General features: G+C 56.8%; 57 protein-coding genes (1 of these 57 running past the window's edge). 31 read left to right on the top strand and 26 right to left on the bottom strand.

Annotated elements, in window-relative coordinates:
- Window positions 1-82: 82 nt before the first annotated feature.
- From ACR2TX_RS12425 to ACR2TX_RS12330, 20 genes are all read left to right on the top strand, one after another.
- Complete coding sequence (locus tag ACR2TX_RS12425) at window positions 83-1,093, top strand: KpsF/GutQ family sugar-phosphate isomerase (RefSeq protein WP_434132291.1); 1,011 nt, start codon at window positions 83-85, stop codon at window positions 1,091-1,093.
- Window positions 1,093-1,629, top strand: coding sequence for a 3-deoxy-manno-octulosonate-8-phosphatase KdsC (gene kdsC, locus ACR2TX_RS12420; protein WP_077728083.1), 537 nt, complete (start codon window positions 1,093-1,095; stop codon window positions 1,627-1,629). The genes ACR2TX_RS12425 and kdsC overlap by 1 nt, the downstream gene beginning before the upstream one ends.
- Entirely contained in the window at window positions 1,629-2,204 is a 576-nt protein-coding gene (gene lptC, locus ACR2TX_RS12415) for an LPS export ABC transporter periplasmic protein LptC (protein ID WP_077728082.1), read from the top strand. The genes kdsC and lptC overlap by 1 nt, the downstream gene beginning before the upstream one ends.
- Window positions 2,191-2,892, top strand: a complete 702-nt coding sequence (lptA, locus tag ACR2TX_RS12410; RefSeq protein ID WP_240502362.1) for a lipopolysaccharide transport periplasmic protein LptA — start codon at window positions 2,191-2,193, stop codon at window positions 2,890-2,892. Before lptC ends, lptA begins: the two co-directional genes overlap by 14 nt.
- A gap of 3 nt (window positions 2,893-2,895) precedes the next feature.
- Window positions 2,896-3,621 (top strand): LPS export ABC transporter ATP-binding protein, encoded by a 726-nt coding sequence (lptB, locus tag ACR2TX_RS12405; protein ID WP_077728081.1) that lies wholly within the window; start codon window positions 2,896-2,898, stop codon window positions 3,619-3,621.
- A 92-nt stretch (window positions 3,622-3,713) separates the two neighbouring features.
- A complete protein-coding gene (locus ACR2TX_RS12400) occupies window positions 3,714-5,177 on the top strand; it encodes an RNA polymerase factor sigma-54 (protein ID WP_077728080.1) in 1,464 nt (487 codons plus the stop codon).
- 30 nt (window positions 5,178-5,207) lie between these two features.
- Window positions 5,208-5,495, top strand: a complete 288-nt coding sequence (gene hpf, locus ACR2TX_RS12395; protein WP_077728079.1) for a ribosome hibernation-promoting factor, HPF/YfiA family — start codon at window positions 5,208-5,210, stop codon at window positions 5,493-5,495.
- 60 nt (window positions 5,496-5,555) lie between these two features.
- Window positions 5,556-6,413: an RNase adapter RapZ gene (gene rapZ, locus ACR2TX_RS12390; protein ID WP_077728078.1), complete on the top strand. Its 858-nt coding sequence runs from the start codon at window positions 5,556-5,558 to the stop codon at window positions 6,411-6,413.
- A 93-nt stretch (window positions 6,414-6,506) separates the two neighbouring features.
- Window positions 6,507-7,736, top strand: coding sequence for an ABC transporter substrate-binding protein (locus ACR2TX_RS12385; protein WP_077728077.1), 1,230 nt, complete (start codon window positions 6,507-6,509; stop codon window positions 7,734-7,736).
- Between the two features lie 40 nt (window positions 7,737-7,776).
- Window positions 7,777-8,742, top strand: a complete 966-nt coding sequence (locus ACR2TX_RS12380) for a PQQ-dependent catabolism-associated beta-propeller protein (protein ID WP_077728076.1) — start codon at window positions 7,777-7,779, stop codon at window positions 8,740-8,742.
- Between the two features lie 3 nt (window positions 8,743-8,745).
- On the top strand, window positions 8,746-9,489 hold the full coding sequence (locus ACR2TX_RS12375) for an ABC transporter ATP-binding protein (RefSeq protein WP_077728075.1): 744 nt from the start codon (window positions 8,746-8,748) through the stop codon (window positions 9,487-9,489).
- Window positions 9,486-10,295: an ABC transporter permease gene (locus ACR2TX_RS12370; RefSeq protein WP_077728074.1), complete on the top strand. Its 810-nt coding sequence runs from the start codon at window positions 9,486-9,488 to the stop codon at window positions 10,293-10,295. Before ACR2TX_RS12375 ends, ACR2TX_RS12370 begins: the two co-directional genes overlap by 4 nt.
- A complete protein-coding gene (gene rfbB / locus ACR2TX_RS12365) occupies window positions 10,292-11,362 on the top strand; it encodes a dTDP-glucose 4,6-dehydratase (protein WP_077728073.1) in 1,071 nt (356 codons plus the stop codon). The genes ACR2TX_RS12370 and rfbB overlap by 4 nt, the downstream gene beginning before the upstream one ends.
- Before the next feature lie 50 nt (window positions 11,363-11,412).
- The gene (gene rfbA, locus ACR2TX_RS12360) at window positions 11,413-12,306 is read left to right on the top strand and encodes a glucose-1-phosphate thymidylyltransferase RfbA (protein WP_240502361.1); all 894 of its coding nucleotides are present in this window, start codon (window positions 11,413-11,415) and stop codon (window positions 12,304-12,306) included.
- On the top strand, window positions 12,303-12,860 hold the full coding sequence (rfbC, locus tag ACR2TX_RS12355) for a dTDP-4-dehydrorhamnose 3,5-epimerase (protein ID WP_077728072.1): 558 nt from the start codon (window positions 12,303-12,305) through the stop codon (window positions 12,858-12,860). The genes rfbA and rfbC overlap by 4 nt, the downstream gene beginning before the upstream one ends.
- Window positions 12,857-13,777 (top strand): dTDP-4-dehydrorhamnose reductase, encoded by a 921-nt coding sequence (rfbD, locus tag ACR2TX_RS12350; RefSeq protein WP_077728071.1) that lies wholly within the window; start codon window positions 12,857-12,859, stop codon window positions 13,775-13,777. Before rfbC ends, rfbD begins: the two co-directional genes overlap by 4 nt.
- A gap of 339 nt (window positions 13,778-14,116) precedes the next feature.
- Window positions 14,117-17,635: a DNA polymerase III subunit alpha gene (gene dnaE, locus ACR2TX_RS12345; protein WP_077728129.1), complete on the top strand. Its 3,519-nt coding sequence runs from the start codon at window positions 14,117-14,119 to the stop codon at window positions 17,633-17,635.
- Window positions 17,632-18,996: a TolC family outer membrane protein gene (locus ACR2TX_RS12340; RefSeq protein WP_077728070.1), complete on the top strand. Its 1,365-nt coding sequence runs from the start codon at window positions 17,632-17,634 to the stop codon at window positions 18,994-18,996. The genes dnaE and ACR2TX_RS12340 overlap by 4 nt, the downstream gene beginning before the upstream one ends.
- 112 nt (window positions 18,997-19,108) lie before the next feature.
- Window positions 19,109-21,082, top strand: a complete 1,974-nt coding sequence (gene ftsH / locus ACR2TX_RS12335; protein WP_077728069.1) for an ATP-dependent zinc metalloprotease FtsH — start codon at window positions 19,109-19,111, stop codon at window positions 21,080-21,082.
- A 323-nt stretch (window positions 21,083-21,405) separates the two neighbouring features.
- Window positions 21,406-21,924 (top strand): nuclear transport factor 2 family protein, encoded by a 519-nt coding sequence (locus ACR2TX_RS12330; protein WP_077728068.1) that lies wholly within the window; start codon window positions 21,406-21,408, stop codon window positions 21,922-21,924.
- A gap of 59 nt (window positions 21,925-21,983) precedes the next feature.
- Here the strand turns inward: ACR2TX_RS12330 and ACR2TX_RS12325 are convergent, their stop codons facing one another.
- Window positions 21,984-23,444, bottom strand: coding sequence for a glycosyl hydrolase family 57 (locus tag ACR2TX_RS12325; protein WP_077728067.1), 1,461 nt, complete (start codon window positions 23,442-23,444; stop codon window positions 21,984-21,986).
- A gap of 130 nt (window positions 23,445-23,574) precedes the next feature.
- On the opposite strand from ACR2TX_RS12325, the gene ACR2TX_RS12320 reads away from it, so the two are divergent.
- On the top strand, window positions 23,575-24,429 hold the full coding sequence (locus tag ACR2TX_RS12320; RefSeq protein WP_347257397.1) for a DUF3530 family protein: 855 nt from the start codon (window positions 23,575-23,577) through the stop codon (window positions 24,427-24,429).
- 66 nt (window positions 24,430-24,495) lie between these two features.
- Here ACR2TX_RS12320 and ACR2TX_RS12315 read toward each other — a convergent pair whose 3' ends face one another.
- The 3 genes from ACR2TX_RS12315 to purM form a co-directional block, all read right to left on the bottom strand.
- On the bottom strand, window positions 24,496-24,870 hold the full coding sequence (locus tag ACR2TX_RS12315) for a cupin domain-containing protein (RefSeq protein WP_077728065.1): 375 nt from the start codon (window positions 24,868-24,870) through the stop codon (window positions 24,496-24,498).
- Between the two features lie 71 nt (window positions 24,871-24,941).
- The gene (locus ACR2TX_RS12310; protein WP_077728064.1) at window positions 24,942-25,667 is read right to left on the bottom strand and encodes a glycosyltransferase family 2 protein; all 726 of its coding nucleotides are present in this window, start codon (window positions 25,665-25,667) and stop codon (window positions 24,942-24,944) included.
- 28 nt (window positions 25,668-25,695) lie between these two features.
- Window positions 25,696-26,745, bottom strand: a complete 1,050-nt coding sequence (purM, locus tag ACR2TX_RS12305) for a phosphoribosylformylglycinamidine cyclo-ligase (RefSeq protein WP_240502360.1) — start codon at window positions 26,743-26,745, stop codon at window positions 25,696-25,698.
- Window positions 26,746-26,947: 202 nt separating this feature from the next.
- On the opposite strand from purM, the gene ACR2TX_RS12300 reads away from it, so the two are divergent.
- The 4 genes from ACR2TX_RS12300 to ACR2TX_RS12285 all read left to right on the top strand — a co-directional run bounded on the left by ACR2TX_RS12300 (window position 26,948) and on the right by ACR2TX_RS12285 (window position 30,267).
- Window positions 26,948-27,949 carry a DUF2066 domain-containing protein gene (locus ACR2TX_RS12300; RefSeq protein ID WP_346425830.1) on the top strand — a complete coding sequence of 334 codons (1,002 nt, stop codon included), beginning with the start codon at window positions 26,948-26,950 and terminating at the stop codon, window positions 27,947-27,949.
- Window positions 27,946-28,515: a CDP-alcohol phosphatidyltransferase family protein gene (locus tag ACR2TX_RS12295; RefSeq protein ID WP_077728061.1), complete on the top strand. Its 570-nt coding sequence runs from the start codon at window positions 27,946-27,948 to the stop codon at window positions 28,513-28,515. The genes ACR2TX_RS12300 and ACR2TX_RS12295 overlap by 4 nt, the downstream gene beginning before the upstream one ends.
- 67 nt (window positions 28,516-28,582) lie before the next feature.
- The gene (locus ACR2TX_RS12290; RefSeq protein ID WP_139841147.1) at window positions 28,583-28,978 is read left to right on the top strand and encodes a hypothetical protein; all 396 of its coding nucleotides are present in this window, start codon (window positions 28,583-28,585) and stop codon (window positions 28,976-28,978) included.
- 239 nt (window positions 28,979-29,217) lie between these two features.
- Window positions 29,218-30,267, top strand: a complete 1,050-nt coding sequence (locus ACR2TX_RS12285) for a COX15/CtaA family protein (protein WP_077728059.1) — start codon at window positions 29,218-29,220, stop codon at window positions 30,265-30,267.
- Between the two features lie 998 nt (window positions 30,268-31,265).
- Here ACR2TX_RS12285 and ACR2TX_RS12280 read toward each other — a convergent pair.
- The 7 genes from ACR2TX_RS12280 to ACR2TX_RS12250 form a co-directional block, all read right to left on the bottom strand.
- Window positions 31,266-31,547 (bottom strand): hypothetical protein, encoded by a 282-nt coding sequence (locus ACR2TX_RS12280; protein WP_077728058.1) that lies wholly within the window; start codon window positions 31,545-31,547, stop codon window positions 31,266-31,268.
- Window positions 31,544-31,771 (bottom strand): TNT domain-containing protein, encoded by a 228-nt coding sequence (locus tag ACR2TX_RS12275; RefSeq protein ID WP_077728057.1) that lies wholly within the window; start codon window positions 31,769-31,771, stop codon window positions 31,544-31,546. The genes ACR2TX_RS12280 and ACR2TX_RS12275 overlap by 4 nt, the downstream gene beginning before the upstream one ends.
- A gap of 3 nt (window positions 31,772-31,774) precedes the next feature.
- Window positions 31,775-32,128, bottom strand: coding sequence for a hypothetical protein (locus ACR2TX_RS12270; RefSeq protein ID WP_143735035.1), 354 nt, complete (start codon window positions 32,126-32,128; stop codon window positions 31,775-31,777).
- Between the two features lie 28 nt (window positions 32,129-32,156).
- Window positions 32,157-32,798: a hypothetical protein gene (locus ACR2TX_RS12265; RefSeq protein WP_143735034.1), complete on the bottom strand. Its 642-nt coding sequence runs from the start codon at window positions 32,796-32,798 to the stop codon at window positions 32,157-32,159.
- A gap of 136 nt (window positions 32,799-32,934) precedes the next feature.
- Window positions 32,935-33,294 (bottom strand): hypothetical protein, encoded by a 360-nt coding sequence (locus ACR2TX_RS12260; protein ID WP_077728056.1) that lies wholly within the window; start codon window positions 33,292-33,294, stop codon window positions 32,935-32,937.
- 8 nt (window positions 33,295-33,302) lie between these two features.
- Window positions 33,303-34,613: an RHS repeat-associated core domain-containing protein gene (locus ACR2TX_RS12255; protein ID WP_077728055.1), complete on the bottom strand. Its 1,311-nt coding sequence runs from the start codon at window positions 34,611-34,613 to the stop codon at window positions 33,303-33,305.
- 173 nt (window positions 34,614-34,786) lie between these two features.
- Complete coding sequence (locus ACR2TX_RS12250) at window positions 34,787-35,095, bottom strand: hypothetical protein (RefSeq protein WP_139841146.1); 309 nt, start codon at window positions 35,093-35,095, stop codon at window positions 34,787-34,789.
- 214 nt (window positions 35,096-35,309) lie between these two features.
- Here ACR2TX_RS12250 and ACR2TX_RS12245 point away from each other — a divergent pair, with 214 nt between their 5' ends.
- Complete coding sequence (locus ACR2TX_RS12245) at window positions 35,310-36,557, top strand: IS256 family transposase (protein WP_077728054.1); 1,248 nt, start codon at window positions 35,310-35,312, stop codon at window positions 36,555-36,557.
- 32 nt (window positions 36,558-36,589) lie between these two features.
- Here ACR2TX_RS12245 and ACR2TX_RS12240 read toward each other — a convergent pair whose 3' ends face one another.
- The 10 genes from ACR2TX_RS12240 to ACR2TX_RS12195 form a co-directional block, all read right to left on the bottom strand.
- On the bottom strand, window positions 36,590-36,958 hold the full coding sequence (locus ACR2TX_RS12240) for a hypothetical protein (protein ID WP_434132283.1): 369 nt from the start codon (window positions 36,956-36,958) through the stop codon (window positions 36,590-36,592).
- A 958-nt stretch (window positions 36,959-37,916) separates the two neighbouring features.
- Window positions 37,917-38,705: a hypothetical protein gene (locus tag ACR2TX_RS12235; RefSeq protein WP_434132281.1), complete on the bottom strand. Its 789-nt coding sequence runs from the start codon at window positions 38,703-38,705 to the stop codon at window positions 37,917-37,919.
- Window positions 38,702-39,445, bottom strand: coding sequence for a type III pantothenate kinase (locus ACR2TX_RS12230; protein ID WP_434132278.1), 744 nt, complete (start codon window positions 39,443-39,445; stop codon window positions 38,702-38,704). The genes ACR2TX_RS12235 and ACR2TX_RS12230 overlap by 4 nt, the downstream gene beginning before the upstream one ends.
- A gap of 13 nt (window positions 39,446-39,458) precedes the next feature.
- A complete protein-coding gene (locus ACR2TX_RS12225) occupies window positions 39,459-40,448 on the bottom strand; it encodes a biotin--[acetyl-CoA-carboxylase] ligase (protein WP_086133565.1) in 990 nt (329 codons plus the stop codon).
- A gap of 24 nt (window positions 40,449-40,472) precedes the next feature.
- On the bottom strand, window positions 40,473-41,108 hold the full coding sequence (locus ACR2TX_RS12220) for a PilZ domain-containing protein (protein ID WP_434111812.1): 636 nt from the start codon (window positions 41,106-41,108) through the stop codon (window positions 40,473-40,475).
- A gap of 19 nt (window positions 41,109-41,127) precedes the next feature.
- The gene (locus ACR2TX_RS12215; protein ID WP_434132459.1) at window positions 41,128-42,405 is read right to left on the bottom strand and encodes a replication-associated recombination protein A; all 1,278 of its coding nucleotides are present in this window, start codon (window positions 42,403-42,405) and stop codon (window positions 41,128-41,130) included.
- 40 nt (window positions 42,406-42,445) lie between these two features.
- Window positions 42,446-43,069 (bottom strand): outer membrane lipoprotein chaperone LolA, encoded by a 624-nt coding sequence (gene lolA, locus ACR2TX_RS12210; protein WP_077728049.1) that lies wholly within the window; start codon window positions 43,067-43,069, stop codon window positions 42,446-42,448.
- A 14-nt stretch (window positions 43,070-43,083) separates the two neighbouring features.
- Window positions 43,084-44,445: an adenylosuccinate lyase gene (gene purB, locus ACR2TX_RS12205; protein ID WP_077728048.1), complete on the bottom strand. Its 1,362-nt coding sequence runs from the start codon at window positions 44,443-44,445 to the stop codon at window positions 43,084-43,086.
- A gap of 36 nt (window positions 44,446-44,481) precedes the next feature.
- Window positions 44,482-45,606, bottom strand: coding sequence for a tRNA 2-thiouridine(34) synthase MnmA (mnmA, locus tag ACR2TX_RS12200; RefSeq protein ID WP_077728047.1), 1,125 nt, complete (start codon window positions 45,604-45,606; stop codon window positions 44,482-44,484).
- 4 nt (window positions 45,607-45,610) lie between these two features.
- Window positions 45,611-46,090 (bottom strand): NUDIX hydrolase, encoded by a 480-nt coding sequence (locus ACR2TX_RS12195; protein WP_077728046.1) that lies wholly within the window; start codon window positions 46,088-46,090, stop codon window positions 45,611-45,613.
- A 160-nt stretch (window positions 46,091-46,250) separates the two neighbouring features.
- Between ACR2TX_RS12195 and ACR2TX_RS12190 the strand changes: the two genes are divergently transcribed.
- From ACR2TX_RS12190 to clpA, 3 genes are all read left to right on the top strand, one after another.
- Entirely contained in the window at window positions 46,251-47,003 is a 753-nt protein-coding gene (locus ACR2TX_RS12190) for an elongation factor-1 alpha (protein ID WP_077728045.1), read from the top strand.
- Window positions 47,004-47,121: 118 nt separating this feature from the next.
- Window positions 47,122-47,442 carry an ATP-dependent Clp protease adapter ClpS gene (gene clpS, locus ACR2TX_RS12185; protein ID WP_077728044.1) on the top strand — a complete coding sequence of 107 codons (321 nt, stop codon included), beginning with the start codon at window positions 47,122-47,124 and terminating at the stop codon, window positions 47,440-47,442.
- Window positions 47,443-47,457: 15 nt separating this feature from the next.
- Window positions 47,458-49,725, top strand: a complete 2,268-nt coding sequence (clpA, locus tag ACR2TX_RS12180; protein WP_077728043.1) for an ATP-dependent Clp protease ATP-binding subunit ClpA — start codon at window positions 47,458-47,460, stop codon at window positions 49,723-49,725.
- Between the two features lie 4 nt (window positions 49,726-49,729).
- Here the strand turns inward: clpA and infA are convergent, their stop codons facing one another.
- Genes infA through ACR2TX_RS12160 form a run of 4 tightly spaced genes read right to left on the bottom strand, consistent with a single transcriptional unit; the run spans window position 49,730 to window position 52,590 of the window.
- On the bottom strand, window positions 49,730-49,948 hold the full coding sequence (gene infA, locus ACR2TX_RS12175) for a translation initiation factor IF-1 (RefSeq protein ID WP_026609371.1): 219 nt from the start codon (window positions 49,946-49,948) through the stop codon (window positions 49,730-49,732).
- Window positions 49,949-49,998: 50 nt separating this feature from the next.
- Window positions 49,999-50,724, bottom strand: coding sequence for an arginyltransferase (locus tag ACR2TX_RS12170; protein ID WP_077728042.1), 726 nt, complete (start codon window positions 50,722-50,724; stop codon window positions 49,999-50,001).
- Complete coding sequence (gene aat / locus ACR2TX_RS12165) at window positions 50,721-51,425, bottom strand: leucyl/phenylalanyl-tRNA--protein transferase (protein ID WP_077728127.1); 705 nt, start codon at window positions 51,423-51,425, stop codon at window positions 50,721-50,723. The genes ACR2TX_RS12170 and aat overlap by 4 nt, the downstream gene beginning before the upstream one ends.
- Window positions 51,400-52,590: a GNAT family N-acetyltransferase gene (locus ACR2TX_RS12160; protein ID WP_077728041.1), complete on the bottom strand. Its 1,191-nt coding sequence runs from the start codon at window positions 52,588-52,590 to the stop codon at window positions 51,400-51,402. The genes aat and ACR2TX_RS12160 overlap by 26 nt, the downstream gene beginning before the upstream one ends.
- Window positions 52,591-52,683: 93 nt before the next feature.
- Between ACR2TX_RS12160 and ettA the strand changes: the two genes are divergently transcribed.
- Window positions 52,684-54,351, top strand: coding sequence for an energy-dependent translational throttle protein EttA (gene ettA / locus ACR2TX_RS12155; protein ID WP_086133571.1), 1,668 nt, complete (start codon window positions 52,684-52,686; stop codon window positions 54,349-54,351).
- A 286-nt stretch (window positions 54,352-54,637) separates the two neighbouring features.
- Here ettA and ACR2TX_RS12150 read toward each other — a convergent pair whose 3' ends face one another.
- Window positions 54,638-55,285, bottom strand: coding sequence for a glutathione S-transferase family protein (locus ACR2TX_RS12150; RefSeq protein ID WP_434132273.1), 648 nt, complete (start codon window positions 55,283-55,285; stop codon window positions 54,638-54,640).
- Window positions 55,286-55,376: 91 nt separating this feature from the next.
- Here ACR2TX_RS12150 and ACR2TX_RS12145 point away from each other — a divergent pair, with 91 nt between their 5' ends.
- Window positions 55,377-56,269, top strand: partial view of a DEAD/DEAH box helicase gene (locus tag ACR2TX_RS12145; RefSeq protein WP_077728038.1) — the 5' portion only. 850 nt of this gene lie beyond the right edge of the window; 893 of the gene's 1,743 nt are visible here — the first part of the coding sequence; it begins with the start codon at window positions 55,377-55,379; its stop codon lies beyond the right edge, outside the window.

The following is a 56,269-nucleotide window of genomic DNA, read 5'->3' as shown; positions in this document are numbered from 1 at the left end:
CGAATATCCAGGCTCTTGGAAAACCCGAAATCGGTATGCAATATTCATGGCATAATTGCTTCATTTTGAGCAGTTCACACGCATGACGTCGAGCTTACAGCGCACCACACTCGCCACGACCTACGATGAAGACAGCCTGTGCCGGGCCGGACTCAAGGTCGTACGGACCGAGGCCGAGGCGGTAGCCGCCTTGATAGGGCGCATCGACGGTCATTTCGCGGCGGCCTGCAAACTCATACTGGCCTGCAAGGGCCGGATCGCGGTGACCGGAATGGGAAAATCCGGCCACATCGGCGGCAAGATCGCCGCCACTTTGGCGAGTACCGGTACGCCTGCCTTCTTCGTGCACCCCGGAGAAGCCAGCCATGGCGATTTCGGCATGATCACGGCGCACGATGTCGTTCTGGCCTTGTCGAATTCGGGGGAAACCCCCGAGATTTTGGCCATCTTGCACCTGATCAAACGACTCGACGTTCCTTTGATCGGCATGACAGGCAACCCCAAATCCACGCTGGCCAGGCAATCGCTGGTGCATATCGACACATCCGTAAAGGAAGAAGCCTGCCCGCTCGGTCTGGCCCCCACATCGAGCACGACCGCGACGCTGGCGATGGGAGATGCTTTGGCCGTCGCATTGTTGGAAGCGCGAGGATTCACCCGGGAGGATTTTGCATTCGCGCATCCGGGAGGGAGTCTCGGACGGCGACTGTTAACCCGGGTGCAGGACGTCATGCACACCGGCCCGGAAATTCCGGCGGTGCCGGAAACGGCCCTGGTACGCGACGCGGTTCTGGAAATGACGGCGAAAAAGCTCGGAATGACCGCTATCGTCGATAGCGACTATCGAGTGCTCGGAATTTTTACCGACGGCGACCTCCGGCGATTGTTCGAAAAGGCCGGCGATATTCACACCACGCCGATCAATGAAGCCATGACACAATATTGCACCAAAGTTTCGGCCGAACTGTTAGCCGCGGAATCGGTACGCATCATGGAGGAAAAGCGGATCAGCGCTCTCTTGGTCGTCGACGAGGAGAACAGGCTGATCGGCGCACTCAATATGCACGATTTGCTGAGAGCCGGGGTGGTTTGATGCCCGAGCATGCGCCTCAAGACGTGCTGGCTCGCGCGGCCGGCATCCGCCTGGTCATTTTCGATGTGGACGGCGTTCTGACCGACGGCCGGCTTTTTTTCGACCAGCAAGGCCAGGAATACAAAAGCTTTCATGCCCGCGACGGTCATGGCATCAAGTTGCTTCAGGGGACGGGCGTAGCGACGGCAGTGATTTCCGGTCGGCGTTCGCAGTCGGTGGCGCTGCGCATGGAGAGCCTCGGCATTCGTCATGTCTATCAGGGGTACCAAGACAAACTGGACGCGTTCGAGCATCTTCGCAATGAGCTGGCGCTGGCTCCCGATGAAATCGCCCATGTCGGCGACGATCTCCTGGATCTGCCGATCATGCGCCGAGTCGGACTGGCGGTGGCGGTAGCGGACGCCCACTTCAGCATTCGACAGCATGCCCACTGGGTTACGCCCAGTCCCGGCGGAGCGGGCGCCGCACGGGAAGTCTGCGATCTCGTTATGAAAGCCCAAGGCACCTTGCAAGGCGTTATCGAGAGTCATTTCTGATGAGCATTTTTGCTCTGAGATCGCTGGTAACCTATCTGGGATTGGCCACCCTGGCATTGTTTACCTGGTGGCTTGCCGGCGTTTTTATGCCGGCCGAAGAATCTGCCGGACCGAGAACCCACGGAACGATCGATTATTATTCAAAAAACCTGAGTCGTACGCTGATGGACGAAAACGGCAAACCGAAGCAACTGCTGTTTGCCGTAAACCTTACCCATTATGTGGATCAAGACCGTACCGAATTGGTACAGCCGGTTCTGACGCTCTACGGAAAAGACGGACCGCCGTGGGTCATTCATTCCGATAACGCCCTCATGCCGGGCGAAAGCGATACCATATTTTTGAACGGAAACGTCCTTATTCTGCGCGAGCGGGACGAAAACGGCCGTACGCTGAAAATCGTCACCCAGAACGCCAGAGTCCAACCGGACAACAACTACGCCGAAACCGACGAGTTCATACAGGTACTGAGTCCGCCGGACGAACTGACCGGCAATGGCGCACGAGTTCACTTCGGCGATGATTTAAAAGTCACGATTCTTTCCAATGTACGAAGAAAGCATGAATTCCCCTAAGAGCCGCGGCTGCAACTCGGTAGATCCGAGCGACAGCCCCGGATGCGAGACCTACCGTTTTTATCCAATCGCAAACGGCGTCTTCGGGAAGGGGCTGGCCGGCGCTCCCGGCCAGGCCGTTTGCGATTGGAGCACCGGAATGACCCTTCCAATACGTATTCAGCAAGCGTTCCCTGAAAGGATCGTCGGTTTTATTTCAACCCTGCTGATCGCCTTATGGTTTTTATTCGCCGCTGAGAACACGTTCGCATTGGACAGCGACTCGAAGCAGCCGATTTATATCGAAGCCAACACGGCGACTTACGATGAAAAGACCGGCCAAACCGTATACACCGGTGATGTGAAAGCCACTCAAGGCAGCCTCGATGTTCAAGGCGACCAAATGACCGTTTATCAGAAAGGCGGCCAGACCGAGAAAATTATCGTTACCGGAAATCCCACCCGGCTGAAACAAACCCCGGAAGGCGGCAAGGAAGACATTCACGGGACCTCGCAACGTGCCGATTATTTTCCGGATACCGGAATACTGATCCTCTACGACAAGGCATTGGTCTGGCAGGGACAGAATTCGACCGCCAGCGACATCATCGAGTACGACACCAAAAACGGTTTATTCAAGGCCGGCAGCCCCACCACCGGCAGCAAACGCGTACATGTAAAAATGCAGCCGAAAGAGAAATCCGAATAAGCGATGGCGATTCTAGTTGCTACCGATCTACTCAAACGCTACAACAAGCGCAATGTCGTCAACGGTGTCTCGCTGCAAATCCACAGCGGAGAAGTCGTAGGCTTGCTGGGGCCCAACGGGGCCGGAAAAACCACCAGTTTTTACATGATCGTGGGGGTAATACGTCCGGATAGCGGTACAATCTACCTCGACGAACACAACATCACGAATCTCCCCATGCATGCCAGGGCGCAACTCGGCGTAGGCTATCTGCCGCAGGAGCCTTCGATCTTCCGGAAGTTGACCGTAGCCGACAATTTGCGGGCGGTATTGGAATTGCGCAAAGGATTGACCAACGGACAGCGAGAACTGGTGATCGAGGAGCTTCTCGAGGAATTCAGTATCGGCCATCTGCGCAACCAGCCCGCCCTGGGACTCTCGGGCGGAGAGCGCCGAAGAGTGGAAATCGCGCGGGCCCTGGCCTGCGAGCCGCAGTTCATGCTGTTGGACGAACCGTTCGCGGGGGTCGATCCGATCTCGATCATCGACATCCAAAAGATCATCGAGCACCTGAGAGACCGCGGCATCGGTATTCTCATTACCGAACATAACGTGCGCGAGACGCTCGGAATATGCAACCGCGCCTATATCCTCAGCGGAGGCGTCGTGATCGCAGAAGGCACGGCGCAAGACATAGTACAAAACAAGGAAGTACGCCAAGTTTATCTGGGCGAACATTTTTCCCTTTAGACAGTCCCTTTCATGGTTAGTACCTGTGCACTAGAATGGTTCTGATTTTTCACTCTCACACTGCCAACGCGCATTTCTGGACGTAAAGCTTCATGAAGCAAACTCTGCAACTCCGGTTGGGTCAGCAGCTGACCATGACCCCCCAATTGCAACAGGCTATCAAGCTGCTGCAGTTGTCAAGCCTGGATTTACAGCAGGAAATACAACAGGCGCTGGACTCAAACATGATGCTCGAAGTGGCGGAAGACGAAGGCAGCCACGGGGAGTTTCATGACTCGGTAGAAACCCCTGCCCCGTCCAGCGAGCCGGAATTCAAGGAGTTGTCGAATCTCGACGCCCAAACCGATATCCCCCAGGAATTACCGGTCGATACCTCATGGGACGAGGTGTACGACAGTTTTCAGAGCTACTCCGTCGCGGCCTCAGATTCGGACAGCGACGATTTCATTTTTCAGCGGGCGCCGGCCCAGTCCTTGCAGGATTACCTGCACTGGCAGATGGAGCTGACGACGTTCAGCGAACAGGACTACGCCATCGCCACGGCGATTATCGACGCTATCGATGACGACGGCTATCTGACGGTCAGCGTGGAAGACATCCATCAGGGCCTCGTCAATCAAATCAACGGCTTGGAGATCGAGGAAGTGACGGCCGTTCTGCATCGGGTTCAGAATTTCGATCCGCCCGGAGTGGCCGCGCCGGACCTCGCGAATTGCCTGGCGATCCAATTGAATCAGCTGCCCGATGACACTCCGTGGAAAAAGGAGGCGTTCACGCTGGTGACCCGGCATCTGGAGCTCCTGGCCAAGAAAGATCTGGCCAAGCTCAGACGCACGCTGGAGCTGTCCGAAGAGGATCTGAACCACGTGGTGGCTTTGATCCGTACTTTGGAACCCAAACCCGGCCGCAAGATCTCTGCCTCGGAATCTCAGTACGTGATTCCCGATGTGTTCGTGGTCAAGCAGGGAAACGATTGGATCGTCGCTCTCAACCCCGAAATTTCGCCCAAGCTGCGCGTCAATCCGTTTTATTCGGGCATGATCAAGCGCGCCGACAACAGCGCGGACAACGTCACCATGAAGAACCATCTGCAGGAAGCGCGCTGGTTCATCAAAAGTCTGCAAAGCCGGAACGACACCCTGCTGAAAGTGGCTCGCTGCATCGTCGAACGCCAGAAAGACTTTTTGGAATACGGCGAGACGGCCATGAAACCGCTCGTTTTGCGAGACATCGCCGAAGAAGTGGGAATGCACGAATCCACCATTTCCAGGGTTACAACGCAGAAATATATCCACACGCCGAATGGCGTCTTCGAATTCAAGTACTTCTTCTCCAGTCATGTCTCGACGAATGCCGGCGGAGAATGTTCGGCAACCGCCATCAAAGCATATTTGAAAGAAATCATCGAAGGCGAAGATCCGCTGAAGCCTCTGAGCGACCACACGATCGCAGCCATGCTGAAGGGACGGGGCATCAACGTGGCGCGCCGCACCATCGCCAAATATAGGGAAGCCATGGCTATTCCGCCGTCCAACGAAAGAAAACGTGTTTTTTGATAACAATCATCCAAAACTAGGGAGATCATCATGCAAATCAGCATCACCGGCCATCACATCGACGTAACCGAAGCCCTGAGAAATTACGTCATGGAAAAAATGCAGCGGATCGAACGTCATTTCGACAAGATCGTAAATGTGCACGTGGTGCTCGAAGTGCAAAAACTGGCTCAAAAAGCGGAAGCGACGGTGCAAGTCAACGGCGCCAGCTTGTTCGCTCAGGAGGAAAGCGAGGATCTGTATGCCGCCATCGACGGCATGGTCGACAAGCTCGATCGACAAGTCGTCAAACATAAAGAAAAAGTTCAAGAGCACTGATCACTCGCCCCACAGCACATTCGTTTTTTCGGCTGATATAGGCGTGAGCAAAACGTCGCCATGAAACTCGTCATCGTCAGCGGTTTATCCGGGTCGGGCAAGAGTATCGCGCTGGAAACTCTAGAGGATTCCGGTTACTACTGCATCGATAACCTGCCGGTCTCGCTGTTCGAATCTTTTATACGGCAAGCCGTGATCAGCAACCCGGGAGCGTTCCGGAAAACCGCGATCAGCATCGATGCCCGAAATCAGAGCGCGAGTCTGGACCAGTTTCCCCTGACTTTGGAACTGGCCGACAGGTTCGGGATAGAGTGTCAGATTCTCTTTCTACAGGCGGAGACCGACACTCTACTCAAGCGTTTCAGCGAGACCCGCCGCAAGCATCCGTTAACCGATTCGGCTCGTCCGCTCAGCGAAGCGATCGAACTGGAGCGTAAGCTGCTGGAACCGGTCGCGAGTCGCGCCCATCTCCTTGTAGACACCACTTACACCAACATACATCAGTTGCGTGAACTGATAAGAGGCCGTCTCGGAGCGAAGCAGGAGCATTCGATGTCCTTGTATTTCCTGTCTTTCGGCTACAAGAACGGCATTCCGCTCGACGCGGACTTCGTGTTCGATGCGCGCTGTCTACCCAACCCGCATTGGGAACCCAGCCTGCGCAGCAAGACCGGTAAAGACGCGGAAGTGATCGAGTTTCTCGCAAACATTACCGAGGTTCAAAGCTACCTGGACGACGTCGTCGCCCTATTGCAACGCTGGATACCCCGGTTCGCGGACGAAGACCGCAGCTATCTGACCGCTGCCATCGGATGCACCGGCGGACAGCATCGTTCGGTCTATCTGGTGGAAGCGCTGGCAGAGCGCTTCCGTTCGGATACGTACGATATTCTTGTTCGGCATAGGGACTTGAATTAGCCCCGACGCCGGACCGCACGGACATCGGGTCTGGCGTTTTTCCGGGCCACAGCCGGTTTCGTTATAATTCCCACGGTCGAACGGTGCGGAATCATGCTTTCAATTTCAAAAACACTACCGCTTATTTTTCTCAGCTTCCTTCTGGCGGCCTTCACGCCGGCCTACGGAGCCAAGAAAACGGCGCCGGCGCCGAAATCCCAACCCAAGGCAAGCGCCGAAGCGAAGCTCGATCAACTGCCCATCGCTTATCTCGCGCAGGACCCTCAAAGCCCGCCGGTCCTGCCTTTTTTCGAGCAGGCGGTCACCGACCGAGGGGTACAGGGCGCACGTCTCGGCATTCAGGACAACAATACCACCGGCCGCTTCACCCGCCAGAATTTCAGCTTGCGTGAAAGCATCGTGCCGCCGGACGGCGATGTTGCCGCGGCATTCAAAGCCCTGCTGGCAGACGGCCATAGACACATCCTCCTCAACCTGGAGTCCACAAAGATCCGCGAACTGGCGGCTTTGCCCGAATCGAAAAATGTTTTGCTATACGATATCGCCACCCGGGACGATGAATTCCGCGGCGAAGCCTGCCGCCCCAACGTACTCCACCTTTTGCCCAGCCGAGCGATGCGCGCCGATGCCTTGGGGCAATACCTGACGAAGAAGCGCTGGAACAAGTGGTTCCTGGCTGCCGGACCCAACGACGGCGACAAGCTTTACGCCGAAGCGGTTAAACGCGCTGCCAAGCGTTTCGGAGCGAAAATCGTTGCGGAAAGGACCTGGCAACACAGCTTCGACGAACGCCGCACGCCGGAATCCGAGGTACCGGTTTTCACCCAGGGCGTCGAATATGACATTCTCATCGTCGCCGACGAATCGGGTTTATTCGGTGATTTTCTTCCTTATCGCACCTGGCAGCCTCGCCCCGTCGCCGGCACTCAAGGGCTGGTGGCGACCGCTTGGCACCGGACGCACGAGGCATGGGGCGCGCTGCAATTGCAGAACCGTTTCCGCGATCAAGCCGGCCGCTGGATGACCGAGGAAGATTACGGTGCCTGGCTGGCGGTTCGGGCCATCGGTGAATCGGCCACGCGCACCAAATCGGTCGATTTCGACAAGGTGAAAACCTTTATGCTCGGAGAAGAATTCGCCCTGGCCGGATTCAAGGGCGTGCCCTTGTCGTTCCGACGCTGGAACGGCCAATTGCGGCAACCGGTGCTGATCGCTTCCGAACGGTCGATGGTAGCCGTCGCTCCGGTGGAAGGCTTTCTCCATCCCAAGAACGAATTGGATACCCTGGGTTACGATGAACCCGAGTCGAAGTGCCGCTTCTAAGCCGCGCAATAAATCCCAGTCTTACCAGAGGAAACAATCGATGAAAAAACTGATGATGTCGGCCCTTTTGCTGGGAGGAATGGCCTCGAGCTCCGCTTTCGGCGAAACGGTCTTCGTCACCTTGGAAAAAGACAATGCTCTGGCCGTGGTCGATGCCGCGCAAGGGAAACTCATAAAAACCGTCAAGATCGGGAAACGCCCCCGGGGCATCGTGCTGAGCAAGGATCAACGCCAGCTCTACGTCGCGGCCAGCGACGATAACACCATTCAGGTCATCGATACGGAAAGCTTGAAAGTGGTCGGCAAACTGCCTTCGGGGGAAGATCCGGAAACTTTCGCGAGGGACCCCGAAGGCCGGTTCCTGTACGTCTCCAACGAAGACGACAATCAGGTGACCGTGATCGAGATCGCCTCCAAGAAGGCCGTCAAAACCGTTCCGGTCGGGGTTGAACCGGAAGGCATCGCGGTCAGCCCGGACGGGAAATGGGTGGTCAGCACCAGCGAAACCACCAATATGGCCCACTGGATCGACCGCAGTAGTCTCGACATCGTGGACAACACGCTGGTCGATCCGCGTCCACGCGCCTGCGCATTCACCGACGACAGCCGGCAGCTCTGGGTCACTTCGGAAATTGCCGGCACCTTGACCGTATTCGATGTCGACACCAAACAGCCGGTCAAAAAGATCGGCTTCAAGATTCCCGGCGTCACTCAGGAGAAAATCCAGCCGGTCGGCATTCGTATCGATAAGGATCGACGTTACGGGTACGTGGCCTTGGGGCCGGCGAACCGGGTCGCCGTCATCGACGCGCAAAAGCTGGAAGTCGTCGACTATCTCCTGGTCGGTCAGCGGGTTTGGAACCTCGAATTTTCGCCGGATCAATCCCGGCTCTATACCACCAACGGCGTGAGCAACGACATTTCGATCATTGATCTCAAACAGCACAAGGTTCTGAAGTCCGTCGCCGTGGGCCATTACCCATGGGGGCTCGTCGTTAAACCTTGAACCATGACTCTTAATGCCACACCTGCCCTGACCGTGGCGGGACTTTCCTATGCCTACGGCAAAAAGAAGGCGCTTGACCGCGTGAGCTTTGCCGTTGCGCCCGGTGAATGCACCATTTTGCTGGGCCCCAACGGCGCCGGCAAGACCACGCTGTTTTCCCTGATCACAAGGCTGTACGACAGTCGCGAAGGACGAATCCTTATTGCGGGACACGATGTCAGGAAAGAATTCAGCCGAGCCCTGGCGCAACTGGGCGTCGTTTTTCAGCAAACGACCCTGGATCTCGATCTGACCGTGCTGCAAAACCTTCACTATCACGCTTCGCTGCACGGTCTGAGCCGCCGCCGCGCCGACGCGCGCATCCGGGAAGAACTGGAGCGTCAAGGTATGTTCGAGCGGCGGAAAGAGAAGGTTAGGCAGCTCAACGGCGGCCACCGGCGCAGGGTCGAAATCGCGCGGGCCTTGTTGCATGAGCCCCGGCTACTGCTTTTGGACGAACCCACGGTCGGCCTGGATGTTCCGAGCCGTAAGGCCATCGTCGACTACGTGCATCGGCTGTGTTCCGATAGCGGCATCGCCGTGCTCTGGGCCACTCATCTGATCGACGAGATCTACGAAAACGATCGTCTGGTCGTATTGCACAAGGGAGCCGTTAGGGCCGACGGTTCTATCCCGGAGGTATTGAAAACCACCGGCGCTGAAACCGTGGGCGACGCGTTCCACAGGCTGACGCGGGAGGCCGCATGAGGCTCATGCACTACCTCCGCGCCTTGCGCGGCATCATGGCGCGGGAACTGCTGCGCTTCGTGCACCAGCGCGAACGCTTCGTCTCGGCCCTGGTGCGCCCCCTGGTCTGGCTGTTCATCTTCGCTGCCGGTTTCCGCTCGACTTTGGGCGTCGCGATCATTCCGCCCTATGAAACGTATATTCTGTACGAGGTCTACATCACGCCGGGACTGCTCGGGATGATTCTGCTGTTCAACGGCATGCAGAGTTCTCTCTCCATGGTTTACGACCGCGAGATGGGCAGCATGAAAACCCTCTTGGTGTGTCCCTTGCCCCGCTGGTATTTGCTGATAGACAAGCTCCTGGCCGGCGTTCTGGTCGCGGTATTGCAGGCGTACACCTTTCTCCTCATCGCCTGGTTTTACGACATCCAAGCTCCCTTGGAAGGCTATCTGAGCGTGTTGCCGGCGCTGGTCCTCTCCGGTTTGATGCTGGGCGCGCTCGGCCTGCTGCTGTCTTCTTTCGTCAAGCAGCTTGAGAATTTCGCCGGCGTCATGAACTTCGTGATTTTTCCGATGTTCTTCCTGTCCACCGCGCTCTATCCGCTGTGGAAAATCCAGGAATCCAGCGAACTCCTCTACACTCTCGCCTCGTACAACCCATTCTCCCAAGCCGTGGAACTCATCCGTTTCGCGCTCTACGGTCAGTTCAATCTTTACGCTTGTATCTACACATCCGTGGCGCTGATTGTTTTTCTGATCATCGCCATCATCGGATACAATCCCTCACGAGGAATGATGCAACGTAAGGGTGGACCAGCCGCATGACACAATCGAAAACAATATTGGTAACCGGAGGTGCCGGATTCATCGGGGGAAATTTCGTGCTTCGCCAAATGCGCCGGGCGAATCTTCAAGTCGTCAACCTGGATGCCCTGACCTATGCGGGCAATCTGGATACGCTGGAAAGCATCAAGGACAACCCTGCCCACGTCTTTGTCTTGGGCTCCATCGGCGACCGCAGCCTGGTGGATTATCTACTGGAACGCTATCAGCCGGACGCCATCGTCAATTTCGCCGCGGAAAGCCACGTGGACCGCTCGATCGACTCGCCGGAACCTTTTATTCAGACCAATATTCTCGGCACATTCCAATTGCTGGAAGCGGCGCGCCGTTATTGGCGGTCGCTTTCTCCCAAGGCGCACAAAGCGTTTCGCTTCCTCCACGTCTCCACCGACGAGGTCTACGGAACGCTGGGATCCGAGGGGTTCTTCACCGAGGAAAACCCTTACCGACCAAACTCGCCCTACTCGGCTTCGAAGGCCTCGTCGGACCATCTGGTCAGAGCCTACTTCCACACTTATGGAATGCCGACTCTAACCACCAACTGCTCCAACAACTACGGACCATACCAATTCCCGGAAAAGCTGATTCCGCTGATGATCCACAATGCCATGAACGGCAAGCCGCTGCCGGTCTACGGGACCGGTGCCAACGTGCGCGACTGGCTTTACGTCGAGGACCATTGCCGGGCCGTCGAACGAGTCCTTGAGGATGGCAAAGCGGGCGAGGTCTACAATATCGGCGGCAACAACGAAAAAACCAACCTGGAAGTCGTCGAGACCATCTGCAGCTTGCTCGATGAATTGTTGCCTAATTCCAAATACCGTCCGCACCGCGAACTGATCACTTTCGTTACGGACCGCCCCGGCCACGATCTCCGCTACGCGATCGATGCCGGCAAGATACGCCGGGATCTGGGATGGGAACCGGCCGAAACCTTCGAGACCGGACTCCGCAAGACCGTGGAGTGGTATCTGGAAAACCAGAACTGGTGCCAGCGGGTCATGGACGGCAGTTACCGGGGAGAACGCCTGGGAATCGAAAAGTCCTGAGTGCAGCGGTCTGCCGGCGACAACAAACAGCATGCAAGGGGGGAATATCTTTGAAGTCCGATAACTTGAAGGGGATTATTCTGGCCGGGGGCTCGGGCACTCGCCTGCATCCGTTGACCTATGTCGTCAGCAAACAGCTACTGCCGGTTTACGACAAACCGATGATCTATTATCCCCTGTCGGTGCAAATGCTGGCGGGCATACGGGACATACTGATCATCACTACTCCCCAGGACGCGCCTTTATTCCAAAGTCTATTGGGCGACGGCGAGCAATGGGGCATGTCTATCCGTTATGCCGTGCAGCCGAAACCCGAAGGACTCGCCCAAGCCTTCATCATCGGACGGGAGTTTGTCGGCAAGGATCGTTCCTGCCTGATCCTGGGCGACAACATTTTCTACGGCCATGGCCTCCAGACTTATCTGGAAAAAGCGGTTGCCCGCGAAACCGGTGCTACGGTTTTCGGTTATTGGGTCAAGGACCCCGAACGCTACGGCGTCGCAGAGTTCGATGAGAGTGGCCGCGTGGTGAATCTCGTGGAAAAACCCAAGCGCCCCAAATCCAATTACGCCATCACCGGTCTTTACTTTTACGACAACCAGGTGGTCGACATGGCGGCCGACCTGAAACCCTCGGCCCGCGGCGAGCTCGAAATCACCGACATCAACAACCTGTATCTGGAGCAAGGACGGCTTCAGGTCGAAAAACTCGGCCGCGGCGTGGCGTGGCTCGACACCGGAACGCACGACTCGCTGCTGCAAGCTTCCAATTTCATTCAAACCATAGAAGAACGCCAAGGCCTGAAAATCTGCTGCCCGGAGGAAATTGCCTGGAGCCAGGGCTGGATCAGCGGCGGCGATCTGGAAAAGCACGCCATGAAGCTGAACAAGAGCGGCTATGGAGAATACCTGATCAGACTTCTAGAACTGGGCCGCCCCGCATGAATATAGAATCCACTCCATTGCCGGGCGTGTTGCTGATCAAGCCCGACGTCTTCGGCGATGCCCGCGGCTTCTTTCTGGAAACCTGGAATCGGCGGCGCTATCGGGACGCCGGTTTGGACCGGGAGTTCGTTCAAGACAACGTATCGCTGTCGCGCAAAGGCATTCTGCGCGGTCTGCACTTCCAGAATCCCACCCCGCAGGGCAAGCTCGTGCAGGCCTTGCAAGGCGAGGTATTCGACGTGGCGGTCGACATCCGCACCGGCTCGCCGACTTTCGGCCAGTGGTTCGGTGCGCTCCTTTCGGAAGAAAACCACCATCAGCTTTATGTGCCGGAAGGTTTCGCCCATGGGTTCTGCGTGCTGAGCGAGACTGCGCTTTTTTCCTACAAGTGCACCGATTTTTATAATCCGAGCGCGGAATACAGCCTCCGCTGGGACGATCCGGATCTGGGCATCACTTGGCCGATCGACAATCCCGTTTTGTCGGCGAAGGACCAATCCGCCCGGAATTTGAAGGATTTTCCCCGCGAGCTGCTCCCCGTCTGGCAAGCATGAAGATTCTCCTGATCGGACGTGAAGGACAGGTGGCGTGGGAGCTACGCCGGAGTCTCGCCTGCCTGGGAGAAACGATAGCGCTGGATCGCCGGTCGACTCCGGCTTTGGACTTGACCGATCCCGATTCCATCCGCGCGTCGGTGCGGCAAATCCGGCCCGGCTTGATCGTCAATGCGGGTGCCTACACCGCCGTGGACAAAGCGGAACAGGAAAACGATCTCGCCTTCCGGGTCAATGCCTTGGCGCCGGGCATCCTGGCGGAGGAAGCGCTGAACGTCGGCGCCGGCCTGATCCATTATTCCACCGACTATGTTTTCCCGGGCGACGGCGACGACGATGCGCCCTATCGCGAGGACGATCCGGTGGGCCCGCAAAATGCCTACGGCCGAAGCAAACTGGCCGGCGAAGAGGCCATCCGCCAGGTCGGCGTGCCTCACTTCATCCTGCGCACTGCCTGGGTTTACGGACGGCGCGGCCAGAACTTTCTGCTCACGATGCTGAGACTGATGCGGGAACGCGAACTCGTCCGCGTCGTGGACGATCAGTACGGCGCTCCTACCTGGAGCCGTCTCATCGCCGAGGCCACCGCCTTGATGCTTGCCAAGTCCACCGCGAACGGACGGTTCGAGCCGGGCGATCGGCAAGGAATTTATCATCTGAGCTGCGACGGACAGACGAGTTGGCACGGCTTCGCCTGCAATATACGCGACTACTCCCTCGAAAAGGGATTGTTGCCGGAATCCGCCGCCAGGCTCGAACCAATCCCGAGCTCCGAATACCCCACTCCCGCACGGCGTCCGAAATATTCCGTGCTTTCCAATAAAAGGCTCTTCGAGGAATTCGGTCTGGGCTTACCCGATTGGGACCAGGCTCTCCGTTTTTGCCTGGATGAATTTGCATACCGAACAAAGGATTGAATTACCTATCCTCGGCGTTGGCAAACATGCCTGAACCGTTTCTCACGCCTGAATTACTGCGGTTCCGCAAAGTTCGAATCCGGTCCAGTGGCCGCGAAGCCAAATCGAGCCGACTTTGACGCCGATGTTTACCATACGATGGAAGATCGTCTGATGAACGAATGGTCGACACACGTGCGAATAAAATGACAACGCAGCAGTTCGGATGCGCCTGATTGGCGAGAACACGTTCGAGCCTAGAACGTACATTCTCACGAAAACTAGGAGAATGCCGATCACGCACCGCAACAAGTGACGGAAAACGATCTTTTAGACAAACCTGCAAGCTACCCGAACTTCATGACCGAAGCGCTCGATCCCCGTTTCATTCACCTGCGCGTCCACACGGAATACTCACTGGTCGACGGACTGGTCGACGTGAAAGCCCTGGTCAAGCGCACGGCGGCGCTGGGCATGCCGGCGGTGGCCGTGACCGACCAGTCCAATCTGTTCGCCCTGGTCAAGTTCTATAAAGCGGCCTTGGCCGAAGGGGTTAAGCCCATTGCCGGAGCCGATGTGCAGCTATACAACGAAGCCGACCCGGCCTCTCCGCATGCTTTGACGCTGTACGTGCAGAATACCGCGGGATACCGCACCCTCACCGAATTGATTTCCCGCAGCTATCGGGAAAATCAGCATCAAGGCGTGCCCTTGCTGATGCCCGAGTGGCTGGAAGAAAAAAACGAGGGACTCTTGGCGCTCTCCGGCGCCCGCCGAGGCGATATCGGACAGGCTTTGCTGATGGGCAACGTAAGCGAAGCGAAACGCCTGCTCGAACGCTGGCTCGGAATTTTCGACCGGCGCTTTTATCTGGAGCTGCAACGCACCGGACGTCCGGACGAGGAGGAATACATCGAGGGTGCCGTGAGCCTCGCGATCGAGCTCGACGTCCCGGTGGTCGCCACCAACGACGTACGTTTCATCAGCCCGTCGGAATTCGAGGCTCACGAAGCCCGGGTCTGCATCCATCAGGGCCGGGTATTGGACGATCCGCGCCGCCCGCGCGATTACACCGAGCAGCAATATCTCCGCAGTCCCGAGGAAATGGCGCAGTTGTTCGCCGATATCCCCGAAGCCCTGGAAAATACGGTCGAGATCGCCAAGCGCTGCAATCTCGAACTCACTCTGGGCAAGAACTTTCTGCCGCAATTCCCTGTACCCGAGGGCATGAGCACGGCGGAGTTCTTCGCCGAGGAATCGCGCAAAGGATTGAAGGAGCGTCTGGCGGTTCGTCCGCCCACCGGAAAAGGGACTTTGGAAGAACGGCGAACGCGCTACGAGGAGCGGCTGGAGCTGGAAATCTCGGTGATCAACCAGATGGATTTCCCGGGCTACTTCCTGATCGTGGCCGATTTCATCCAGTGGGCCAAGAAAAACGGCATTCCGGTGGGGCCCGGACGCGGTTCCGGCGCGGGCTCGCTGGTGGCCTACGCCCTCAAGATCACCGACCTCGACCCCATCGAATTCGAACTGCTGTTCGAGCGCTTTCTTAACCCCGAGCGCGTGTCCATGCCCGACTTCGACGTGGATTTCTGCATGGAGCGCCGCGACGAGGTGATCGATTACGTAGCCCGGAAATACGGGCGCGACCGGGTGTCCCAGATCATCACCTACGGCAGCATGGCGGCCAAGGCCGTGGTACGCGACGTGGGCCGGGTGCTGGGCCATTCCTACGGTTTCGTGGACAAGATCGCCAAGCTGATTCCGTTCGAACTGGGCATCACCCTGGACAAGGCCCTCACCGACAGCGAAGACCTCAGAAAGCTGTACGAGAGCGACGAGGAAGTCCGAACGCTGATCGACCTCGCCAAGTCGCTCGAAGGCATTACCCGCAACGCCGGCAAGCACGCGGGCGGCGTCGTCATCGCACCGTCCCAGCTGATCGATTTTTCCCCGCTGTACTGCGAACCGGGCGGCGAAAACCTGGTGACCCAGTTCGACAAGGACGACGTGGAAGCGGTGGGTCTGGTCAAGTTCGACTTTCTGGGACTCCGCACTCTCACCATCATCGACTGGGCGCTGGAAACCATCAACAAACAGCGGGCCGAGAAAGACGCGCCGCCGGTGGACATCGCCCAAATTCCCCTGGACGACCCCGACACCTACAAGCTGCTGAAAAGCTGTTCGACAACCGCCGTCTTCCAGCTCGAATCACGCGGCATGAAGGACCTGATCCGGCGCCTGCAACCGGACTGCTTCGAGGACATCATCGCCCTGGTGGCGCTGTTCCGTCCGGGCCCGCTGCAGTCAGGCATGGTCGACGACTACATCAACGTCAAGCACGGCCGAACCAAGGCGGAATTCCCGCATCCAGTCCTAGAGCCGATTCTCAGGCCCACCAACGGCGTCATCGTATACCAGGAACAGGTGATGCAAATCGCCCGCGACATGGCCGGTTACACTCTGGGCGGCGCCGATCTCCTGCGCCGCGCGATGGGTAAGAAAAAACCCGAGGAAATGGCCAAGCAGCGGGAAATTTTCGTCACCGGCTCGGTCGGGCTAGGGGTCGACGAGAATATCGCCGGCTACATCTTCGATCTCATGGAGAAGTTCGCCGGCTACGGCTTCAACAAGTCGCACTCGGCGGCCTACGCGCTGGTGTCCTACCAGACCGCCTGGCTCAAGGCCCATTTTCCGGCTGCCTTCATGGCTGCGGTGCTGTCCTCGGACATGGACAACACCGACAAGGTCGTGGTCCTGATCGAAGAGTGCCGGGAAATGAAATTGGCCGTCCAGCCGCCGGACATCAACCGCTCAGAATACCGCTTCGCGGTGCTCAACGACCGCACCATCCTGTATGGCCTAGGCGCGATCAAAGGAGTTGGCGAAACGGCGATCCGGGATATTCTCGAGGAGCGCAAACGCGGCGGCCCATTCGAGGATCTGTACGATTTCTGCCGCCGGGTCGATCTGCGCAAGGTCAACCGGCGCGTGATCGAAGCGCTGATCCGCTCCGGCACCCTGGATTCCATCGATTCGAATCGCGCACGCCATATGGCGGAGCTGTCGGACGCGATCAAAGCGGCCGAACAACACGGTACCATGGCCGAAACCGGACAGGACGACTTGTTCGGGCTCGGGGGCCCGGCAGAGGCCGAGGATACGCCGCGCGTCGCAACAGCCGTCGAACCTTGGCCGGAAGACGAGCGCCTGGCTTACGAGAAAATGACGCTAGGGCTCTATCTCACCGGCCATCCGATCGGCCCTTACGAGGCCGAAATCCAGCACTTCGTTACCGGCCGTCTCGGAAAATTGTCGCTCGACAACGAGCGGGGGCCCGGAGGACGCCGGGAAGTGCGCGCCGTAGTCGCGGGGCTCGTCGTGGAGCTTCGCGCCCGGCAGAACAAGAACGGCAAGCGCATGGCCTTCGCCACTCTGGATGACCGAACCGGAAGGCTGGAAGTAGCGGTGTTTTCGGAGGTTTTGGAAAAATACCGGGAGCATTTGGTGAAGGACGCGCTGCTAGTCGTCGAAGGCAATCTGGGTTTCGACGACTATGCCGGCCAACTCCGCCTGACCGCGGAACACCTGTTCACCATGGCGCAGGCGCGCGCGCACTTCGCCAAACATCTCTTCATTCAATGGCCGCCGTCGGGCCCGAACACCGCCCCTTCGGAAGCCCAGTGGGTCAACGAACTCGTCGATCTGCTCGCACCGTTCCGAGGCGGCAGCTGTCCGATTTATATCGAATACCGAGGGAAAGCGGCACAGACGACGATTCAGCTCGGGGAAGCATGGCGCGTACATCCCGGCGATGAACTGCTCGCGCGTCTTAAAAAGCGTGTCGGAACCGATAAGGTGAAGCTGCATTACCAATGAAAAAAGGCATCTTGCTCGCTCTATTGTTGCTCGTGACGGCAGGCGCGAAGGCGCAGGATCTCTTGCAAATCCTCGAACTCGCGTTGCAACGCGATCCAAGGCTGCGCGAAGTGGAAGCGACCCGCAACGCCGTCCTGGAAGCCAAGCCGCAAAGTGTCGCCCGTCTATTGCCGACTTTGTCGCTGACCGGCGAGCTCAACCGCAACTCCGTGCTGTCGAAGTTCGAGGAGTTTCAGCTCGCCTTCATCGCCGGTGCCCGGAATGTCGGCTTCTGGAACAGTGCGGCCAGCATCAACCTGACTCAGCCGATTTATCATCACGACTATTGGGTCCAGCTGAGCCAGGCGGACAATCAAATCGCCGAGGCGGAAGCCAATTACGCGGCGGAGCAACAAAACCTGATGCTGCGTACCGCGCGTGCCTATTTCGATGTTTTGTTCGCCCAGGACAGCCGCGAATTCGCGCTGGCCGAGCAGCGCGCCATCGAGCGCCAGCTCGAACAAGCCAAGGCACGGTTCGAGGTGGGACTGATCGCCATTACCGACGTGCACGAAGCCCAAGCGGGTTACGACCAGGCCCGGGCTAATGTCATACAGGCCGAAAACCAGGTGGACAACGCGCGGGAAGCGCTCCAGGAAATCATCGGCGAATACGACCTTGCCCTGGCCGAACTCGCCGAAAAGATTCCGTTGAAGGGCCCGGATCCCGAAAACATCGAGAACTGGAGCGACCTGGCCCAGGAAAGCAATCTCAGTATCGTTGCAGCCGAGAACCGCAGCCTGGTGGCGAAAAAAGATATCGATCTTCAGTTCGCCGGCCATCTTCCGTCGATGGATCTGGTCGGCTCGGCGGGATTCACCGATACCAACCGGCCGCGCGGCATACCTACCGAATATCAAGTCATCGGAATGCAAGTCAACGTACCGATGTTCGCGGGCGGCGGCGTCAACTCGCGGGTTCGCCAGGCCCGCCATGAATACGAAGCGGCCCAGGAAAATCTGGACGGCGTACGGCGGTCGGTCAAGCGTCAAGTGAAAGATGCTTACCGTGGTATTCTGTCCGCCATCAGTCAGGTGGAGGCCCTCCAGGCGGCGGTAGTGTCGTCGCAAAGTGCCGTAGAGGCGACCGAAGCCGGGTTGGAAGTCGGCACCCGAACGATGGTCGACGTCCTCGCCGAACAGCGCAATCTGTTTCGGACCAAGCGCGATTATGCGCGGGCGCGCTACGATTACATCATCAACAGTCTGGCGCTCAAACAGGCCGCCGGGACCTTGAACCCAGCGGATCTCGCGATCGTCAATCAGTGGCTGGGTCCGAATTCTCGAGCGGATTCTACGGCACCCGACGAATCCGAGTTCTGACCACGTCAAAAAGAGTCTTTTTTGAGTCAACGCCGCCGGCGGAACCAATCGCACCCCATCGGGTTCGAAACTGTATCCGTCGGCTGTCCCGCGGTTCCATTGGGAGATTCATATGAATAAGAATTCACGAGATTCCTTGTTGGATTCCCTCGGTAAAGGTGTTCAGGAGTTCTGGAAAAAACTGACCGACAACTTGCGAAACGCAGACCTCGACGGGAAACCCGATACGGAAATCAATCCGCGCGCCGGCGATGAGAGCGATTATCAGAGCATGCGGCGACGGCGCATCAATCTCTGGCTTTATCTCCTTCTGATCTTAGCCACCTTGTATTTCTGGCAGGGCTATCAGGAAGTGCGCCAGGACGAAATCCCATATAGCGATTTTCTGAAATACGTGCAGGAACAGCAGGTAGAGGACGTCGTCGTGATGGATCAAGTGATCACCGGGTACCTGAAGCCCGAGGCTCCCGGCGAAGAACGACGCCGTTTCATCACCGTGCCGTTATGGAATCAGGATTTGGCGCAGGCCCTGGAAGAAAAAGGCGTCAAATACACCGTTCGCTACGGCAACAACTGGTTGGGCAACTTCATCTTCAATTGGTTGTTGCCTATCGGCATTCTGTTCGCGCTCTGGACCTGGATGGCGCGCCGCATGACCGGCGGGCGCGGCCTTTTGAACTTCGGCCGCAGCCGGGTTCGCATTCATGCGGAATCGTCGGTCAAGGTCACGTTTCAGGACGTCGCGGGCGCCGAGGAAGCCAAGCAAGAGCTCAAGGAAACCATCGAATTCTTACGCAATCCGGCCCGTATCCAACGACTGGGCGGCCGCATGCCGAAGGGCGTCCTTCTGGTCGGCGCGCCCGGCACGGGCAAGACCTTGCTGGCGCGCGCAGTGGCCGGCGAGGCCGGGGTGCCGTTCTTCAATATCAGCGGTTCCGAGTTCATCGAGATGTTCGTCGGAGTGGGCGCGGCGCGGGTTCGCGACCTCTTCGAACAAGCCCGGCAAAAAGCGCCCTGCATGATCTTCATCGACGAACTCGACGCCATCGGGCGGGCGCGCGGCGGCCCGGTGGTCATGGGCGGTCATGACGAGCGCGAACAGACCTTGAACCAACTGCTCACGGAAATGGACGGCTTCGATCCATCGATCGGGGTGGTGGTCATGGCGGCCACCAACCGCCCGGAAATCCTCGATAGAGCCCTGCTGCGCGCGGGCCGCTTCGACCGGCAGATCGTGGTCGACAAGCCGGGCCTGGACGACCGGGTTGCCATACTCCAGCTGCATACCCGCAATATCAAGTTGGGGCCGGACGTGAATCTCCGGGTCGTAGCCCAACGGACGCCTGGTCTGGTTGGCGCGGATCTCGCCAATATCTGCAACGAAGCCGCCATCATCGCCGTGCGCGAAAACCAGGAAGCGGTCGGCATGAGGCACTTCGAGGCGGCCATTGACCGAATCATCGCCGGCCCCGAGAAAAAGAGCCGTACGCTCAGCGAACCGGAGAAGCGCCGAGTTGCATATCACGAGTCCGGCCACGCACTGGTGGCCGAGGTCGTTCCCACCGGCGAACCGGTACACAAGGTCTCCATCATTCCACGCGGCGCGGCCGCCTTGGGCTTTACCCTACAATTGCCGATCGAGGAAAAATTCCTCGCCACCGAGGACGAACTCCGCGACAAGATCGCCATCCTGCTTGCAGGACGCGCGGCCGAAGAGTTGGTATTCGGCAATATATCCAGCGGCACTCACAACGATCTCGAGAAAGCCAGCGAAATCGCGAGGGCCATGGTTTGCCAATTGGGCATGAGCAAGAAACTCGGCCCGCTCACCTACGGAAAAAGGCAGCAGCTCGCATATCTCAATATCGAAGGAACCGAGGAGCGGAATTTTAGCGAAGAGACCGCGCAGCTAATCGACTCGGAAGTCAGGGAACTGGTCGAGGAGGGGCAGCGCCGGTCGCGGGAAATTCTCACGCAGCGACGCACAACTTTGGATGAAATCGCCAAGATATTGCAGGAACGGGAAGTCGTCAGCGGCGAGGAAATCAAAGAGGTGATCCACAGGATGGAGCGGCGCTCGGCCTGACACTTTCTCACATCCAACGAAGCCACGGGCGGAGATCTATTCTCCGCCTCCTTCGCTTTTCCTGCCATCATGGCCGATAAGCCGATTATCGGCCGCTGTTCCATCTTATCTCGACAAATCGATTCATATCCCGCCAGCGCGCCGCACCGATTTTCCGGCGGCGAGCAAGCGCCTCGATTCGCGTGAATAGTTCACTTCCGGCGGAGATCAAGCCCTCTAGAATCCGAATCGAAGGGAGGTCGCTTGGGAGGCGTCGCATAAGGAATTGGACAAAGCCAGCCTTCAATTTCCCATAGATTTCATTACATCGAAGGACTACAGGAATGACTAACTCATCGCGCTCGAAATTCATCATTTTTCCATTAATAGCCACCGTATGCGGATTCATGCTCGCTTTTGCCGCACCGCAAGCCGTTCGCGCCGATGCCGTCGACGACGAGATCAAAGGGTTGATAATGCAGTTCCATAATGCATCCACGACCGGCGATATCGACTTCATGGAATTCATCACCTCGCGTTCGCCGGATGCCTTGGCCTTGGGCACCGATACCCCCGAGGTCTTCGTCGGCCACGACGCGATCGTAGCCTGGTGGCAAGGCATTTTCGATTTTCTGGCGTCTATCGGTTACGAGAATGGCGGATTGCCGGTGGTTTCGCCGGTCAATCTCCAAGTCGGGCACCGGGGCGCGGTTGCCTGGGCCGCCGAGCAGGCGGTTTGGCACTTCGCGAACGGTGATGTACCGTTCCGCTTGAGCCTGGTGTTCAGGAAAGAACACGGCAACTGGAAAATCATTCAGCAACATTTTTCCATAGGCGTGCCGAATTCCGAGTTACCGATTTGATCGGTCCAAGCAAAAAGCGGGCTGTACAGCCCGCTTCTTTCGCGCCTCGCGAAACTCGTTCAGAAATCGCTGTTGAAGATCTCCGTCGCCCGTCGGCAAATCTCTCGGCCGTAATCCGTCCACAGACCTTGCCCCCAGTACCGGTAGCAACTGGTTTGAGCCGTCATCAAATGGAACAGTGCATTCCGATAACGCGGATCGTCGGTCGGCGCACCTTTTTTCAGGACCTTCTCGTAAAACAGTGCGCTGGCTTCTTCCATGGGGCCCAATACGTTCTCATAGCCTTTCACCCAGGAAATATCGCTGGTCCAGCTGCCGCCCTCCATGTGAAACCGGTGATCTTCTTTCTTGATCTCCTCGATGATTTTTTCCAGCTTTTCGGCACCGTCGCCGGGTTTGAAACGGTCCCAAATCATTTTTTGAAACAAGGGTTGTACCGTCGGGAAATCGCTTTCTGCTATCCCCGTGTCGGCTAAAAATTCCAGGTATTCGGTCACGTTCATGAGCGGCGTTTCCGACCCGCTGGCCTCGCGGACCACCTCCATGAACTTCGGCGGAAATTCGTTCATCATCACGCCGCCGTTCTCGCCATCGGCGATTTGCGTCACCAGCGGCGGGACCGATTTTCCGGCCAGATCCCAGCGGGACAGGCTTCTGGCCTCGTAGTAAGGCTGCATCTGCGCCACCAGCTTGGTATCGCTGCCCTGGGTCTTGATGATCGCGATGATGCTGACGCTTTCGCCTTCCGAATTGGTGCAAACCAGCCGATGCGGCAAATGCTTGTGCTCCGGTCCCCAGCCGTTTTCGGGACGCTCGACGGTATGCTCCTGCACCAGAACCCACGTATAGCCGCAATCCCGGAGCGTCTTCACGAATTCGTAGGCGACATCCGGATGATTCGGCAGCGCCATCTCGGAAGGCGAGAAACCCCGCACCCGCGTCAAAGCCTCAACGCCGAAAATGGCGGCGAAATGATGCTGCCAGGCTTTGACGTGCAGACGGTAATCCTGAACCGGTGTTGACGGCGCTACGGCATGGCCCCAGGGCGCGCCCAGCCATTCGACGGCACGGCGGTAATCCGGATTTACGGTGATCGTCTTGAGATTGTCGAACACGTCGTGCAAGCCCATCTCGCGCAGGCCGTAGAACAGGGTTCCCGAGTATTCCAGCATGACCCTCGGTTCCTTGCCCTCATGTATCAGTTGCGGCACGAACTCGCCCATACGCTTGTAGCACCAGTGGAAAACCGGGGCGTTATGGTTATCGCCGATATGCTGATTCTCCATCATGTGCTTGAGGTTGCTGATGATCTTGGCGGTGGACGGATCCCCGCCACCGGCCGGAATCAAAGGCTGATGCATGTGCAGCGCGATCGCGGCGGCGCTCTTGATGCGGCCGAACTCGATTGGACTGGAATTCTGGAAGACCGTGTCCGGCCGGTTTCGAATCGCCTGTTCGATCAAAGATTCCGACCCCGAGATATTGGGAAGACCATCGATGGTTTCAGAGAGTGTTTCCATGGGTGACGCTCCGGTACACTGAAGAGGATTGTTCGGCTTCGTAGCGCATTGGCTCCGGCCAGTTTACACCAATCGAAATCGCCGGACCGCTGAACGCTTCATACCTTTTGGCCTTTTTCGAGGAAACAATTTGTGTTCAAAAACCCGCCTCTGTAAGCAAATTTTGATTATCTCGATTTCGGCGTGTCTGGCGAGTAGCGAGACCTTGGCAACGGATGTGCATCGGGAGCGTCAAATCGCCGACGATATCGGGACTCGTACACACCCGGACGAAGCGATTCGGCTGGAAGCGTCCGATCTGGGATTTCAGGGACTATACCGAGAGGCAGTATCGAAAGACGTACGCGGCGGCGTCATCCTGCTGCATGGGAGACATTCGAATCAGGATGCGGCCGATCTTATTCGTCCGCTCCGACTAGGCTTGCCGGTACACGGCTGGAGCAGTTTGTCTTTGGCGATGCCCATATCGGACGCCGACGATCTGCAAGGCCATGCGAATCTTCTTGCAGAAACGATCGCAAGGCTGCAATCCAGCGTGGAGTTTCTCAAGCAGAAAAAAATCGGGAATATCGCCTTGCTGGCCCACGATATCGGAGCATGGACGGCATTGAGCTATCTCGCCGATTCGCCCGACGGAGCCGTGAAGGCCGCGGTGCTGATCGACCCGGCCCCCGTGCGGAAGCTCGATCCACCGCCGATCTCCCCCGATAGCCTGAGCGCCATCCGCTTGCCTATACTTGAAATTCTAAGCAGCCGAATATCGGTGCCGATGGACGACGAAGCGTCCCGCAAGCGGGCCGCCATGAAAACCAATCCGTCCTATCGGTTGCTGGTTCTGAATGAGCCCGATCACGGATGGCAAGACATCGGAGAATTTCTGGTCAACCGTGTTCACGGTTGGCTAACCAATTTGCAGATTAGTGCCGCTTTGGATGCTGCTCCTCCTTCTGCGCCGGAGAAGCAAAGCGGCCTGAATCCAAAATAGCTGCGCCGCCCCTTGGATGACGTGTGCCCACCGGATCGTTCCGCTTCCCATGGGCAAATATCTTGCTTACTTAGGCGCCGCCAATTCCATGATGATGACCTCGGCCTCGCCTTGCCCGACATTTTCCGCCGTCATCCATTGACCGGATTCCCAAAACACTTCTCCGGGCCCGTATTCGCGAACCTGGCCGCCTTCCTCGATTTTCACCTTGCCCTTCACGACGTAACGAGGCCCCGGCCCTTCATGCGTATGCAAAGGTGTCTTGTAACCCTCCGGGAAAATGACCCGAATGACCCGCGAATTGACCTTATTGGTTGGCAGCTCGAGGGCTTTCTCCAAAAGCACTTGGCGAGGCGGCATCTTCGGTTCCTCAGCCCGGCCCACTCCGGCCCAGACTACGGAAAAAACGACAACTGCATGTAGGACGGGATTCGGTCTCATATTATTTTCCTTTGTTCTTATGCGAATTAAATCTAAAAACTTACGCCATCTCGCCCGGGAGATAAAGACCTTTAACCGCCCACTTCCTTCACTTCAGGAAAGCGTGCGCGCCGTTGCAGCCACATCACCCCGCACAGGTCGACAATGCCGACCCATAGCCGGTGCCAGGTGCCATATTTGGACACACCGCGCACACGGGGCCGATGATCGACTTCCACCGACACGACTTTTCCTCCGGCCCGCTGAACAAGCGCGGGAAGGAAACGGTGCATATGGTCGAAATACGGCAGGGAAAGAAACAACTCGCGCGAGAACACCTTGAGCCCGCATCCCGTATCCGGCGTATTATCGTGAAGCAGCGAACTGCGCACGGCATTAGCAACTTTGGAGGAAAACCGCCGCCAGCCGGTATCCTTGCGGCGCTTGCGAAGTCCCGCCACCATGGCCTTCATTCCGTCCTGGTCCATAGACTTCAGGGCCGAGATCAATTTCGGTATATCGGCAGGATTATTTTGCCCGTCGCCGTCCAGGGTCGCGATGATTCGTCCGCGGGCTGCGCGAACGCCGGTCAGCAAGGCGGTGCTTTGCCCGCAGCAGCGTCGGTGACACAGAACGCGCAGCCGCGGGTACTGCGCTCGCAAACCGTCAAGGCGGGTCAGGGTATTGTCGGTGCTGCCGTCATCCACGAAAATCACTTCGTAATTTCCCGCATCGATCAAGGCTCGATCGATTTCGGCGATCAGCGGTTCAACGTTGTCTTCCTCGTTGTGAACCGGCACAACGACACTAAGTTCCATAAATCTTCCTGAACAGTAGCATTGCGTACTAGGGCTGGACGTACCTGACCCGAGGACCGCCATCAGCCGATGCGATCTCGCCGATGGTATACACGGTCTCGCCGGCAGCGGTGAGCAGCGCACGGGCGTTCTCTTCGTCTTCCGGCGCGACGCAGACGATCATGCCGATGCCGCAATTGAAGGTGCGCAGCATCTCGCCGTCCTCTACCCCGCCTTTTTCCTGCAGCCAGCGGAACACGGCCGGTCTCGGCCACGCGAACGGGTCGACCACCGCCTCCGAGCGATCCGGCAAAACCCGCGGCAGGTTTTCCGTGATTCCGCCGCCGGTGATATGGGCCAGGGCATGAACCCTGATTTGACGCATGAGTTGCAGCAATGGCTTTACGTAGATCCGGGTCGGCTCGAGCAACCATTCGCCCAAGGGCTTTCCGTCCAATGATTCATCCAGGCGGCGGCCTTCGCGGTCCACGATCTTGCGGATCAAGGAATAGCCGTTCGAGTGCGGTCCGGAAGACGCCAGGCCGAGCAGTTTGTCGCCCGGACGGACCCGGCTTCCGTCGAGAATCTCGTCCTTCTCCACTATGCCCACGCAAAAGCCGGCCAAATCGTAATCGCCTGTGCCGTACATCCCCGGCATCTCCGCGGTTTCGCCCCCCACCAGGGCGCACCCGGCCAATTCGCAGCCCTTGCCGACGCCTTGGATCACTGAGGCGGCGACATCCACCTCGAGTTTGCCGGTGGCGTAATAATCGAGAAAAAACAAAGGCTCGGCGCCCTGAACGACGATATCGTTAACACACATCGCAACCAAGTCGATGCCGACGCCGCCATGCTGTCCGCTATCGATGGCCAATCGCAGTTTCGTGCCCACCCCGTCGGTGCCGGCGACCAAAACCGGCTGCCTGTAACGGCCTACCGGAAGCTCGAACAGCGAGCCGAATCCCCCGAGTCCGGCCAGCACGCCGGGAACGCGAGTTCTTGCGGCAAACGGTTTAATCCGCTCTACGAGTGCATTACCGGCCTCGATGTCGACACCGGCGCTTTTGTAATCGAGGGATTCGGTTTTGGAATCGGTCAAGCTGAATCTCCGGGATATCAATTCGGAAAAAAGAACTCTAAAAAGCCAAAAACCAGTGTCCATTCAAGTGAAATCCAGACTGGTCGAACGGACATAGAGTGTTTTAGCTGCTCTAAGGGATTGTGATATTGTACAACGCTCTTCGCCAACCTGCGGGAGGATCTTCGTGCGCCTCGTCGCCCTAGTCAGTTTGTGGCTCATAATGGTTTGTCCCAACCTTATGGCCGCGGAAATAAAAGGATTGTATCGAATGGACGTCGCCGTACAGAGCAAAGATGAATCGACACGTAACGAAGACATCCGCAAAGCTCTTGAGCAAGTCCTCAAGCGATTGGTCAGGACCGATGCCATGCAGTCCAAGGCCGTACGCTCCATGCTGGAAAAACCCGACCATTTCGTTCTGCAATACGAGTACATAACCAAGTCGGACACCGATGCGCCGCTCGACTATTTGCGCGTGGAGTTCGATTCGCCGCGCATTAACGACACCTTGCGTAAATCGAACATCAGTCCTTGGGGAGAACAGCGACCCGAAGTGCTGGTATGGCTTTCGATTGAGGATAATGCGGAAAAATCGATTTTCGTGGCCGATCAAATGCCGGAGATCGACCGCGCGCTACGTGCCGCAGCGGAGGAAAGCGGATTGCCCGTGACGGTTCCTTTGTGGGATTTGACCGACCAACAGAGTCTCAGCATCGACGACCTGGAAACCGGTAACGGAGAGCGAGTCAAGCAAGCGTCCGCTCGATACGAGACCGATGCCGTGCTCGCCGGACGCTTGTCGCATAGACCGGAGGGCACCTGGGATGCCGCTTGGCGAATTTACCTTCAAAATCTCGACGAGACTTGGCAGGGAAACTTTCCCGATCTCCAGGAAGCACTCCGGTCGGGTACATCCGGAGTCTACTCCCGCCTGGCCGAACGGTTCATTCCGCGTACCACGCAGGAAACGACTCTGGAATTGAAAATCGTCGGCCTGTCGTCTCTCGATGCGACCGATCGCGCAACCGCCTATCTGAGCCGGCTGTCTCAGGTCAAAAGGCTGGAGTGGATGGGAGTGGACGCCGATCATGCCTTGTTTAAGCTATACGTACTCGGCGACAGGGCGTCGTTGGAGGAGGCCCTCGCTTTAGGGCGGGTGTTGAGACCCGTCGCTAACGAGGACCGGCAGTTTTCCGGGTTAACCTACCGATTAGCCGAATGAAAGCACGTCATATACCCAATATCATTTCGGTTTGCCGAATCCTGCTCGTCTATCCTGTCATCAGTTCGATGCTGGAAAAGCGCTTCGATTGGGCTCTGACGCTGTTCGTGATTGCGGGTGTATCGGATGCTCTGGACGGTTTTCTAGCCAAGCATTTTCACTGGCAATCCCGTCTCGGCTCCTATATCGACCCTTTGGCCGACAAGCTGCTTCTGGTTTCGTCTTATATCGTGCTGAGCTTTATGGGATTGCTCCCGTTTTGGCTCATGGCCACCGTGGTCTTGCGCGACCTGGTGATATTCACCGGTGCAGTGCTGTATTACTTCCTGCTGCGGCCCTTCGAAGGGCAACCGCTCCTGATCAGCAAAGTGAATACATTGCTTCAGCTCTTTCTGGTATTCATCATACTCCTGCACCATGGCTTCGTGTCGTTGCCCGCCAGCCTCATCACCGGCCTGACCGCGATCGTATTTTTGACGACGCTGGTTAGCGGCGCGATGTACGTATATGTCTGGGGAAGCAGCTATTACCGCGAAACCCGAGTCTTGGGCATGCGCAATGACTAACGGCCATTTTTCCACGCTTCGATGGACGCGGTTATCCCGAGTTCGCCGCCATATACCGGCATTCTTGTTGAGCCTTCTTCCTCTCCCGGCGGTCGCCCAAGAACATTTCCGGGGACCCGGTGGAGCGCAAGGCGAAACCCTTTTTATCGAACCCAATAGTCCTCGCGCCAACGAAGATATCCTGATTTATTACCCGCGGCGCGGTTGCAACGACGACCGTGTCGATGCCCGGATGAAAGGAAACGAAATCGAGATCGTCGTCAACCACTACGGGCAGTGCCTTTATACCTTTCAACCGGAGGAAAGCGCCCTCCCCGGCTCCGGGCTTTACCGAACCTATCGAATTGGTCGACTGCCGGTCGGAAACTATCGCATTCGGTTGTATTATCAGGATTTATCCGAAAGTTCTCGTAGCCGCAGTTTCAGCATTTCGGAATCCTTTTCGGTCATGCCCGCTCGCTAGAGCATCTTCCGATGTGGTGTAGCGCCCCAGGCTGTCGTAGGTCGGGAATCCCTTCCCGACATCGTCGTCGGCAAAGGATTGCCGACCTACAAGCTTGTTTGCGCATGTATTCTGAGTGTGCGTGCCGAGTTCCCGATTCACGCCACTATACTGCGGCGAAAAACGCTCCGAACGCCGATACCGGCTCGCCGTCCGGCATCGTACAAACATAACATCCCAATCTTGTCGAAATATCAGTCATGAACGATACGGTCTCTTCCGACTTCAATCCCCAGAACGCTTTTCATTCAAACGCGACCGACTCGGCGATTTCCAAACGGTTCCGCCGCATCGGCCTGATTACGATCGCCGCCGTTTATTTCCTGATCCTGGTCGGCGGTATCGTACGGGCATCCGGTGCCGGCATGGGCTGCCCCGACTGGCCCACCTGTTTCGGCCGCTGGGTCCCGCCTACCGACGAATCCCAGCTGCCGCCGAATTACCATGAGATTTACGCCGAGCGCGGCTATGCGGATACCGAGTTCAATCCGCTCAAGACCTGGACCGAATATGTCAATCGGTTGATCGGTGTGAGTATCGGAGTGCTTATTCTGCTGACCTTGCTCTATGCGATTCCATATCTGAGACGAGACCGGGCGGTCTTCTTCCTCGCCTTATCCGTATTCTTATTGGTCGGGTTTCAGGGTTGGCTGGGATCTGCGGTCGTCGCCAGCAATCTGCGGCCGGTCATGATTACCGCCCACATGGTGACCGCTTTCGTGATCGTGTGTCTCCTGATCTACGCGATCGCGAGATCGCAGCAGGACACGATACGGAGGCTCGATACTGGCGCGCTATCGCCAAGATTCAAAACGGTCTTGGCGGTAGCGATGGGAATGACGCTGCTGCAAATCACCATGGGAACCCAGATCCGGGAGTCGGTGGACGTCATCGCCACGACCTTCGATCAAGCCGAGCGCCACCTTTGGCGGGAGGAATTTCCGATCATTTTCTACATTCACCGCTCGTTCTCCTCCGTCATTCTCTTCACAAACCTGTGGCTCGTCTGGAATCTGGCACGACGCCTCGAACGCGGACACCTGCTTCGAAACTTCGGCATCGCCTTGGGGGCTTTGGTGGTAGCCGCCATCGGCACCGGGGTAACGCTGGATCGTCTCGGATTTCCGGCTTTCGTACAGCCGATTCACCTCGTCCTGGCCAATCTGATCTTCGGAACCCAGTTTTTCCTGTTTATCGCATTGCGGTATTCGGAAAATCCAAGGCTCACGGCCGCAGCGCGCGTCGATTAGCCTGTAGAAACTATGCAGCGCCTAGCCTGCCAAGCTTGGCCTAGGTCGGGTTGAAGCGTTGCGGAAACCCGGCACAGCCGACGCTTGATCGAGGTCTAGTTTCGTACCTCACCCCGGGGTTTGTAGGGCGGGTTAGGCGCGCACAACGGAACCCCTGCTGGGCACGCTTGGATCCGATGCGTCGTAACCCGCCGTTTACCGAGTAGCCCCTTAGAGTGTTTTCATCTCGCTCGTACGGCAAAACAGGCCTGCAGGAGTCGTTGGCGCCTTCGGCCAGGGTAGATCGACTCAAGCTTTCGTAGGTCGGCAATCCTTTGCCGACGAAGACGCTCGGCCGGGACGTGGCGTCGGGAAGGGCGGCTTCGGCGCTCCCGAAGACGCCGTTTGCGATTGGGAGGGATTCCCGACCTACTCGCGAGTGCCCGTACAGTAGGTATGAAAATGCTCTAGCTTTCGCGTAATGCGCCGAATGAAATACTCCCATGCGGCGGAATACGCGAGTACGCTATTCCGCCCTACGCGGGCTGACCCCACCTTTTGCTTGCGGCGCAACTCGAACGGCGGGTTACGCGAATACGCTAACCCGCCCTACGGCCCTATTGCAAGACCTGACCCCACCTTTCCTGCGTTTCCGTAGCCGCCGACGTGTTCAATCTCGACATTTCCATTTCCCCCGCCCGCTGTGGCAGAGACGGGAAACAAAAGCGAAAATAATATTGCTTTGTAGAATTTGTTAAGCGCTTTCATGGTCGGTGTCTTCTTTTTACGTATAGCGAAGCCGTAGAAAAATCTGTGACAGAGTCAGGCTTTTGTTGCTGCACTTCGCCGTCTTCGGTTTTAGAGCGTTTTCATCTCGCTCGTACGGCAAAACAGGCTTGGCGGAAGTCGTTGGCGCCTTCGGCTCGGGTAAATGGATTCAAGCATTCGTAGGTCGGCAATCCTTTGCCGACGGACCCGCTGGCCCAACTGCACTTCTTTGCGAGCAAAACAAATCTGACTCATCGCGGTACCTTGATTGCCGTATTTAAGATATTTGTAGCTTCCGGCATCTCAGTAATCCCAAGCTTTGGACCGAATATGCTCTTAGCCCGCGTAGGGCGATCAGCAAGGCGCATGTCGGTCGCTTCGCGCCTACAATCGTCAATTAGCGCCTCTGGATCAATTCCAGTTTTTGAAATTTTGTGCCCATATCTATGGCTAACTACAACCTTGTAGACACCGTTAGACACTTCATCAATATCAAACGACCAGTCCGGCAACTCCGGGAATGAGCGAATCATGGTTTGACCTCCTTAAGAAATCCACCTCTAATCAAGTCTCCCAACTGCATTGAAGATCGAAATTGAGTTCCAAGACCCAGTTGTCCGAATGCGGGGGCAACGGTACCGGCCTGAACATCAAATGACTTCACGACCTCGAACGTGCGTAACGGTTGCTCCGCTACTCCTGGAGGGAGCGCTCTAGCCGCTGCCGGAGTTCCGCGTGGATTCGATGCAAAATGGATAGATCAATTTGGCAGTAATTCGTACCAGCGCGGATTTACCTGACGCCACTGACGAGTCACTCCATCTGCAGCAAAAGGCTCAGGCTTCTTTTCAGGCGCGTAGGCTAGAACAAAAGAATGTTCTTCGTCATGCGGACTAAAAAGCACCCAGCCTGGATAGGCCGAAATCTGCACATCAATCAATTCATCCGGCACCATTACTGTTGTATTTCGATTTAGCAATAAATCCGCGTGAATTTCGGCAATCCGCTTGTTAAATAGTAGCCAATGCTGGGCGTCACTAAGCGACACCCAATAGCCCCAACCTAACACTGTTGCTATTCCAAGGCTCCCCACAAGAACAAGCATTTTTTTCATACCTCTATAAACCTCCAACACCAAAAATCTAAGGCTTGGCTGGCTGCTGCCGGATATGCAAAAAGACGCCGCCATTGTCGTAATTTCTGTTGAACATCTGATTCAACTGGTTGTACTCAGGCTCAGTACAAACAAGGCAGCCGAGAGAGCTTCCACTTGCTGTGCCTTGGCGACCCGGATGAATTTGAATCCCCTCGTGTATAGACCCGTCAGGAAAGCGCACCTGATTCCAGTTATCTGTATTGGATATGGTAGGTCGTCCAGCATTTTTGTTCCGATCTACCATGAAGAAATCGCGGACTTTTCCAATTGGCCCTGGCTCAGGAACTCGGGGACGCGGAGTAACCCGATAATCACCTTCGGGGAGCTGATTGATGTTCAGAGATGTGCCAGTATTGAAAGTGCCTTGTAGCGGCTTGCTCCCTTGGTCGTCAGTTGCCCGATAATTAAAACCTTTACCCTGACGTGGCCATACTTCTACATCGGCTCGGGCTACCTGCACCGCCCCATTGCTGAAATCATAACCATCTTCGACTGGCTCAATATCTCGGATTGTCTGCGGTATCGATCCACCGCTTGGATGGGTGGGTCTGACGCCCGCAAAGACTGATATGTTCTGACTCCTCACTGGATTTAACCGCGACAGCCCCAACGGATCGGTAAAACTCACCGGATTGTTCCCGACATACGCATACGGGTTCAGCCCGCGTAGGGCGCATTAGCTTGAGCGTAATGCGCCGAATGGAACGTTCCCCACGCGGCGGAATACGCGAGTACGCTATTCCACCCTACGCGGGCTACTCGGGCTATTCAGATACATTAAATAAGTCATGCAACCCAATGTCGTTAGGATTATTCAAAAGAATTTGGTTTTTCTCGTCTACATAGCTCAGTTCAAAATGGCCTTTGCTCTCGCCGTCTTCAATTGCTCTTACACCATCCAAAACCGCAAGCAGACCAAATAGAGCCTCATGGACTGCGTCAGCGACAATGCTGCCAATATAATCTCTTTCTAACTCTGAAAGACTGTTATACCAATCTGAACGCATCTTTTCCTTTTGAGAAACCCTCCGCCCGGGAGGATTCTTCAGATTTGCGATCATATCTTCAACAGCCGCTTCCCCCACATATTGCTTAATTGCTTCAACAAACGCCTCATTATTCATATGTGCTCCTATTTAGAAAAAGCGCCTGGATACTTGTCTTTGTTCAGTTTAATCAACTCTTCCAGTGAACCATTCGGCGCATTGGTATAATTTCGAAGGTTTCGAATGTCTTTTGCGAGCAAATCGCGGGCGGAACCACTGTATTCGCCTTTTATTGTCGGAATTCGACTGTGTTCGCCACGAGGAATTGCTATTGAAGGGCCAGTCGCAGGATCGTACTCAGGAATCACCTGACCAACTGGGTGCTTTTGCGCAGCATGGTGAATATCTAGCCCATCGCCCGTGGATGAGCGGTTTGCAAGATCGCTAAACGTTCCGACTTCGTACTTTGCAACCTCGTTCGCAGTATAAATCGAATCCCTTGCATTGGACGTAAAGGGCAAAAACCCCGCGTCACCCGGCTTCCAATTGGCATTTGGATCGCCCAAGCTACTCGGAAAGAAAGTGCCGACCAGTGCCGCTCCGGGACCCGTGGCAAGGGCTCTCGCACCGCCTTGCAGGATCGGCGTTGCATATCGGGTAATTGCATTTTCGACGATCGGTAGAGACGTCGTTAATCTCGGCAACTGAGCCGCGATGGTCGTCCCAACCAGTGCCGCATTTCCACCCCCGTTCCCCGGATACCCCGAGACATTCGAGCTCGCGATCGGGGCCAACTTCGCCAACCCCAACGGATCGGTCAAACTCACCGGATTGTTCCCGACGTACGCATACGGGTTCACCCCATCCACAAAGCCCGCGGGGTCGCGTTGGGTGAAGCGGCCGATCTGGGGATCGTAGTAGCGCGCCCGGTAATACATGAGCCCGGTGGCGTCGGGTTCGCGGCCGGCGTAGCCGTAGCGCGGGAGAGCCCCGCCGGCGAGGGGCTGGCCGAAGGCGTCGTAGCGGGCGCTGGCGGTGATCGATCCGGCGGCATTGGTCACGGCCACCACCGAACCGAGGGCGTCGGCATGGTAATACGCGGTGCCGCCGGCACCGGTCCGGATCACCGGACGGTCGAGCCCGGCATAGGTGTACAGCGCCTGCGCCTGGGTCCAGGTGTTGCCGTAGTCACTCCAAACTTCCGCCCTGGCATAGACGGAGCGCCGGGGCGTCCCGTCCACCGAGGTTTCGATACGGCGACCCTGATGATCGTAGGCGTAGGTTTCCGGCGCAATCCCGGTGCCGCTCGCGGCCACCAGCCGCTCCAGGGCATCGTAGCTTAAGGCGAGGGTCGCCCCGCCGCCGCTCCGCTGAATCAGATTGCCGGCCAGATCGTAGGTGTAGCCCGCGTAGGGCGCATTAGCGTTAGCGTAATGCGCCGAATGAAATACTCCCATGCGGTGGAATACGCGAGTACGCTATTCCGCCCTACGCGGGCTGGAAAGCCCGTAGGCTGGGTTGAAGCTTTGCGGAAACCCGGCACAGCCAAGTCTTGAACCGCTGGGTTTCGTACCTCAACCCAGCCTACGCGGGCTTGATCCGGATAACAGTATCTACGCGGGCTACAATTTCAGAGTTGCAGGAGCTCTTCTATCGCAGCATCAAGTAATGAATACAGGGTGGAAACATCGGTGAATGTTGAATCGCGAACTATCACCGTTTCACCAGACTCCCCATTAACAACAATCCATTCCGTCGTACCTGATCCCCAAACAGTAAAGCTCGCCAAAAATGATCCACACTCCAGAACTACTGCAGCTTTGTTTCCGTCGCTTTCGGATTCGGGCAACCGTAGTTCAATCCGATCAAAAGTATTCGCCAGATTTCTTGATAGATACCATGATTTAACTTCTTTGGGAGCAAAACAAATCTGACTCATCGCGGTACCTTGATTGCCGTATTTAAGATATTTGTAGCTTCCGGCATCTCAGTAATCCCAAGCTTTGGACCGAATATGCTATTAGGACCAAAAATCTTCCCTGTAACTCCATCAGGAGTTATGCTCGAAAGTTGTGGATAAGGGGCTGAGGTAGGCGGCGTATTCTTGATGGTCTTCGAGGTCATCAATTCCTGTTGAGAGGAGCGAATACGCCATGCATGAAGATAAAGTCATTCCGCTGAAGAATCCAGGGACACCCGCCCCGGTTGCCGATGCCCTGACGGAACTGGCGCGGGAAGGCGCCCAGCGAATGCTGGCGGCGGCGATCGAAGCGGAGGTGGCCGCCTTTCTGGAACGGTTCAAGGACGAGAAGACGGCGGACGGCCGCCAGCGGGTGGTGCGGAACGGTCATCTGCCGACGCGGTCCATCCAAACCGGCGTCGGCGCCGTCGAGGTCACGGTGCCGCGGGTGCGGGACCGGGCGAAGACGATCCGGTTTACCTCGGCGATTCTGCCGCCCTACCTTCGGCGGACCAAGAGCCTTGAGGACCTGTTGCCCTGGTTGTACCTGAAAGGGGTCTCGACCGGGGATTTTCAAGAAGCGTTGACGGCATTGCTGGGCCAGGAGGCGCCGGGGCTATCGGCGAGCACCATCAGCCGCTTGAAAGAGACGTGGAAGGACGAGCATCAACGCTGGTCGCGGCGGGATTTGTCGAACCGGCGCTATGTGTATCTTTGGGTGGATGGCCTCCATTTCGGGGTGAGGCTGGAGGATGCGGCCCAATGCATTCTGGTGGTGATTGGGGCTACGGCGGACGGCCGAAAGGAGTTGCTGGCATTGGCCGATGGCTATCGGGAGAGCGAGGCGTCCTGGCGCGAGGTGCTGTTGGATCTCAAGGCCCGTGGCCTCACGGTCAATCCGCACCTGGCCACCGGGGATGGCGCCCTCGGCTTTTGGAAAGCCTTACCACAAGTGTACGGGACCACCCGTGGCCAACGCTGTTGGGTCCACAAGACGGCCAATGTGCTGAATAAGCTGCCCAAGAGTCAGCAACCCAAAGCCGCGCTGCACGAAATCTGGATGGCCGCGACCCGGCCGGAGGCGGAGAAAGCGTTTGATCATTTCCTGACGGGGTATCGGCCCAAGTATCCCAAGGCGGTGGCGTGTTTGGAAAAGGATCGGGAGGCGCTGTTGGCGTTCTACGCTTTTCCGGCGGAGCACTGGATTCACCTAAGGACCACCAATCCGATCGAATCCACCTTTGCCACGGTCCGGTTACGAACCGCCAAAACGCGCGGCTGCGTGTCACGGGGAAGTATCCTCGCGATGGTGTTCATGCTGGTGAAAAGCGCCGAGCGGCACTGGCGGAAACTGAATGGAATCCCCCGTTTAGCCCAAGTCATCGAGGGAGTCGTGTTCAAGGATGGAGTTCAGGAAGACGTCGAGAAAGTCGCCGCCTGAGCCCACCCCCGTACACAACATTTGACCATTACTCAATGAAGTCTGACGAGTTGGCCTGTACTAGCGGCCAGCGAAAGCTGGGAGATCATGACTTTCTGTGCTTCGCTGGGCGTATTAGTCGTCGGGTAGACGATCCAAAATACCGCCGCGGACTGCTCCACATATCCAGTAGGCCCGAGATGGTATGGACAGTTGTTGACATTATTACAGGCTTGGGGATCTACCCAGACATAAAAGCCCGATCCACTTGCCTGGGTTGCGTACACTTTGCACCAGTCTTGAGTCCATCCCGGACCGACCGCCCACCCGGATACCGGAATCGACAGCACAACGGCCAGAACGCTGTATAAACCCGATCGAAACGGCGTTTTTGTTACGCGTGGCACAATTGTTCGCTGCATGGCTTGCTCCTGGTTTTTAGAAATTGAAGTCGCCCCCTGCCCCGTTTTCGCAACCATAGAAAATCCGGGAAACGAAGGCTATTCCACTTCGCTCTGCATGGAGCGCTCATGTCTAGATCGTGTCAGCCTAAATCCAGCAAACGCCCCGAAGCCCAGAACATGGGCTATCAAATCTCGAACATCCGCCCGCCTACAGCGCGCAGCATCAGTGGGCGAAAAACGAACGACCTTAGCCAAGGGCTTAACCGCCGAATAGGAGGGGGCGACGCGGTGTCATCATGGCCATTCCGGACGACGCCTATGGCGCACCCGAACAGCCTGCCGCAGAGTCGGGTTTTGTTTTCGTCTGAAATCCGAATAATGGCTCGATCAAGCCCCCCGCGGCTCTCGTACTTGCGCGCAAGTTTGACGGCTGTAACTCAAGCGTGACAAGTCAGCCAAAGCTGAAAAATATGTAAGCCTTAGCGGACGGATGTTGAGGTGTGAATAATTGAAGTGCTCACGCCATTACGGGTTTAGAGCGTTTTCCATCCCGGTGTACGGATTCGTGCCAGGAGGGGAGAACGTAGGTCGGCAATCCCTTGCCGACAAAGCCCTTCGCCGAGCCGATACGTCGGCAAGGGATTGCCGACCTACATATCCGAATCCCTTACACCGATTCGGAAAACGGGCTAGCCAGAGAGGGGGGACACGAGGGCGTAAGAAAGGGCATGCGCAACGGCTTTCAGATCCACACCGCTAAACTGTGGTGAAAAATGCTCAAGGCACTCGTTGATGTGGTCGGCGAATCCACTTACGAGATCGCTGCCTTATGCAAGCTGTCGAGAAACGAGCCACATCTCAGGCGTCGGCAAAGGATTGCCGACCTACGCCTTTCCAGAAATGAAACACATCCGTCGGGGAAGGATTATCGACCTTCGGCACTGCCCCCAGCGGATTTATCGAGGATAGCGGCCGGTCAATCACAGGGAATGAGTGCCGGGGATAACCCCGCTGCGCCCTTCGCATCCGTAGACTTCAGAATTTCGTCCAAGTCCGATGCTGGACGAGTCCATGGAATCCGAACCCAATAAGCCTCGTTTCGCACTTGGCGGGGTACTACCTCGGTAATGATGCCCTGTTCCGTGAATGTCTTCTGAGCCTGCTCGGCTCGGTTTCTGGTTTTAAAAAGACCAAGGGATATCGCGCCTTGTAAAGCGCCCTTGTCGAACAGCCAAAGGTCGGTTACTCCTTTCTCGAGCAGCATCTTCCGGTTCGCCTTGGCGGTATCCAGATCGTGAGCCTTGGGAAACAGCACCCACCAACCGTCGGTCAGATCCGAAGGTTTCTTGATAAGGTTAGCCTGATCGGACTCAGGCTTAACCAGATTCAAGACTTCGCGCGCCCGCGTCTCGTCCGTAATCGGGCCCCACTGAAAACAGCCCGATTCCACGGCCCGTGTCGACAATGTGGACGGCGTGTCGGTAGGTACTTCCGATTTTTGGGCCGACTCCGATTCGACAATCGATGTCGTCCCCTTGATCTGTTCCGGCTTAGCCTCGGTCGTGGACACCTCTGCCAAAACCAGGTCAGGGGCTTTTTCGGGCAACCCAGTGCGCTCGCTGAGCAAAGCTATTTGTTCCACGACATGGGGGAGCCGCAATTCCTGATAGGACGACGCATTACTGACTCCCCGCCCGAGTATGCTGCTTTCCCACAGGAAAAATACGACGTTCGCCAGAATCAGACTATAAAAAGCATACTTCATGAAACGCTTCTCGCGATGCGGAGCAATCCCCGCAATATCAGATCCGGAACCACCTTACACGGGCCGTCGAGTTTGTCGGCAATCCTATCCGCATCGCCGCCGGTAATGACCAAATCGGGTACATGCCCCAATTCTTTCTCCGCTTTTCCGACCGATCTCTCGATCAGTCCCGCGCAAGCGGCTAATACTCCGCCTTCTACGGCTGCGGCTGTGCTCCGTCCTAAAACCTCGGGATCGCCGCAGTCGATCTCTCCGATGCCCTTCGTTTCCAGCACCAACGCCCGTTTCATCATCGCCAAGCCGGGCGCGATGAGGCCGCCGAGATGCCGGCCTTGCGCATCAAGTACGTCGAAGGTCAACGCGGTACCACAGTCGGCGACACAGACCGGCCCATTGCTGAACTCCCGCGCGGCAATCAGACTCACCCAACGGTCGACCCCTAGCTTTTCCGGCTTTTCGTAACCGTTCACCACACCGTAGCCTCGATCGGCCGGTTTGACGAAGTTTGGCGAAACTCCCCAGCGTCTTTGGGTCCAGGCCGTTGCGATGTGTTCCGCCTCGCCGCCGACAACGTTACAGATATATATGCGGCGCTGTATGGGCAGAGTCAGCCAGTGGCGGTCGAATGACTCTTCTAGCGATTCGCCAGCCGAAGGGAAAGATTCGCCCGAAACAATCCGATTGTCTTGCGCGACTCCCCATTTCACTCGGCTGTTGCCGATGTCGACCAAAAGCCGCATGACAGTCTCCGGCTCAGCCGGCGATCCGGAGCCGCACATCACCGGACGCGAACTCGCGGCGTTTCCCGTCCTTGCACACCACGACCAGCAACCCTTCTCCGGTAACATCCGCAACTGTGCCGGCGGTTTCCGTATCGCCCTGACGGACGACCACCTCGCGCCCGGTCAGATGATGATAGCGACGCCATTCAGCAAGATAGGGCCCAAGTCCGGTGTGCCGATAATCGTTCAGCAAAGGCAAAAGCTCGCTCAGAATCGAGGCGGCCAGGCGGTTTCTCGAGGGAGCCGATGCGCCGGCCACCGTGGCAAGATCGACCCACGCCTGATCTATCCCGCGCCCCACGACGGGGGGAATGTAGCGGTTCAGCCCCAAGCCCACGATCACGGCGCATCCGCCATGGGCTTCCCCGGCGACCTCCAGCAAGATCCCCCCCAATTTGCGATCTTCCCACAAGATGTCGTTCGGCCACTTGAGTCCGACCCCGATAATCCCCGTCCGGTCCAGTGCCCGAATCACGGCTACTCCGACAGCCAGGCTAAGTCCTGCCACACGGGAGTGATCGTCGAAACGCCACAAGACCGAGAGATAAATATTTGCTCCCAGGGGCGAAAGCCAGGAACGACCTATTCGTCCCTTGCCGGCCGTCTGCGTTTCCGCGAGGCATACCGCCCCCGAGGGAGCACCTTTCGCAGCGAGGCGCATCAAATGCGTATTTGTCGAATCGATCTCGTCGCAGATGTCGAGACCGCCGAGCAGCCGGCCGGCGCTCGGACTCAACGAGGATTGGATGACTGTTTCGCTGAGCAATTCAACGGGCTGGGTCACCCGGTAGCCTTTGCCCGGCAAGGCAGCGATTTCAATCCCACGGTATTGCAGGGCACGAACGGCTTTCCAGACTGCCGTTCTGCTGATACCGAGGCGACTCGCCAGTTCCGTTCCGGAGTGAAAGCCATTGTCGGACAGCAAATGAAGCAGGGTCTTAGTCAGCGCATCGTACTGCATGAATAAAGCGGGGCGCGGAAGCGCTTATTCCGATGGCTGTTTCTTGTTTCTAAGCTGCTGCAGCTGCCGTCTGACGACGTGGCGAATCAGCAGCTCCCGATCGCTGTCGCGCAAGCCGACGAAATCCACGGAAATTTGGTAAGGCAGCTCGGAATCGGGCCCGTTCTTTTTGCAATAAACGATACGACCGTACGCAGTTAACCCGATCAGATCAGGCGGCAAGACCATCTTGATTTCCAGCACTTTACCTGGAGCATAGGGCTTTTCCACATCGAAGGATAAACCGGAAGCGCTGAGGCTAACACCTTGAGTGGTCTGCTCCGGCAAGTTGGCCTCGTAGCTCAGGAAGGCCCGGGCGATGAGATCGATTTTGCGCTCCAGAACCTTCAAGAAATCGCCGATTTCCGGAGTGTCTTTTTCTATTCGCCGCAGCAGCTTTCGGGACTCCTGAGTCAGCAAATCCAGGCTGGCTGAAAGGGCGAAAGAATCCAAGGGAAAGTCCCGCGGACTTCGGTTATCAGGAATCTCATCGGGCGCTATTTCCCTGAAAAAAAGAATAATCTCGTCTTCTATCCGAAAATATCGCCTGCGCTCCTTTTCCGCGTCCCTGCCACTCATCGGTTCCGTCCCCTCGTCATGATCCGCTTGGTGGTCGACCATAAAACTCATCCGATAGTAACTAAGTCTTATCCAGAGCCGCCTTATCTAAAACCTTCAGCCGTTCCAATTTTTCCGCGATCTTGATTTCCAGCCCTCTCGAAACCGGCTTGTAGTATGCACGGGGCGGAAACCCTTCGGGGAAATAATTTTCACCCGCCGCATACGCTTCGGGTTCATCATGAGCGTAACGGTAATGCTTTCCGTAATCGAGTTCCTTCATCAAGCGCGTGGGGGCGTTGCGAAGATGAGTCGGCACTTCCAAACTGCCGGTTTTGGCAGCATCGGCACGAGCCGTATTATAGGCGACGTATACCGCATTGCTCTTGGGGGCACAAGCGAGATACAGAACCGCTTGAGCCAGGGCCAGTTCGCCTTCCGGGCTGCCGAGACGCTCCTGAGCATCCCAGGCGTTCAGGGACAGCTCCAGCGCGCGCGGGTCCGCATTGCCGATATCCTCGCTGGCGATACGGACGATGCGGCGTGCGAGATAAAGCGGATCGCAGCCGCCGTCCAGCATGCGGCACAGCCAGTACAAGGCCGCGTCCGGAGCGCTGCCCCGCACCGATTTGTGCAGCGCGGAAATCTGGTTATAAAAATCCTCGCCCTGCTTGTCGAATCGCCGGTTTCCGCCGCCGGCGAGCACTTCCCGTGCGATGTCCGGGGTGATTTTGTCTTGTCCCACTTCCAACAGATCGAGAGTGATCTCCAGCAGACTCAGGACTTTTCGAGCATCACCGTCGGCCGCCTTGGCGTACCAGCAGCGAAGCTCCTCGGGAAATCCGAGGTCCGGCCGGCCGACGCCTCGTTCGCCATCCTGCAAGGCCCGCTCGATAAGGTCGAGCAAATCGTCTTCCGACAAGGACTTCAACAGGTAAACGCGGGCACGCGAAAGCAAGGCGTTGTTCAGCTCGAAGGACGGATTCTCGGTGGTGGCGCCGATGAAATAGATGGTGCCGTCTTCCACATGGGGCAGAAAGGCATCCTGCTGGGATTTATTGAAACGGTGCACTTCGTCCACGAATAGAATGGTACGGCGATTATGGTCGGTCAAAAGCCGCTTCGCCTCGGCCACCGCTTCGCGGATTTCCTTGACGCCCGCCAGTACCGCCGAAATCGGCAGGAATTCCGCGTCGGCGTGGCGGGCGACGATCCGCGCCAAGGTCGTCTTGCCGGTGCCGGGCGGTCCCCAGAAAATCATCGAATGAAGCTTGCCGGCCTTGATGGCCTCATAAAGAGGCTTGCCGGGCGATATCAAATGCCGCTGGCCGATATACTCGTCCAGGCAGCGGGGCCGCATCCGGTCGGCCAGAGGTCTCTGAAGATCCGTATTCACGCGTTTATTTTTCCTCGAATACGTCGACTCCCGGCGGAGGGCGGAATTCGAACAGGCTGCGGTCCAGCTTGAGTCCCGTTTTTACCCCGGTGAAATAGATGCGGGTGAGCTGGCCGAAATTGTCGCTCAGTTCCATCCCCGCGAGCGTGTCGCCGTCCAGGCCGATCAGGACGTATTTGAATCCGCTGTCTTCGGCCTTCGGCACCAGCTTGATCCAGAACAAGCCCTCGTCCATGCCCTGATTCTCGATCTTGAAATTCTTTTCCAGCGCCACTTCGCCGCTCAGCAGCAGGGCCGGCGTGGAACCGATCGCATCGTCGAGGCGCTTGGCGGTTACCTGTTCGAGGTCGACGTCGTAGAACCAGACCTTGCCGCCATTGGAAACGATTTCCTGGCTGTAAGGCTTCTTGTAATCCCAGCGGAACTTGCCGGGACGCTGGAGATAGAACACGCCGCTGGTACGCTGGCGGGGACTGCCGGCTTCATCGATCACGACCTGGGAAAATTCCGCCTGTAGGGTATTCGCTTTCGCCAGGAAATTCCGGAGCCGCTGGACCGGCGCCTCTTCCGCCGCTATCGGAAAGACCGGAAGAACGATCAATAAAAGAAGTAATGCTTTTTTGAACATCGTTTGTTTGTTACTCAAGAGTTCTTGGCCAGAACTTCCGCATAGCCGGTGTAATCGCGGGGCGTCAACGCCAGCAAGCGCTGCTTCGCGTCTTCCGGAATGCTCAGCCCGAGGATGAACTCGGACAGCGCCTCCGGCTCGATGCGCTTGCCCCGGGTCAGGTCCTTCAGCTTTTCGTAAGGCTTTTCGATGCCGTAACGGCGCATGACCGTTTGAATCGGCTCCGCCAGCACTTCCAGATTGGCGGCAAGATCGGCTTCCAGTACGCCCGCGTCGAGTTCGAGCTTCCCGAGCCCCTTGAGGGTCGATTGCAGCGCGATCAGCGTATGGGCGATCCCTACGCCGATGTTCCGCAGCACGGTCGAATCGGTCAAATCCCGCTGCCAGCGCGAGATCGGCAATTTTTCAGAAAGATGACCGAAGACCGCATTGGCCATCCCGAGATTGCCTTCCGAATTCTCGAAATCAATGGGATTGACCTTGTGCGGCATGGTCGAAGATCCCACTTCGCCAGCCACGGTTTTCTGGCGGAAATAGCCCAGCGAAACATAACCCCACACGTCGCGGTCGAAATCGATCAGCACAGTGTTGAAACGCGACAGGGCGTGGAAAAACTCGGCAAGATAATCGTGAGGTTCGATCTGGGTGGTGTAAGGATTGAACGTCAAACCCAAAGACGTAACGAAGTTTCGGCAAAAGATCGGCCAATCGATCTCGGGATAGGCAACCCGGTGGGCATTGTAATTGCCCACGGCACCGTTGATCTTGCCCAATAGTTCGATCGACTCCAATTGCTTCAGCTGTCTTTCGAGGCGGGCCGACACGTTGGCGAACTCCTTGCCCATGGTCGTCGGCGTAGCGGATTGTCCGTGGGTACGAGACAGCATCGGCTGGCCAGCATAAATCCCCGCCTTTTCTTTGATGGCGGCAACCAGTTGCCGAATCTGCGGCAGCAGAACGCTGTCCCGAGCTTCCTTCAGCATCAAGGCATACGCCAGATTGTTGATATCCTCAGAGGTGCAGGCGAAGTGGATGAACTCGCTCACCCGAACCAATTCCACATGATCGGCGATCTTTTCCTTGAGGAAATATTCCACCGCCTTGACGTCGTGATTGGTCGTCCTTTCGATTTGTTTCACGCGTTCCGCATCGCTTACGGAGAAACCGGTCAGGATAGCCTCCAGGCGATCGTTGGCGCTATCGCTCAGCGCAGGCACCTCGCCAATGCCCGGCTCTCCTGCCAAAGTTTGCAGCCACCGAACTTCCACCAGCACCCGGAAACGAATGAGGCCGTATTCGCTGAGGATCGGGCGCAACTCGTCCGCTTTGTCGGCATAGCGCCCGTCGATGGGGGAAAGGCAGGTGAGAGACGTCATTCAGAAAACCTTAACTTTATAGTGAGATTGCGAAACTCAGGCCACAGCCCGAAAAACCGACGTCGAGGTCGGGGCGGCATCTAACGCGCGCTCGATGATCCCGCCGCCCAGGCACTCCTCGCCCTGATAGAACACCACCGATTGGCCCGGAGTCACGGCGCGCTGCGGTCGATCGAAGACGACGCGGATTCTCTGTTCGTCGACAGCTTCGACGGTACAGATCTGATCCGGCTGACGGTAACGGACTTTTGCAGCGCATCGAACAGGCGTATCGGGAGCCTTGCCGCGCACCCAGCTCAAGCTTCCGGCTTCCAGGCCGGCATGGAACAGCATCGGATGATCATGCCCCTGACCAACGACCAGAACATTGCGCTTCAAATCCTTGGCCAATACATACCATGGCTCTTCCGAGGCGCCTTTCATGCCGCCGATGCCGAGTCCTTGCCGTTGCCCCAGGGTGTAATACATCAACCCGTCGTGGCGTCCGATGATTTGACCGTCGGGCGTTTCAATCTCGCCCGGCTGAGCAGGCAAGAAACGCTGCAAGAATTCCTTGAAACGACGCTCGCCAATGAAGCAAATGCCGGTGCTGTCTTTCTTCTGATAATTGGATAATCCCGCCTGCTCGGCGCGCTTTCTGACCTCGGATTTTTCCATGCCCCCGATCGGGAACAACACGCGAGCCAACTGCGGCTGCCCCAGGGTGTAAATGAAATAGCTTTGATCCTTCTGTTGATCGATCCCTTTCAGCAGAGTGTAACCGCCGTCCCGACGTCCGACCCGCGCGTAATGCCCCGTCGCGATCAAATCGGCGCCTAAATCCGTCGCATAATCCATAAAGGCTTTGAACTTGATCTGCTGATTACAGAGGATATCCGGATTGGGCGTGCGGCCAGCTCTATACTCGCTCAGGAAGATCTCGAACACCTCGTCCCAATATTCGGCGGCAAAATTGACCGCGTGCAGCGGGATGCCCAGTTTGTCGCAGACGCCTTTCGCGTCGGCGAAATCCTGTGGAGCGGTGCAAAGGCCGGTATGATCGTCCTCCTCCCAATTCTTCATGAAAAGACCGATCACGTCATAGCCCTGTTCCAGGAGCAACAAAGCGGTGACGGAGGAATCCACTCCGCCTGACATACCGACGACGACTTTCTGGGACATGAATTCAACTCAGCAAGGATTTGAGCACCGACAAGGGATAGCGTTCCCCGGCGAGATAATCGTCGATGCATTTCATCACCAAAGGACTTCGAAGACGCATTTTCTCGCTCAAAAGTTCCTCGCGGGTCAGCCACAAACTGCTCACGATGCCCTCGTCGAGAGGACTATCCGGATCGTGACCATCAACCGACCCGACAATTCCGATTCGAAGAAAACTGGCGTCTCCCGCAGCCCGGCGCCATAGATAAATCCCAACCAGTGCCTCGGGTCTGAAATGCCATGCGGTCTCTTCGAAGGTTTCGCGGATAGCGGCCTCGATGACGTTCTCTCCTGCTTCGACATGACCTGCGGGCTGATTGATCACAAGCTTGCCGTTATCGGCTCGCTCCTCGACTACGAGAAAACGCGCGTCCCGCTCGACGATGGCCGCGACGGTGACTCGCGGCCTCTCATTCCGGCTGAATTCGGTTTCGAGCTGGTGCATGCACTTTTAACTGATGTGTAAATTGCCTAGCCGGTTCGCGTGTGCTAAAAGAAAAACGGCCATATAACATATAGAATTAGAATGTTGCGAGGTTTGTCGATGCCCGGTGGGCAGGCTAGGATAAACCCTCTAACTTACCCCTTCCGGCTGGAGCTGAATCATGCCGTTCAACCTAAGCAGTTTAGGATTAGCGATAAAGCTGTTATTTTCCGGTTATTTGACGGTCATAGCAATCGGCTATGCCGTCGCAATGATCCAGATCCTGTTTACCCACGGAATGGCTGACGGCAAATTCGGTCTTTCCATCGAAGATATCGTCTACAGCTATTACGGCAATCGTTCCGGTTCCGTACTTGAAAGCCAGCTGAACGGCTCCATGAAGCCCATGGCGCCGGACGAAGAACGCTTCAAGATCATCCAATGGGTGCGCGACGGCGCCAGCGAGAAAGCTTATGAAAGCGACATAAAGCCCATCTTCGAGCAACGCTGCGTCAGTTGTCACAATGCGGAAGCCGGCGGATTGCCCGACTTCACGCAATTCGCGACCATCAAAGCGCGGACCGCATCCGACGAGGGCGCGACTTTCTCGTCATTGACGCGCGTGTCGCATATTCATTTATTCGGCATTTCATTCATTTTCATGTTCGTCGGACTGATCTTCGCCTTATCCACGGGAGTTCCCGTGAAACTGAAGGGCGCGGCGATCATCATGCCTTACGCTTTCTTACTGCTTGACATCACATCCTGGTGGCTGACTAAACTGAACCCACACTTCGCCCTCCTGGTCGTTCTTGGAGGCGCTGGTTTGGCTATGGCGTTCGTATTCATGTGGGTGGTCTCGATGTACGAGATGTGGATACTCCCCAGAAAGCTTCCTTTTCCGGATCGTCGTAACGCTTTAACGCGATCGTGAAACCTATGGCGAATGGTTGTGACGGGAAATCATTTATACCAAGGGCGGTCTAATACAACGGAGCCCGCAGATGCTATAGTAGCCGTGGTCTAGACATGTTGCAGTTCAAGGGCGAGAAATGGCACAACATCCTGATCACAAGCTCACAGACGATGTTGTCGTACAGGAAGCGAAGCCAAAACTTAAACGGCCACCGCTTTATAAAGTGATTCTGTTGAACGACGATTTCACTCCGATGGATTTCGTCGTTTTGGTATTGAAAACGTTCTTCGGCATGAGCGAGGAAAAAGCTACCCAGATTATGCTTCACGTTCATACGCGGGGCATCGGCGTTTGTGGCGTCTTCTCCAAGGACGTTGCAGAAACCAAAGTCCAGCTGGTGAACGATTATTCTCGGCAGCACCAGCATCCTCTGCTTTGCACAATGGAGGAAGCCTGAACAGGCCCTGATTCTATGTTAAGCAAAGAACTCGAATATTCATTAAACGTCGCGTTCCGATCGGCCTACGAGAAAAGGCACGAATTCATAACCGTCGAGCATCTCTTGCTCGCGATGCTCGACAATTCGATAGCCGTTGAAGTGCTTCGAGCCTGCGGCGCGAACATCGATCAATTGAGAAAGGATCTGACCGAGTTTCTGGATGAAACGACGCCGCTCATCCCGCCTGGCGTGAAGCGCGAAACTCAGCCGACGCTCGGCTTTCAGCGAGTCCTCCAGAGAGCGGCCTTTCACGTCCAGTCCTCGGGCAAGAAAGAGGTCACCGGCGCCAACATCCTGGTCGCTATTTTCAGCGAGCAGGACTCCCAAGCCGTTTATCTGCTCAACAAGCAGGACGTGACCCGCTTGGACGTCGTCAATTACATTTCTCACGGCATTTCGAAAGTTCGCGAAGATTCGGATGCGAGTCCGAAAAGCAGCACCACTTCGGAAAGCGACGAAGGTGAAGGCGCTGCCGCCAATCCTTTGGAAAAATTTGCTTCCAACCTTAACGAATTGGCGAAACGCGGAAAGATTGACCCGCTGATCGGACGCAAGGGCGAGATCGAACGCACCATCCAGGTCCTGTGTCGGCGTCGCAAGAATAATCCGTTGCTGGTCGGCGAGGCCGGCGTCGGTAAGACCGCGATCGCTGAGGGACTGGCCAAGAAGATCGTCGACAAAGAGGTGCCGGAAGTCCTGTCGGAAAGCACGATTTATGCGCTGGATCTCGGCTCCTTGGTTGCCGGAACCAAATACCGCGGCGATTTCGAGAAACGTCTCAAAGCACTGCTTGCACAGCTCAAGAAAGAGCCCAATTCGATTCTGTTCATCGACGAGATTCACACCATTATCGGAGCCGGATCGGCGTCGGGCGGCGTGATGGACGCCTCGAACCTGATCAAGCCGGTATTGGCCTCGGGCGAACTGCGCTGCATTGGGTCCACCACTTATCAGGAATATCGGGGTATTTTCGAAAAAGACAGGGCTCTGGCCCGTCGTTTTCAGAAAATCGATATCCATGAGCCTACTGTCGACGAGACCTACCACATTCTGCGCGGACTCAAGTCGCGGTTCGAAAAACACCATGACGTGAAATATTCACTGGCAGCGCTCCGCACGGCAGCCGAATTATCCGATCGGTACATTACCGACCGTCACTTGCCGGACAAAGCTATCGACGTGATTGACGAGGCAGGGGCCAGCCAGCGGCTGTTGCCGGTTTCCCGCCGGAAGAAGCTGATCGGCACTTTGGAGATCGAGGATATCGTCTCGAAAATCGCGCGCATTCCGCCGAAAACGGTTTCCACCAACGACAAGGACAAACTGCGGGATCTCGAAAAGAATCTGAAGATGCTGGTATTCGGCCAGGATGAAGCCATTTCGACCTTGGCCTCCGCGATCAAACTGTCGCGAGCGGGACTTCGTGAAGTGCAAAAACCCATCGGCTGCTTCCTGTTCGCAGGCCCAACCGGCGTCGGAAAAACCGAAGTCACCCGCCAGTTGGCCAAGGTACTGGGCATCGAGCTCATCCGCTTCGATATGTCCGAATACATGGAGCGGCATACCGTATCCCGATTGATTGGTGCCCCGCCCGGCTATGTAGGCTTCGACCAGGGCGGCTTGTTGACCGAAGAAGTCAACAAGCATCCGCATGCAGTGTTGCTTCTCGACGAGGTCGAGAAGGCCCATACCGATGTGTTCAACCTGTTGCTGCAGGTCATGGATCACGGCACCTTGACCGATAACAACGGACGAAAGGCCGATTTCCGGAATATCATCCTGATCATGACGACCAATGCCGGAGCCTCCGAGGGCGGCAGGCCGTCGATCGGTTTTACCCAGCAGGATCACTCCACCGACAGCATGAAGGTCATCGAGCGAATGTTTTCGCCCGAGTTCCGCAACCGGCTGGATGCCATTATTCAGTTCAAGCCGCTCAACCTCGACATCATCGGCCAAGTCGTCGACAAGTTCATGTTCGAACTGGAATCGCAACTGGCGGAAAAGCGGGTGTCGGTGGTTTTGGAGCCCGATGCGCGGGAATGGCTGGCCGAACACGGCTTCGACCCGTCTATGGGGGCGAGACCCATGGCCCGGGTTATTCAGGAAAACATCAAAAAGCCCTTGGCCGATGAAATCCTATTCGGCAAGTTAAGCGAGGGCGGAGTAGTGAGAATCAGCGTGGAAGATGGCCAACTGGCGTTTACCATCGAAGGCGTGCACGAAGCAGCGGAAGTCTGAGTTCTTAACGCTGACGAAAGGTGATTCGGCCTTTCGTTAAATCGTACGGCGTCATTTCCACTTTTACGCGGTCACCCGTCAGAATGCGGATGTAATGCTTGCGCATTTTGCCGGAAATATGTGCCGTAATAATATGACCGTTATCCAACTGGACGCGAAAAGTCGTATTGGGCAAAGTTTCGATCACTTTGCCTTCCATTTCGATGTGATCTTCTTTCGACATAAACCTCTCTCAAAAGTGAATACGAACAGTAAAAGCCGAATAATATCATATTAAGTTTCAAGCACGATATTCTCGCCTTTTTCCACCAGTACCCAGTCTTCGCCCACCAGAGCCTGTAGAGGACGAAACGAATTTTTATAGCTCATTTTTCGGCAACTGGATATCCAGAATCCGAGATATAGCCAATCCAATCCGCGTCGTTTGGTCTCCGCTACTTGCCACAAAATGGCATAGCTGCCCAGGCTGAGTGCGGGTAAATCGGGATCGAAGAACGTATAAACCGCCGAGAGGCCATCGGCCAAACAGTCGGTGACAGCTACTGCCAACAAGCTATCCCCGCGCTTAAACTCGTAGAAACCGGTCTCCGCCCATCCGCACGCAAGAAAACGAATGTAATCCTCCGCCGAGGATTCGGCCATATGGCCATCCGAATGCCGCGCATTGAGATACCGCAGGAAGAGTCGATAGTGCGCCTCTTCGAATCGAGCCGGCTTCAGAGCAATTTCCAAATCGGCATTCATCCGCTGAATCCGACGCTGCCCGCGATTCGGCCGAAATCGCGCGACCGGTATGCGTACCGGCACACAAGCCGAGCAATTCGAGCAGTGCGGCCGGTAAACCATGTCGCCGCTTCGACGGAAACCTCTGGTTGCGAGCCACGAATAAATATCGACATCCAATGACTCCCGTGGCGAAACATAAGCCATCTGCGCCTGCCTTCCCGGCAGGTAATCACAATCGTGCTCATAGCTGATGTAGAGCGGTATCGATTTCATAAAACCCCGCCCGCCGACTTCCAAGCCTCGCTCGAAACCGGCTGTTCACAATAAATTTGCAACAATTTCACGAACTCCGAGCGCGGAATCTCTTCCGCTCCCAAACTGGCTAAATGCCGGGTATAGACCTGGCAATCGATCAGGACATAACCCCACCGCTTCAAACAGTCGCACGCGAAAGCGAAAGCAGCCTTGGAAGCGTCAGTGACGTGGTGAAACATCGATTCTCCGAAAAACACCCGGCCGACCGAAACCCCGTAAAGTCCGCCAACGAGCGCCTCTTCCTGCCACGCTTCGAAGGAATGGGCCAGACCCAGATCAAAAAGATTGGAATAAGCCCGCTTCATCTCCCCTGTTATCCAGGTTCCACTCGCATAGTCTCGCGGCTCCGCACAAGCATCCATGACGCGGTCGAAACATACATCGAAACTGAAACGAAATTCACCGCGCCTGAGCCGCTTGCCAAGGCTCCGGGAAATCTTGATATTCTCGGGTTGTAGGATCAACCGCGGATCCGGCGACCACCAGAGAATCGGTTCGTCTTTGCCGAACCACGGAAAAACGCCGCTCCGATAGGCATTCACCAGCCGCCGCGCAGAGAGACACCCGCCCACTGCCAAGAGTCCGTTCGGTTCATCCAGAGCCGTTTCCACCGGCGGAAACGGCTCGTTTCGATCAAAGGGATTCAGAACGGTCAGCATGGTCGAAATTTTTGAAAGGCGAGTGGGCATTTAGTTCCGACATATAGGCGCGTACCAAACCCATCTCCCGCTCCAAAAAGCGTGCTATGGGGTCGCGGAATCCGACGTCGGCCAGCCAGTGGGCCGACCAGGTCTCGGTCGGCAGAAAGCCTCGACTGACTTTGTGTTCGCCCTGAGCGCCGGGTTCGAAGCGACGGAGGCCCTCCTCGATACAATATTCAATGCCCTGGTAATAGCAAGCCTCGAAATGAAGAGCGGTCACGTCCTCCGTGCATCCCCAGTAGCGACCGTACAATGCATCGCGACCGACGAGAAAAAATGCTGCCCCGACGATTCGTCCGTGTCGCTCGGCGAGAACCAAAAGGATTTGCTCTCCCATCTTTGCGGCAATCGCTTCGAAAAACTCGAGCGTCAGCGCCGGATAGTTGCCATGTCTCGCGAAGGTGGACCGGTAAAGCTCGTACACCGTACGCCAAATGTCGGGCTCCACTCGGTCGCCCCGGATTCTTCGCAACTCCACCGAGGCGTCCCGCACCTGCCGGCGCTCCCGCTTCACTTCCTTGCGCCGCTTGGCGGTAAAGCCCGACAAAAAGTCCTCGAAATCCCGGTAGCCCCAGTTTTCCCAGTGGAATTGACAGCCGAGCCGCTTCAACACGCGCTCCGAATGCAGCAATACCCGGTCCTGCGTGAACAACCAGTGCAGCGAGGAAACTCCTGCATCACGCGCCGCCTCGATCGCGAACTCAACCGCGGCTTCCGCCAAGCTATCCGAGTAACGCTCGGACGGAATCAGAAGACGCGGGCCCGTGGCCGGCGTGAACGGCGAGGCCACGACCAGCTTCGGATAATAGGGCATGCCTGCTCTTTCGTAGGCGTCCGCCCAGGCCCAATCGAAAACGAATTCGCCGAACGAGTTGAGTTTGAGATACGCCGGCAGGGCGCCTACCAGGCGGCGCTCGGAATCCTCGATCACCACATGGTAGGGAATCCAGCCGACGTGCTCGCCCAGGCAACCGCATTCCTCCAATGCGAGCAAGAATTCATGCCGTAGAAAGGGATAAGCGCCGTCGGTCAGCGCATTCCAGGCTTCGGGCTCGACCGCGCCGATATTGCGAATGATGCGCGACCTCAAGCCCGCCAACTGCGTCTTGTCTTGGGCATTCATCTCGTATCCTCAACAGTCAAAAGGCCGCATGCCGTGATCGATTCGCCAAACCATGAAATAATAACGCCTTTCCGCCAACACAATCCTGTCAAAATGGCTCAGTACATTTTCACGATGAACCGGGTGAGCAAAATCGTGCCGCCCAAACGCGAGATTTTGCGCGACATCTCGCTGTCCTTCTTTCCCGGCGCAAAGATCGGTGTGCTCGGCCTGAACGGGTCCGGCAAATCCACCCTGCTCCGCATCATGGCCGGCGTGGACAAGGAATACGACGGCGAAGCCCGGCCGCAGCCTGGAATCAAGATCGGCTTTCTTCCGCAGGAGCCTCAGCTCGACCCGACCAAGACCGTTCGCGGCAATGTCGAAGACGGCGTGGCTGAAATCAAGGCGTTGGTCGACCGCTTCAACGAGGTCAGCAACGCTTTCGGCGAACCCGACGCCGATTTCGACAAATTACTCGCCGAGCAGGCTGAACTCCAGGACAAAATCGAGGCTGCCGGCGCCTGGGAACTCGAACGCAAGCTGGAAATCGCCGCCGACGCCCTGCGCCTTCCGGACTGGAACGCCGACGTCACCAAGCTTTCAGGCGGCGAACGCCGCCGCGTCGCCCTGTGCCGGTTGCTGCTGTCGAATCCCGACATGCTGCTCCTCGACGAACCCACCAACCACTTAGACGCCGAATCGGTGGCTTGGCTCGAACGTTTCCTCCACGACTTTCAGGGCACGGTCATCGCCGTTACCCACGACCGCTATTTCCTGGACAATGTCGCCGGCTGGATTCTCGAATTGGACCGCGGCCACGGCATCCCCTGGGAAGGCAATTATTCCTCCTGGCTGGAACAGAAGGAAAAACGCCTGGAAATGGAGGAGAAGCAGGAAACCGCCCGCCAGAAAGCCATGAAGGAAGAGCTGGAATGGGTGCGCGCTAATCCCAAGGGCCGGCAGGCCAAGAGCAAGGCACGTTTACAGCGGTTCGAGGAACTGTCGTCCAGCGAATACCAGGCCCGTAACGAGACCCGCGAGATCTATATTCCGCCGGGGCCACGCCTGGGCGAACTGGTGGTGGAATTCGAGGGCGTCTCGAAGGGTTTCGGCGACCGACTGCTGATCGAGGACCTGAACTTCCGGCTGCCGCAGGGCGGCATCGTGGGCGTGATCGGCCCCAACGGCGTCGGCAAAACCACCCTGTTCCGCATGATGGCCGGTGCCGAAACGGCCGACACCGGCAATATCCGCGTAGGTCCGACGGTTCAGCTCGCCTATGTCGAGCAGTTCCGCGACGCCATGGACGACAAGAAAACCGTCTGGGAAGAAATTTCCGACGGCCTCGATATGGTCACGGTGGGCAAGTATCAGACGCCGTCCCGCGCCTATGTGGGCCGCTTCAACTTCAAAGGCTCGGATCAGCAGAAGCGCATCGGCGAGCTATCGGGCGGCGAACGCAACCGAGTTCATTTGGCCAAGCTGCTGAAAGCCGGCGGCAACGTGCTGTTGCTCGACGAGCCGACCAACGATCTCGACGTGGAAACCCTGCGGGCGCTTGAGGAAGCGCTGCTGGAATTCCCGGGCTGCGCCGTGGTCATTTCGCACGATCGCTGGTTCCTAGACCGCATCGCCACCCATATGCTCGCCTTCGAAGGCGATAGCAAGGTGGTCTGGTTCGAGGGCAACTATGCGGACTACGAAGCCGATCGCAAGCGTCGTTTAGGCGACGAAGCGGAAAATCCGCACCGGATCCGCTTCAAACCCTTGATGGGCTGAGAGCTTGTGGATAAACCTACTGCGCGATTCGAGTCCGCGCCTGCGGTGCTCAACGTACTCGATCTAACCAAGGCATCGCGTAGCGATTCTTTGAATCCCCCTCTCCCCTTATGGGAGAGGGCCGGGATGAGGGCCTGTACGCCGTGCTTTTCACGCCGGACCTCCGTGTCCGGCACCCTATGGGCGGCAACTGCCGTGCAAATCGGCATTCCTGCCGATTTGTCGGCACGGACTCGAACCGCTCGCGACGGTTTCTCACAAGCTCTGATTCGAAGCTGTAATATGGTTATTTCTTCGCAAAGAAGGCCGATATGGCGGCGGCTCGATCCGCCGCCACTTTCTTAACGTGCGGACGGGATTCCATCATGCTCATATAATCGGCGGCGCCGGTGACTTTCTGCAAGAAATCCTCACCGTAAATGCGTTGCGTGGCGGATGACAGCAAACCGAAACTGGGCCAGAGGGCACAATCGGCCGCCGTGAAACGATTGCCGGCTACATAAGGAGAAAATTTCGCGAGGCGATTGAACGCATCGATGCCCATACCGATTTTTTCCTTGACCTCGGCCTTGGTTTCATCCGAGGCTGAACCGCCGAAGAATGCCTCTCCGTACAGGCGCCGGACGACGAGTTCCACATTCAGCTCGAAATGTTGAATCAACTCCCGGCACTTGGCACGCTCGAAAGGGTCGGATGGATAAAGCGGATTTTGCGGAAACGCCTCTTCCAAGTATTCGAGAATGACCTGGGACTCCGAGAGCGGTCCTTTATTGGTTAACAAAAAAGGAATCTTACCGGCGGGCGAGAATTGCAAAATTGCTTCCTTATGGAACGGATTGGCCGCCTGCTCCTCGAACTCGATGCCTTTTTCCAGAAGAACCAGCTTGACCTTATTGTAATAATTGCTGATAGGAAAACCGCAAAGCTTAATCATCAATCCTCTCCTGAGTTAATAGCCGAAACGCCGGTTCCGAAAACCCAGAGTATCGTACATCGAACATCGCTCCACTAGCTCTATCGAACACATGACATTACCCAATTCAGTTACGTCCTTCGAACAATTAGCCATTGCCCAGCCCATCCTTCAGGCGCTCCGAGAGATCGGTTATGAAGCCCCGTCGCCTATTCAGGCGGAAAGCATCCCTCACCTATTGGAGGGACGCGATTTGCTCGGACAGGCCCAGACCGGCACAGGAAAAACCGCGGCCTTCGCAATTCCCATCCTGACCCGGATCGACCTGTCCCAGCGTTCGCCACAAGCCCTGGTGCTCGCGCCCACCCGCGAACTCGCCATCCAGGTGGCCGAGGCCTTCCAAACCTATGCCCGCCATCTCGAAGGCTTCCACATTCTGCCCGTTTACGGCGGCCAGGGCATGGGATCGCAATTGCGGCAACTCGCCCGCGGCGTCCATGTCATCGTGGGCACGCCGGGCCGGGTAATGGATCATCTCCGCCGCGGAACCTTGTCTTTGGATAATCTGACCACGCTGGTACTCGACGAAGCCGACGAAATGCTGCGCATGGGCTTCATCGAGGATGTCGAATGGATTCTGGAACAAACGCCGCAGACTCGCCAGATCGCGCTGTTTTCGGCCACCATGCCGACCGTCATCCGCAAAATCGCCGACCGGCATCTCAACAACGCGGCGGAAGTAAAAATCAAGGCGAAGACTGCCACCGTTGAGGCCATCAGCCAGCAATATTGGCTGGTCTCGGGCGTGCAAAAGCTGGAAGCCCTAACCCGCATTCTCGACGCGGAAGATTTCGACGCCATGATCATTTTCGTCCGCACCAAGACCGAAACCGTGGAGCTGGCCGAGAAACTGGAGGCTCGCGGGTATGAGGCCGCGGCCCTGAACGGGGATATGAGCCAGGTCTTGCGCGAGAAAGTCATCGACCGCTTGAAGAAGAATGCCCT

Origin of the sequence: Methylocaldum sp. GT1BB, assembly GCF_051027545.1 — a bacterium.
GTDB lineage: Bacteria > Pseudomonadota > Gammaproteobacteria > Methylococcales > Methylococcaceae > Methylocaldum.
Note: the sequence above shows the minus strand (reverse complement) of the source record. Positions and strands in the feature narration are given on the sequence as shown.

What these genes read in the sequence shown, in the direction of transcription:
- ACR2TX_RS12150 (WP_434132273.1), bottom strand. Translation starts at nt 55,285, where the DNA reads ATGATTAAGCTTTGCGGTTTTCCTATCAGCAATTATTACAATAAGGTC.
- ACR2TX_RS12160 (WP_077728041.1), bottom strand. Translation starts at nt 52,590, where the DNA reads ATGAATGCCCAAGACAAGACGCAGTTGGCGGGCTTGAGGTCGCGCATC.
- ACR2TX_RS12310 (WP_077728064.1), bottom strand. Translation starts at nt 25,667, where the DNA reads ATGGAACTTAGTGTCGTTGTGCCGGTTCACAACGAGGAAGACAACGTT.
- lolA (WP_077728049.1), bottom strand. Translation starts at nt 43,069, where the DNA reads ATGTTCAAAAAAGCATTACTTCTTTTATTGATCGTTCTTCCGGTCTTT.
- clpA (WP_077728043.1), top strand. Translation starts at nt 47,458, where the DNA reads ATGTTAAGCAAAGAACTCGAATATTCATTAAACGTCGCGTTCCGATCG.
- ACR2TX_RS12325 (WP_077728067.1), bottom strand. Translation starts at nt 23,444, where the DNA reads ATGGAAACACTCTCTGAAACCATCGATGGTCTTCCCAATATCTCGGGG.
- hpf (WP_077728079.1), top strand. Translation starts at nt 5,208, where the DNA reads ATGCAAATCAGCATCACCGGCCATCACATCGACGTAACCGAAGCCCTG.
- lptB (WP_077728081.1), top strand. Translation starts at nt 2,896, where the DNA reads ATGGCGATTCTAGTTGCTACCGATCTACTCAAACGCTACAACAAGCGC.
- ACR2TX_RS12240 (WP_434132283.1), bottom strand. Translation starts at nt 36,958, where the DNA reads ATGCAGCGAACAATTGTGCCACGCGTAACAAAAACGCCGTTTCGATCG.
- ACR2TX_RS12280 (WP_077728058.1), bottom strand. Translation starts at nt 31,547, where the DNA reads ATGATTCGCTCATTCCCGGAGTTGCCGGACTGGTCGTTTGATATTGAT.
- kdsC (WP_077728083.1), top strand. Translation starts at nt 1,093, where the DNA reads ATGCCCGAGCATGCGCCTCAAGACGTGCTGGCTCGCGCGGCCGGCATC.
- infA (WP_026609371.1), bottom strand. Translation starts at nt 49,948, where the DNA reads ATGTCGAAAGAAGATCACATCGAAATGGAAGGCAAAGTGATCGAAACT.
- ACR2TX_RS12245 (WP_077728054.1), top strand. Translation starts at nt 35,310, where the DNA reads ATGCATGAAGATAAAGTCATTCCGCTGAAGAATCCAGGGACACCCGCC.
- ACR2TX_RS12340 (WP_077728070.1), top strand. Translation starts at nt 17,632, where the DNA reads ATGAAAAAAGGCATCTTGCTCGCTCTATTGTTGCTCGTGACGGCAGGC.
- ACR2TX_RS12315 (WP_077728065.1), bottom strand. Translation starts at nt 24,870, where the DNA reads ATGAGACCGAATCCCGTCCTACATGCAGTTGTCGTTTTTTCCGTAGTC.
- ACR2TX_RS12330 (WP_077728068.1), top strand. Translation starts at nt 21,406, where the DNA reads ATGACTAACTCATCGCGCTCGAAATTCATCATTTTTCCATTAATAGCC.
- aat (WP_077728127.1), bottom strand. Translation starts at nt 51,425, where the DNA reads ATGCTGACCGTTCTGAATCCCTTTGATCGAAACGAGCCGTTTCCGCCG.
- ACR2TX_RS12375 (WP_077728075.1), top strand. Translation starts at nt 8,746, where the DNA reads ATGACTCTTAATGCCACACCTGCCCTGACCGTGGCGGGACTTTCCTAT.
- ACR2TX_RS12285 (WP_077728059.1), top strand. Translation starts at nt 29,218, where the DNA reads ATGAACGATACGGTCTCTTCCGACTTCAATCCCCAGAACGCTTTTCAT.
- mnmA (WP_077728047.1), bottom strand. Translation starts at nt 45,606, where the DNA reads ATGTCCCAGAAAGTCGTCGTCGGTATGTCAGGCGGAGTGGATTCCTCC.
- ftsH (WP_077728069.1), top strand. Translation starts at nt 19,109, where the DNA reads ATGAATAAGAATTCACGAGATTCCTTGTTGGATTCCCTCGGTAAAGGT.
- ACR2TX_RS12230 (WP_434132278.1), bottom strand. Translation starts at nt 39,445, where the DNA reads ATGCGGCTTTTGGTCGACATCGGCAACAGCCGAGTGAAATGGGGAGTC.
- ACR2TX_RS12195 (WP_077728046.1), bottom strand. Translation starts at nt 46,090, where the DNA reads ATGCACCAGCTCGAAACCGAATTCAGCCGGAATGAGAGGCCGCGAGTC.
- rfbD (WP_077728071.1), top strand. Translation starts at nt 12,857, where the DNA reads ATGAAGATTCTCCTGATCGGACGTGAAGGACAGGTGGCGTGGGAGCTA.
- ettA (WP_086133571.1), top strand. Translation starts at nt 52,684, where the DNA reads ATGGCTCAGTACATTTTCACGATGAACCGGGTGAGCAAAATCGTGCCG.
- ACR2TX_RS12255 (WP_077728055.1), bottom strand. Translation starts at nt 34,613, where the DNA reads ATGGGAGTATTTCATTCGGCGCATTACGCTAACGCTAATGCGCCCTAC.
- rapZ (WP_077728078.1), top strand. Translation starts at nt 5,556, where the DNA reads ATGAAACTCGTCATCGTCAGCGGTTTATCCGGGTCGGGCAAGAGTATC.
- ACR2TX_RS12260 (WP_077728056.1), bottom strand. Translation starts at nt 33,294, where the DNA reads ATGAATAATGAGGCGTTTGTTGAAGCAATTAAGCAATATGTGGGGGAA.
- ACR2TX_RS12380 (WP_077728076.1), top strand. Translation starts at nt 7,777, where the DNA reads ATGAAAAAACTGATGATGTCGGCCCTTTTGCTGGGAGGAATGGCCTCG.
- rfbC (WP_077728072.1), top strand. Translation starts at nt 12,303, where the DNA reads ATGAATATAGAATCCACTCCATTGCCGGGCGTGTTGCTGATCAAGCCC.
- rfbB (WP_077728073.1), top strand. Translation starts at nt 10,292, where the DNA reads ATGACACAATCGAAAACAATATTGGTAACCGGAGGTGCCGGATTCATC.
- lptC (WP_077728082.1), top strand. Translation starts at nt 1,629, where the DNA reads ATGAGCATTTTTGCTCTGAGATCGCTGGTAACCTATCTGGGATTGGCC.
- ACR2TX_RS12370 (WP_077728074.1), top strand. Translation starts at nt 9,486, where the DNA reads ATGAGGCTCATGCACTACCTCCGCGCCTTGCGCGGCATCATGGCGCGG.
- lptA (WP_240502362.1), top strand. Translation starts at nt 2,191, where the DNA reads ATGAATTCCCCTAAGAGCCGCGGCTGCAACTCGGTAGATCCGAGCGAC.
- ACR2TX_RS12385 (WP_077728077.1), top strand. Translation starts at nt 6,507, where the DNA reads ATGCTTTCAATTTCAAAAACACTACCGCTTATTTTTCTCAGCTTCCTT.
- ACR2TX_RS12235 (WP_434132281.1), bottom strand. Translation starts at nt 38,705, where the DNA reads ATGAAGTATGCTTTTTATAGTCTGATTCTGGCGAACGTCGTATTTTTC.
- ACR2TX_RS12400 (WP_077728080.1), top strand. Translation starts at nt 3,714, where the DNA reads ATGAAGCAAACTCTGCAACTCCGGTTGGGTCAGCAGCTGACCATGACC.
- purB (WP_077728048.1), bottom strand. Translation starts at nt 44,445, where the DNA reads ATGACGTCTCTCACCTGCCTTTCCCCCATCGACGGGCGCTATGCCGAC.
- ACR2TX_RS12300 (WP_346425830.1), top strand. Translation starts at nt 26,948, where the DNA reads ATGGTTTGTCCCAACCTTATGGCCGCGGAAATAAAAGGATTGTATCGA.
- ACR2TX_RS12270 (WP_143735035.1), bottom strand. Translation starts at nt 32,128, where the DNA reads ATGAAAAAAATGCTTGTTCTTGTGGGGAGCCTTGGAATAGCAACAGTG.
- ACR2TX_RS12295 (WP_077728061.1), top strand. Translation starts at nt 27,946, where the DNA reads ATGAAAGCACGTCATATACCCAATATCATTTCGGTTTGCCGAATCCTG.
- ACR2TX_RS12215 (WP_434132459.1), bottom strand. Translation starts at nt 42,405, where the DNA reads ATGCGGCCCCGCTGCCTGGACGAGTATATCGGCCAGCGGCATTTGATA.
- ACR2TX_RS12190 (WP_077728045.1), top strand. Translation starts at nt 46,251, where the DNA reads ATGCCGTTCAACCTAAGCAGTTTAGGATTAGCGATAAAGCTGTTATTT.
- ACR2TX_RS12220 (WP_434111812.1), bottom strand. Translation starts at nt 41,108, where the DNA reads ATGGTCGACCACCAAGCGGATCATGACGAGGGGACGGAACCGATGAGT.
- ACR2TX_RS12170 (WP_077728042.1), bottom strand. Translation starts at nt 50,724, where the DNA reads ATGAAATCGATACCGCTCTACATCAGCTATGAGCACGATTGTGATTAC.
- clpS (WP_077728044.1), top strand. Translation starts at nt 47,122, where the DNA reads ATGGCACAACATCCTGATCACAAGCTCACAGACGATGTTGTCGTACAG.
- ACR2TX_RS12250 (WP_139841146.1), bottom strand. Translation starts at nt 35,095, where the DNA reads ATGAGTCAGATTTGTTTTGCTCCCAAAGAAGTTAAATCATGGTATCTA.
- dnaE (WP_077728129.1), top strand. Translation starts at nt 14,117, where the DNA reads ATGACCGAAGCGCTCGATCCCCGTTTCATTCACCTGCGCGTCCACACG.
- ACR2TX_RS12225 (WP_086133565.1), bottom strand. Translation starts at nt 40,448, where the DNA reads ATGCAGTACGATGCGCTGACTAAGACCCTGCTTCATTTGCTGTCCGAC.
- ACR2TX_RS12425 (WP_434132291.1), top strand. Translation starts at nt 83, where the DNA reads ATGACGTCGAGCTTACAGCGCACCACACTCGCCACGACCTACGATGAA.